The sequence below is a fragment of the Micromonospora globosa genome (assembly GCF_000717585.1).
Lineage (GTDB): Bacteria > Actinomycetota > Actinomycetes > Mycobacteriales > Micromonosporaceae > Micromonospora > Micromonospora aurantiaca.
In genome coordinates this window covers 173,015-216,065 of the sequence record NZ_JNZR01000006.1, presented here as the reverse complement: position 1 = coordinate 216,065, position 43,051 = coordinate 173,015, and the positions used below count along the sequence as shown (strand labels likewise).

Here is a 43,051-nt window from a genome sequence, read left to right as displayed (position 1 = left end):
CGCCCGCCCCGTCCCCGCCCGTTCGCCGGGGTGGGGGGCGGGGTGCGGCACCAGGTCGGGGGAGTGGGGGTGTCCGGGGTGCGTGGATGCAGCCACTTCCCCGTGCGGGCTTCGGCCCCGCCTCGGGGAGACACGGACTCCTTGATCACGCCGGGCGGGGGTCAGCGGGAGGCGAGGGCCAGGTCGGGGTCCACGGGCGGGGCGTCGACCGGGGTGCGGCGGTGGCGCAGCTCGATCGGGAGCACCGCCAGCGCCACCAGCGCGCCGATCGCACCCGTGACCACGAAGCCCCACGCGGGCGCGGAGGCGTCGATCACCGCGCCGGCCAGCGGCGCGCCGAGCGCGATGCCGACCGTCACGGCGGAGCCGTGCAGGCCCATGGCCAGCCCTCGGACGGAGGGTGGGGCTAGCCGGCTGACCGCGTCGGAGGTGGACGCGATGGTGGGGGCGCAGAGCGCACCGGCCGGGATCAGCGCCAGGCAGAGCAGCCACCAGTGCGACCCGCCCAGCCCGACCGGGATGGTGGTGAGGCTCAGCGCGGCCATCAGCGCCAGCGGGGAGAAGGAGCGGCGTACCGCGCCGTAGGCGAAGCCACCTGCCAGCGAGGCGACCGCCCAGGCGGCCAGCACGGCGCCGGTCCAGCCGACCTCGCCACCGGACCGGAGCACGGCTACCACCGCGACGTCGGTGCCGCCGAGCACCAGCGTGGCGGCGAGGCTGACCGCCAGGACGGCGAGCAGGCGCGGGGTGAGCCACTCGCGGCGGTGCACCGGGCGCGGGGGCCCGGCCGGCTCGTCGGCGGCCCGGATCGGCGGGTCGAGCAGCCAGAAGCAGATGCCGGAGGCGACGATCCCGGCGCCGACCGCCCAGAGCGTCAGGCGCGGCGTGACGGCGGTGGCCAGTGCCACGGCGAGGGCCGGGCCGACCATGAACGACAACTCCACGGCCATCGAGTCCAGCGCGTACGCGGGGCGGCGCTTCTCCACCGGCACCAGCGCGGCGATCGACTGGCGGACCATCGAGAAGATCGGCAGTGCGAGCAGCCCGGCGAAGAACGCGGCCGGTAGGAGCACCGGGTACGGCAGCGTGGGCGCGGCGGACCAGAACAGCGCCTCGGCGACGGTGGTGAGCACCAGCACCGGGCGGAGCCCTCGGCGGTCGATGAGCCGCCCGAGCAGCGGGGAGCCGAGCGCCGCGCCGACCGTCGACGCGGCGCCGACCAGGCCGGCGGCGCCGTAGCCGCGGCCCAGGTCGAGCACCACGTAGAAGGTGAGCGTCACCCCGGTGGCGGTCAGCGGCACACGGGCCAGCACCGACACCAGCAGCAACGATCGGAGACCGGGTAGGGCGAGCGCCTCCCGGTAAGGCTTCAGGTTCACGACGGTCCGTACCTCCGGCGCCATCCTGGGGCCGGGGTACGACACCCGCAAGCGATTACCCGGTCAAGCGGCAGTGATCACAGGCTCGCCCACCATTGTCACCCCGGCGCCGTCGAGCGCCCGCAGCGCCACGTCGAGCGTGTCCGGCGCGACAGCGGCGGTCAGGTCCAGCAGCACAGTGGTCCGGAAGCCCTCCCGGGCGGCGTCCAGGGCGGTCGCGCGCACGCAGTGGTCGGTGGCGATGCCGACCACGTCGACCCGGTCCACGCCGTGGCGGCGCAGCCAGTCGGCCAGGCACTCGCCGTCGGGGCCGTGCCCCTCGAAACCGGAGTACGCGGCCGCGTGCTCGCCCTTGTGGAAGATCACCTCCACCCGGTCGGTCACCAGCTCGGGGTGGAACTCGGAACCGGAGGTGCCGACCACGCAGTGCCGGGGCCAGGAGTCGACGTAGTCCGGCGGGTCGCCGAAGTGCGCGCCCGGGTCGACGTGGTAGTCCTTGGTCGCGACCACGTGGTCCCACCGGTCCGGCTCGGCGGCCAGCAGCCGGGAGATGCCGGCGGCCACGCCGGCTCCGCCACCGACCGCGAGGGAGCCGCCCTCGCAGAAGTCGTTCTGCACGTCCACGATGATCAGGGCGTTCGCCATCTGACGGGTTCCTCCTCAGCTCGCGGGTACGACGGTCACCGGTACGGCGGGATCCCCGGCGGAGAGCTTGAGCCCCTCCCACGGGATCGAGATCAGGCACTGGCGCAGGTGGTCCCGGGACTCCTCCAGCGTGGGCAGGGTCTCCGGTTCGCCCGACACCACGTACGAGTGCTGGAGCAGCCGGTCGTTGGGCTGCCGGTCCGGTACGCCCTGCGGCACGATGACCTCCTCGGTGGCGGTGCCGGTCGGCTTGTGCCGGCGGACCGCGACCTTCCGGCCGCCGATGGTGGCCTTGTGCTCGGAGCGTTTGACCACCGGCCGCCCCTCCACCTCGACCAGCTTGTAGACCAGGCCGGCGGTGGGCGCACCGGAGCCGGTCACCACTGCGGTGCCGGCGCCGTACATGTCCACCGGTTCGGCGGCGAGCGCGGCGATGGCGTACTCGTCGAGGTCGCCGGAGACGATGATCTTCGTCTCGGTGGCACCGAGCGAGTCGAGCAGCTCGCGGGACTGCTGGGCGATCACCGCGAGGTCGCCGGAGTCGATCCGGACCGCGCGCAGCTCGGGCCCGGCCACCGCGATCGCGTTGCGGATGCCCTGGGCGATGTCGTACGTGTCGACGAGCAGCGTGGTGTCCTTGCCCAGCGTGGCGACCTGGGAGGCGAACGCGGCCCGCTCGTCGTCGTGCAGCAGCGTGAAGGCGTGCGCGGCGGTGCCCGCGGTGGGGATGCCGTAGCGCTGCCCGGCGGCCAGGTTGGAGGTGAACCGGAACCCGGCCAGGTACGCGGCCCGCGCCGCCGCGACGGCGGCCTCCTCGTGCGCCCGCCGGGAGCCCATCTCGATCAGCGCCCGGCCCCGGGCCGCGGTGACCATCCGGGCCGCGGCGGCGGCGATGGCGCAGTCGTGGTTGAGCACTGACAGCACCAGCGTCTCCAGCACCACGCACTCGGCGAACGTCCCGGACACGGTGAGGATCGGAGAGCCGGGGAAGAACAGCTCGCCCTCGGCGTAGCCGTCGATGTCGCCGGTGAACCGGTAGTCGGCCAGCCACTGCGCGGCCCGGTCGTCCACCACTCCGGTACGGCGCAGGAAGTCGATCTCCGCCGGGTCGAACCGGAAGTCGCGGATCATCTCGATCAGCCGGCCGGTCCCGGCGACCACGCCGTACCGGCGCCCGGCCGGCAGCCGCCGGCTGAACACCTCGAAGACGCAGCGTCGGTCGGCCGTGCCGTCACGCAGGGCCGCGCTGACCATGGTCAGCTCGTAGTGGTCGGTCAGCAGCGCGGGGCGAAGGGTACTCACCGCCCCAGCCTAGAGTTCAGCCCGGGTCCGCGCCGTCGTGCCCCGGCATCGACCGTAGTGCGGCCCGCAACTCGCCGCGCCCGGCGACGCCGAGCTTGCTGTAGACGCGCTGGAGGTGGTTCTCCACGGTGCGGGTGGACAGGAACAGCCGCTCGGCGATGGCGCGGCTGGTCACGCCGTCGGCCGCGAGGCGGGCGATCTCCCATTCCCGCTCGCTGAGCGTCGGGCGCAGCAGCCGCAGCGCCGGGGTGGAGATCTCGTCGCAGCGGCGCAGCAGGTCGGCGAGGCGTTCCCGGATCGGCCCGGTGGCGCCGGCCCGGACGTGTCGCGTCCGGTGCAGGGCCAGGGCGGTCGCCTCGGCCGCGTACACGATCAGCTCCCGGTCGGCGAAGCCGTCGGCGACGGCCAGCAGCGCGTCCGGTGAGCCGTCGACGGCGGCCCGGCCGAACCGGGCGACCAGCGGCGGCAGCACGCCGTCGACCTGCTCGGAGAGTTCGGCCAGGCGTTGCGCCACGGTGCGCCGGCCACCGTCGGTGCAGGTCGGGCCGACCGGCGCGGCGGCCTGGTCCAGCCGGACCAGGTCGAGCAGGACGAGCAGCTCGTGCCCGGCCAGGCCGTCCTCGCGCAGCCGGTCGGCGAGCGCACACAGGTGCTTGGTGGCCGCCGGCAGGTCACCGGTGGCGGCCTGGACCGCGCCCCGGGCCTGCTCCAGCCACGGGTAGAGCACGGCCATGCCGGGCGCGTGCGTCCGGTCCGCCTCGGCCATCGCGTCGGCCGCGTGCGTCACGTCCCCGCGCAGCGCGGCGGCCTGGGCGCGCTCGGCGTGCGCGAGGCCCGCGTACACCCGGCTGGTGGCGAGCACCGCGCACGCCTCCAGGCTGGTCCGCAGCGCCTCGTCGCCGCGCCCGCGCAGCCGCGCCGCGTACGCCTGGAGGATGGCCAGGTAGCCGGTGCCGAGCCGGAAGTCGCCGGCTCCGGCCAGGTCGGCGAACTCGTCGGCGACGATCGCGTCGATGCCGGGCAGGTCGCCGGAGAGCGTCAGCCGGGTGCCCCGGGCCAGTTCCATGGCGAGCTGGAGGTAGGGCATGTCGCCCCGCCAGCACGCCGGCTCGGCCTGCACGCGGGCGATCGCTGTGGCGCTGAGCTGGTATTGCCCCTGCGCCGCCTGGAGGTGGGCGAGCGTGCAGCGGGCCAGCTCCCGGGCGGCCATCGGGGCGGCGGGCCGGTCCAGCACCTCCTGGGCCAGCCGTACCGCGACGTCGACGTCGAGCCGGTGCAGCCGCATGGTGGCCTCGAACGCGCGTACGCGGGCCCGGTCGGCGGGGTCGCTCAGCTCCTCGCCGCGCGCGGCGATCTCCTCCACGGTGGACTCACGGTTGAGCCCCCAGTAGCTGACCATGCCCCGGACGGTCAGCCACCGGCTGCGCCGCCGGTCGTCGTGGATCTCACCGGCGACCTGGTCGAGCACGCCGATCGCCTCGTCCGGCCGGTCGCCGAACATGAGGATGGTGGCGAGCAGCTCCGCCGCGTCAGTGCCGCCGCCGGCTTCCAGCGCGGCCCGGGCCAGCCGGGTGGCCAGCGGCACGTCGTACCGGCCGAACGCCTGCACCGCCGCTTCGAGCAGCAGTGCCACGTCCTGCGCCGTACCCGAGTCGAGTCGCCACACCGCAACGCGCAGCAGGTCCTCCCGGCGGCGCTTGCCGACCTGTTCCAGCAGTCCGGCGAGGGTGGCCTGGAGCCGGCGGGTGCGGCTGACCGGGCAGTGCCGGCGCATCACCTCGCCGTAGAGCGGGTGCGCCAGGCGGACGTTGAGCCGCCGGTCGTCGTGGACCAGCGCGATGAGCCCGCGTTCCTCGGCCGTCTCCACGTCCGCCGGGTCGGCCGCGCGTTCCAGCAGTTGCAGGCCCAGCGGCTCGCCGAAGGCGACCAGTTCGACGACCGCCCGGACGCCGGGGGTGAGCTGGCCGATCCGGGTGTCGATCAGTTCGGTGAGGCTGGGTGCCAGCTCCAGCCGCCCGGTCCAGGTCCAGATGCCGTACCTGCGGTTCAGCTCGTCGTCGGCGGCCAGCACCAGCTCCCGCAGCAGCAGCGGGTTGCCGGCGGAGAGCTGGAACAGCCGGTCGGAGGAGCCGGCGTCGACCGGGCCGCCCAGGATGGCGGCGAGCAGCCCGGTGGTCTCGCTGCGGCACAGCGGGCGCAGTTCGACCAGGTCGGCCAGGTCGTCGGTCCAGAGTGCGCGGATCGGCAGCGGGACCTGCTCGCCGTTGCGCAGCGTCCCGATGACGTACGCGTTCTCCGAGCGGGCGACCAGGTGCACGAGCGCCGCCGAGGGCGGGTCGAGCAGATGCGCGTCGTCGATGGCGAGCACGATGGGCCGCCCGGCGGCCTGTTCCTGGAGCACGTCCACGGCCCAGCGCAGGATCCCGGCGGGGGACAGGCCCTGCGGCTGTGAGGCGGGCAGCACCTGGACCAGCCCGCCGAACGGCAACGCGGCTGTGGTGGCGCTGGCCGCGATGGACCAGATCGCGTACCGCTCGGGGGAGAGCGCGGCCACCCCCTCGCGCAGCAGCCGGCTCTTGCCGACCCCGGCGTCGCCGCTGAAGAGCAACCCGCGCCCCTCCGGGCCACCGACCGCCGACAACAGACGGTTGAGTTCATCAGTACGGCCGACGAACTCCCACCTACTCATCGATGCAGCATATCGACCGTGTTCCGTCCGCGTACGCACCGTCACGCAGTGAAGTTGAGTAATCTGTTCATTACCCGTGAGTACCGGATGTGTTGGTTGTCGGATGGCCGACACCCGTACTCTTCCGGCAGTCCCTGCAACCAGGGAGAATCCGCGACCGGTACCCCGGTCGCCCGACCGGGAGGCCCGCCTGATGACGCCAGGTCCGCTCCCTTCGGTCGACGTGCCCGACCCACGCCGGCAGGCCGAGCCCCCCGGATGTGCCCCGCTGCCGACCCGGCTCGGGGTGACCGCGCCCGGCCCGGACGAGCCGATGGCGGTGGTCGTCGCCGGTCCGGCCGGCGCGAACCGGCGCGAGCTGATCGCCGGCCTGCTCGGGGTCGAGGCCGCGACGCTCGCCGTACCGCCGGGAAGCAACCTGCTGGTCCAGCACGCCGCCACCGCCACCCGCGCCGCGTACGTCCCGGGCTACCGCCAGCCGCACGCCTACGGCGCCGACCCGCTCGCCGCCGGCCCGGCACTGGCCCGGCCGCCGCGCCGGGTCGAACTGAGCCTGCCCGATCCGCTGCTGCGGCACTTCGCGGTGGTCGACACGCCTGATACCGGCACGCTCGGCGTCGCAGGCGGCCGGGTGCTGCGCGACGCCGTCGGCCGGGCCGGCGCGCTGCTCTTCGTGATCTCCGCTGACCAGGCGTTCAGCGCGGCCGAGCTGCACCTGCTCGCCGAGGTGGCGCGTACCCCGGTCGAGGTGTTCTTCGCCGTCACGCCCGGCGTGACCGGCCCGGCGACGCCGGGCGACGGCGCACAGGCCCAGGACCGGGCGGCACCCGGCCGGACCGGGCCCACCCGGCGGCTCGACCCGGTGTCGGTCTCGATCGAGGCGCACCGCGCGGCGCTGCTGGCCGCGGTGCCGGCGCTCACCCCGGCCCGGTGGTTCCCGGCCCGCCGCGCCGAGCTGCCGCAGCTGCGCCGGGCGCTGGTCGGCTGGGCGGCCGACGAGGTGCTGCGTCGCGGCAGCGCCCGCCCGCCGGTGCCGGCCGGCGCGCACGGCCGGGTGCCGGTGCTCGCCGGTGTCGAGCCGGGTGAGCTGGCCGACCGGATCGACCGCCAGGCCCGCGCCTGCGCCCGCCGGATCCGCCAGCACCTCGCCCTGGAACTGGCCAACATCCACCTGCGGGTGGTGCAGGAGATCGTCTTCGGGGTCGGCTGCGCCGGCCTGCCGCAGATGCTCGACCGGGAGCTGGAGGCGCTGTCGCTGCTCGCCACCGCCCAGTGCGACGAGGCCGTGCGCGGCCTGGTCGACGAGGCCGCCGCCCGGGTGTTCGGCGCGCCGCTGGCCGAGGGCGTACGCCGGCGGATCACCCACGCGGTGCGCTGGGGCCTGGCCGACCACCCGGACGGCCCCGAGCTGGACCGGGTGCTCCTGGTGACCAGCACGGCCGGGGTCGCCGGGCTGACCGGTGCGGGCGCCTTGGACGCGCTGGCCGGGCTGCCCGGCGCGCAGCGTGACGAGGTGCTCCCGCCAGTCGGTGTCGCCCTCAACGGCGGCTGCTGGCAGCACTGGCGGGCGCCCGGCAACAACGACCCGAACGCCGCCCGTTCCTGGGCCCAGCGCGCGCTGCGCGAGGTCGAACTCGAACTGTCCCGCGAGGTGTCCCGCCGCTTCGAGGTGATCCGTCTCTCGCTGGGCGCGGTGCTCGCCGATGCGGTCGACCACGGCATCCTGCTTGCCTGACCACGCCGCCGGCACACGGCGACCCGGGCTCGCGTACGCGGCCCGGGCGGGTGACGACGACCCGCGCGCCGTTCCGGTTCATCGGTTCCCCGGATCCGGTGGCACGATGGGGGGCATGGCGGCTCCACAGGTTGCGCCGGTCGAGACGCCGGACACCGAAGAGGTGCCGGTCTCCGACCGGCCATGGGTGACCATCGTCTGGGACGATCCGGTCAACCTGATGACGTATGTGACCTGGGTGTTCCAGAAGCTCTTCGGGTACAGCCGGGAGAAGGCGGAGCGGCTCATGCTGGACGTGCACCACAAGGGCAAGGCCGTGGTCTCCAGCGGCGCGCGGGAGCGGATGGAGCACGACGCGGCGCAACTGCACGCGTACGGGCTCTGGGCGACGGTGGACCGGTCATGAGCATGTTCCGCCGCCGGGGCGACCACTACGTGGCCACGTTCGCGGTCGACGAGGTCCGGGTGCTGCGCAAGGTCGCCAACGAGGTGGTCGGCCTGCTGACCGACGGCTTCGACCACGGTGACCCGGTGGTCGGGCGGCTCTTCCCCGACGTCTACCCGGACGACGACGCCGGCACCGCCGAGTTCCGCCGCTACACCGAGGGCGACCTGAAGACCGGCAAGATCGACCAGGCGGGCGCCGTCCTCGCCGCGCTGCCCGACGGTGACGCCGGTGGCGAGGTACGGCTGGACGCGGAGGCGGCCGAGGCGTGGCTGCGGGCGCTGAACGACGCCCGGCTGGCGATGGGCGTACGCCTGGAGATCAAGGACGGCACCGACCTGGGCGAGGAACTCGACGACGCGGTGGCCGCGGACCCGGGTTCGTCCCGGGTGTTCCAACTGTCGGTCTACGCCTATCTCGGATATCTCCAGGAGTCCCTGCTCAACGCGCTGATCGACTGAGTGGTGACGGTCGCCACCTCGCCGCCCGGGCCGGCCAGGCGCTAGGCTTGGCGGCGTGCTGAGCATCGACCGGTCGATCATCGACGCGATCGTCGCCCACGCGCGTCGGGACCACCCGGACGAGGCGTGCGGCGTGGTCGCCGGTCCCGTCGGCAGCGACACCCCGGCCCGGCACATCCCGATGGACAACGCCGCCCGCTCCATGACGTTCTACGAGTTCGACTCGATGGAGCAGTTGCGGGTGTGGCGCGAGATGGACGACCGCGACGAGGAACCGGTCGTCATCTACCACTCGCACACCGCGACGGAGGCCTACCCGTCGCGTACGGACGTCTCCTTCGCCGGCGAGCCGGGCGCGCACTACCTGCTCGTCTCGACCCGCGAGCCCGACACCGAGGAGATCCGCTCCTTCCGGATCGTCGACGGCGTGGTCACCGAGGAACCGGTGGAGATCGTGGATGCCGCCGTGGACCCGAACGCCGTCCAGTCCTACATGTTCGGGCAGAGCCCGGCGACGGTCGACTACGAGTGTTCCGACCGCTGACCTTCAGCGCCGGCACCTTCCTTTTCCCGTCACCTGGCACGATCCCGAACGAGGAGCACGAGACACCATGGCCATCGAGGTTCGCATCCCCACCATCCTGCGCAGCTACACCGGCGGCGCGAAGGTCGTCGAGGGCAGCGGCGACACGCTCGCCGACCTGATCGCCGACCTGGACTCCCGGCACGGCGGCCTGAAGGCCCGCCTGGTCACCGAGGCGGGCGTGCTGCACCGGTTCGTCAACGTCTACGTCAACGACGAGGACGTCCGCTTCCTCGGCGCGCTCGACGCCAAGCTCAACGACGGCGACAGCGTGACCATCCTGCCGGCCGTCGCCGGCGGCGCGTTCGGCTTCGCGGCCGCCGCGGCGATCGCCTCGCACGCGGTCTCCACGCGCGCCGCCCGCTGAGGGGTCCGCGATGGCGCGGTACGACAGCCTGCTCGACGCCTGCGGCGGCACCCCGCTGGTCGGGTTGCCCCGGCTCTCGCCGACGGTCCCGGCCGGGGCGCCGCCGGTGCGGCTCTGGGCCAAGCTGGAGGACCGGAACCCGACCGGCAGCATCAAGGACCGCGCGGCCCTGTTCATGGTGCGCGCGGCCGAGGAGTCCGGCCGGCTGCGTCCGGGTGACACGATCCTGGAGCCGACGAGCGGCAACACCGGCATCTCGCTGGCCATGGTGGCGAAGCTGCGCGGCTACCGGCTGGTCTGCGTGATGCCGGAGAACGTCTCCACCGAGCGGGTGCAACTGCTCCGCATGTACGGCGCGGAGATCATCTTCTCGCCGGCCGCCGGCGGCTCGAACCAGGCGGTCGCGACCGCGAAGCAGATCTCCGCCGAGCACCCGGACTGGGTGATGCTCTACCAGTACGGCAACGAGGCGAACGCCCGGGCGCACTACGAGACGACGGGGCCGGAGCTGCTCCAGGATCTGCCGGGCATCACCCACTTCGTGGCCGGGCTGGGCACCACGGGAACGCTCATGGGCACCGGGCGCTACCTGCGGGAGAAGGTCGAGGGCATCCAGATCGTGGCGGCCGAGCCGCGCTACGGCGAGCTGGTCTACGGTCTGCGCAACATCGACGAGGGCTACGTGCCCGAGCTGTACGACGCCGGGGTGCTGTCCCGCCGCTTCTCCGTGGGCACCCGGGACGCGGTGCTGCGTACCCGGCAGCTCGTCGAGGTGGAGGGCATCTTCGCCGGGTTCTCCACCGGGGCCATCCTGCACGCCGCGCTCGCGGTGGCGCACGAGGCGGTCCGCGACGGCCGCCGCGCGGACGTGGCGTTCGTGGTCTGCGACGGCGGCTGGAAATACCTGTCGACCGGCGCGTACGGCGGCACCCTCGCCGACGCGGAGGAGGCCCTGGAGGGTCAGCTCTGGGCCTGACGGACCGATGGCCGGTCCGGTCGGTGGCGTGCCCGCCGGCCGGACCGCCGGTCTCGTCCGGAGCGGACGTGTATGGGTGTCACGTTGATGACAACTTCCGGCAGATGATTCTTGGTCGACCGGGGCGACGCGTAGGCTGCGCAGCGTGGCGAGCGCGTCGGTAGAGATCATCGGCGGAGCCGCCGCCGGCGCATCGACTACTCATGGTGAGATCGAGGCCACCGGATGAGACTGACCGTCCTCGGCTGCGCAGGCAGCTTCCCGGGGCCCGAATCGCCCTGTTCGGCCTATCTCATGGAAGCCGAGGGCTTCCGGCTTCTGATCGACTTCGGCGTGGGATCGCTCTCCACGCTCCAGCGCTACGTCGGGCTGCACGCCCCGGACGCCATCCTCCTCACCCACCTGCACTGCGACCACATGTTCGACGCCGTGTCCTACGTGGTGGTACGCCGGTACGCTCCGGACGGCCCGTACCCGCCCCTGCCGATGTACGCCCCCTCCGGCGCGCCCGACCGGCTGGCCACCGCGTACGGGCAGGAGGAGGGCTCGGTGGAGGACGTCTACCAGTTCTACGGCCTCCAGCCGGGCACGTTTCCGATCGGCCCGTTCACCGTCACGGTCGACCGGATGAACCACCCGGTGGAGACGTACGGGGTGCGGCTGGAGCACGGCGGCCGGGTGTTCTGCTACTCCGCCGACACGGCGCCCTGCGAGGCGCTGCTGCGCCTGGCCCAGGACGCCGACGTGTTCCTCTGCGAGGCGAGCTACATGGACGGCGTGGAGAACCCGCCGGATCTGCACCTGACCGGCAGGGAAGCCGGCGAGGCGGCCACCAAGGCGGGGGTGGGACGGCTCCTGCTCACCCATCTCGTACCCGCCTGGGGCAGCGAGTCGCAGACGGTGGAGGCGGCGGCCGGGGCGTACGCCGGGCCGCTGGACGTGGTCCGGCCCGGCGCCTGCTACGAGGTCTGAGCCCGGCGGCGGCCCTGTCGTGTCGGCGGGCACCCGCGGGCGGTGCGATCACCGCACCGCATAGGGTGCAGGCATGGCGCGACCTGACGGGCGGCAACCCGACCAACTCCGACCGGTGACCCTGACCCGGGGCTGGAGCACCCACCCGGAGGGCTCGGTGCTCGTCGAGTTCGGCGCCACCCGGGTCCTCTGCACGGCGAGCGTCACCGAAGGCGTGCCCCGCTGGCGCAAGGGCTCCGGGCTGGGCTGGGTGACCGCCGAGTACGCGATGCTGCCCCGTGCCACGAACACCCGCTCGGACCGGGAGAGCGTCCGCGGCAAGGTCGGCGGCCGGACCCACGAGATCTCCCGGCTGATCGGCCGCAGCCTGCGCGCCTGCGTCGATCTCAAGGCGCTCGGCGAGAACTCGATCGTGCTGGACTGCGACGTGCTCCAGGCCGACGGCGGCACCCGTACCGCCGCGATCACCGGTGCCTACGTCGCGCTGCACGACGCGGTGACCTGGCTGGCCGAGCGCAAGGCGCTGGCCGGCAAGGTGGAGAAGGTGATGCACCGCTCGGTGGCCGCGGTGAGCGTCGGCGTGATCGGCGGCGAGCCGATGCTCGACCTCTGCTACGCCGAGGACGTCACCGCCGAGGTCGACATGAACGTGGTCTGCACCGGCACCGGCGACTTCGTCGAGGTGCAGGGCACCGGTGAGGCGGGCGTCTTCGCCCGCGACCAGCTCGACGCGCTGCTCGACCTGGGCGTGGCGGGCTGCCTGGAACTGGCCGACGCGCAGCGGAAGGCGCTCTCGTCATGAACAAGGTCCTGCTCGCCACCCGGAACCGGAAGAAGCTGGTCGAACTCCAGCGGATCCTGGACGGCGCGCTCGGCGCGCACCGGATCGCCCTGCTCGGCCTCGACGACGTCGAGGAGTACCCGGAGCTGCCCGAGACCGGCCTCACGTTCGGCGAGAACGCGCTGATCAAGGCGCGGGAGGGCTGCCGGCGTACCGGCCTGCCGACCATCGCCGACGACTCCGGGCTGGCGGTGGACGCCCTCAACGGCATGCCGGGTGTGTTCAGCGCCCGCTGGTCCGGGGGGCACGGCGACGACCGGGCCAACCTCCAGCTCGTGCTGGACCAGGTCGCCGACGTGCCGGACGAGCACCGGGGCGCCGCGTTCGTCTGCACCGTCGCGCTGGTGCTGCCCGGCGGCAAGGAGCACCTGGTCGACGGCCGCCAGTCCGGCCGTCTGCTGCGCGCGCCGCGCGGCGACGGCGGCTTCGGCTACGACCCGATCTTCCTGGGCGACGGGCAGGAGCGCACCAACGCGGAGCTGACGCCCGAGGAGAAGGACGCGGTCAGCCACCGCGGCAAGGCGCTGCGGGAACTGGCCAAGCTGGTCGCGAAGGTGCTCCCACCCGCCGCCTGACCCGCCCCCACCGGGCACCCGGCCCAGCGCCGACCGGGCACCCGAAGAACGCCGGACCGGCCCGCTCAGGCGAGCGGGCCGATCTCCCGTTCGATCGCCGCGCGCAGCTCCGGGCCGCGTACCACCTCGCGCGCGGCCTCCATCAGCGGCGCGAGGAACACGTCCGGTCCCGGCTCGCCGATGGTGCGGCCGAGCGTGTCGAGCGCCGCCCGTCCGGCCGGTGACGGCGTCAGCGGCGCGCGGAGCTGGAGTCCGCGTACGGCCGCCAGCAGCTCCACCGCGAGCAGGCTGGTCAGGTTGTCCAGCACGGTGCGCAGCTTCTTGGTGGCCGCCCAGCCCATCGAGACGTGGTCCTCCTGCATGCCACTGGTGGGCAGCGAGTCGACCGAGGCGGGCGCGGCCAGCCGGCGGTTCTCCGCCACGATCCCGGCGGCGGTGTACTGGGCGATCATCAGGCCCGAGTTCACCCCGGCGTCCGGCGACAGGAACGCGGGCAGTTCCCGGGAACGGGTGACGTCCAGCAGCCGGTCCACCCGGCGCTCGGCGATGGCGCCCACCTCGGCGGCGGCGATGGCGAGGTAGTCGGCGGCGAAGCCGAGCGGCGCGCCGTGGAAGTTCCCGGTCGACTCGACCCGCCCGTCCGGCAGCACCACCGGGTTGTCCACCACCGACAGCAGCTCCCGGCCGGCCACCACCTCGACGAAGTCGAGCGTGTCCCGGGCCGCGCCGGCGACCTGCGGGGCGCAGCGCATCGAGTACGCGTCCTGCACCGCGTGCGCCAGGTCGTCGCGGTGCGAGTCCATCACCGCCGAGCCCTGCAACAGCCGGTGGATGTTCGCCGCCGACGCGGCCTGACCGGGATGCGGGCGGATCGCGTGCAGCTCGGGCAGGAACGGCCGCTCCGAGCCGAGCATCGCCTCGATGGCCAGCGCCGCCGTCACGTCCGCCATGGCGAACAGGTACCGGGCGTCGGACACGGCGAGCAGCAGCATGCCGAGCATGCCGTCGGTGCCGTTGATCAGCGCCAGCCCTTCCTTGGCGGCGAGTGACACCGGCTTCAGCCCGACCCGGCGCAGCGCGTCGGCGGCCGGGAGGCGGTCACCGGCCGGGCCGAGCACCCAGCCCTCGCCGAGCAGCACCAGCGCGCAGTGCGCCAGCGGCGCCAGGTCGCCGGACGCGCCGAGCGAGCCGTGCTCGGGCACCCACGGGGTGACCTCGTGGTTGAGCAGGTCCACGAGCGCCTCGGCGACCAGCGGACGGACCCCGGAGCGGCCGAGCGCCAGCGAGCGGACCCGCAGCAGCATCATGGCGCGTACCACCTCGCGCGGCATCGGCGCGCCCACCCCGGCGGCGTGCGAGCGGATCAGCGCGTGCTGAAGCTCGGCCCGGCGCTCCGGGGCGACGAACGTGTTGGCGAGGGCACCGAAGCCGGTGGAGACGCCGTACACCGGGCGACCGGCCGCCTCGATGCGGTCCACGATGGACCGGGAGGTCGCCATCGCCTCGGTGGCGGCCGGGTCGAGCACGACCTTGGCGGTGCCGCGGGCCACCGCGAGCACGTCGGCGGCTGTGACGCCGGTGGACAGGATGGTCACTGTGGTCATCGCGGTACTCCGTTGTGCAGGACCTGGCGGATCAGTGGCACGCCCGGCCGGTAGGCCAGGTGCAGGTGGGACGGGGCGTCGAGGACGATCAGGTCGGCCCGCGCCCCGGGGGTCAGCCGCCCCACGTCGGTGCGGCGCAGCGCCGCCGCCCCGCCGGCGGTCGCGGCCCACACCGCCTCCGCCGGGGTCATCCGCATCTCGCGTACGGCGAGCGCGAGGCAGAACGGCATCGACGACGTGTACGACGAGCCGGGGTTGCAGTCGGTGGCGAGCGCGACTGTGACGCCCGCGTCGAGCAGCCGCCGGGCGTCCGGGTACGGCGACCGGGTGGAGAACTCGGCGCCGGGCAGCAGTGTGGCGACAGTCTCCGAGCCGGCCAGCGCGTCGATGTCGGCGTCGGTCAGGTGGGTGCAGTGGTCGACGCTGGCCGCGCCCATCTCCACGCCGAGCCGGACGCCCGGCCCGGGACCGAGCTGGTTGGCGTGCAGCCGTACGCCCAGACCGGCGGCCCGCCCGCAGGCGAGGATCGCGCGGGCGTGGTCGGCGTCGAACGCGCCCCGCTCGCAGAACACGTCGATCCAGCGGGCGTACGGCGCGGCGGCGGCGAGCATCGGCCCGCACACCAGGCCCACGTAGTCGTCCGGGCGGTCGGCGTACTCGGCCGGGACCACGTGCGCGCCGAGGAACGTGGTGTCGCCTGTGAACTCGGCGGCGATCCGCAGTGAGCGGGCCTCGTCGGCGACGTTCAGGCCGTACCCGCTCTTGATCTCGACGGTGGTGGTGCCCTGCCGCAGCATCTCCGCGTGCAGCCTGCCCACTGTGGCGCGCAGGTCGTCGTCGGAGGCCGCGCGGGTGGCGCCGACTGTGGTCCTGATGCCGCCGCCGGTGTAGGGCTCGCCTGCCATCCGGGCGGCGAACTCGGCGGCCCGGTCCCCGGCGAAGACCAGGTGGGCGTGGCTGTCCACGAAGCCGGGCAGCACCGCCGCGCCACCGGCGTCGATCCGCCGGTCGGCGGCCGGCGCGTGCCGGGCCGGACCGGTCCAGGCCACCTCGCCGTCGGAGATGAGCAGCGCGGCGTCGCGGCGGATGCCGAGCGGGTCGCCGTCGCGGCCGTCGTTGGTGACCAGCTCGCCGATGTGGTCGACGAGCAGGCTGCCGCGCGTCACGAGTCCTCCTTCGCGGTCACCGCCGCGATCGCGTCCCGCAGCTCGGTGGGTACGTCGACGGTCAGGTGCCGGCCGCCGTCCACCACGGGCCGGCCGTCCACCACGACGCTCGTCACGTCCGCGGCGGTGGCGGCGAAGAACGCGCCGACCGGCGGCACCCCGGCGGTGCGGGCGCTGTCGAGCCGTACCGTGACCAGGTCGGCCCGCTGCCCGACGGCGAGCCGGCCGGCGTCGCCCCAGCCCAGCGCGGCGTGCCCGCCGACGGTGGCGGCGGTGAGCAGCTCGGCCGGCGTGAAGTGCCCCCGCCTGCGGGTACGCAGTCGCTCGTCCATCTCCAGCGCGCGGGCCTCCTCGAACAGGTCCACCACGGCGTGACTGTCGCTGCCCAGACTCAGCGGGCTGCCCGCGTCGGCCATCCGGCGTACCGGGCCGACCCCGTCGGCCAGGTCGCGTTCGGTGGTGGGGCAGACGCAGACCCGGGTACGGCTGTCGCCGAGCAGCGCCACGTCGGCGGCGGTCGGGTGGGTGGCGTGCACGGCTGTGGTGTGCGGGCCGAGCACGCCGTGGTCGGCCAGCAGCCGCGTCGGGGTGCACCCGTGCACTGCCCGGCAGGCGTCGTTCTCGGCCGGCTGCTCGGACAGGTGCACATGCAGCGGCAGTCCGTTGCGGTCGGCCCAGCCGGCCACCGTGGCGAGCTGCCCGGCCGGGACCGCGCGCACCGAGTGGATGGCCGCGCCGAGCCGGACGTGCTCGTCGGACGGGCGGAACGCGTCCACCCGCTCCGCCCAGCGCAGCGCGTCGCCGTCGCCGAACCGGCGCTGCGGCCCGGCCAGCGGCGCACCGTCCACGCCCCCGGCCAGGTACGCGGTGTCCAGCAGCGTGAGCCGGATCCCGGCGTGCGCGGCGGCCTCCACGAGCGCGGCGGACATGGCGTTCGGGTCCTCGTACGGGGTGCCGCCGGGACCGTGGTGCAGGTAGTGGAACTCGCCCACGCAGGTGATCCCGGCCAGCGCCATCTCCGCGTACACGGCGCGGGCCAGCGCCAGGTAGGAATCGGGGTCGAGCCGGATCGCGACGGCGTACATCAGGCTGCGCCAGGACCAGAAGTCGCCGCGCCCGTCGTGGGTGCGCCCGCGCAGCGCCCGGTGGAACGCGTGCGAGTGGGCGTTCGCCAGGCCGGGCACCGTCAGGCCGGGCAGCCGGACCGCGTCGCCGAGCACCTCGACCCCGGCGGTCGGCGGACCGTCCACGGCCAGCGGGGTGACCGCGGTGAGCCGCCCGTCGGTCGCCTCGATCAGCACGTCCCGGGTGGGCTCGGCGCGATCGGGCAGCCAGGCGTACTCGGCCAGCCAGCGGGTCAGCGGCATGCCAGCTCCTCCAGCACCCGGGCCAGGGCGGCCACCCCGGCGGCGCAGTCGGCGTCGGTGGCCGCCTCGGCGGGGGAGTGCGACACCCCGGTCGGGTTGCGCACGAACAGCATCGCGGTGGGCAGGTGCGCCGCCAGCACGCCCGCGTCGTGCCCGGCGCCGGTGGGCAGCACCGGCGCGCCGAGCAGCGCGGCCAGCCGGTCGGCCAGCCCGCGGTCGAACGCGACGAGCGGGGTCGCCGACTCCTGCGTGCAGGTCAGCGCGGTGCCGTCGCGGCCGGCCCGGTCGGCGGCCTTGGTGCGTACCGCCTCGACCAGACCGTACAGCGTCTCCGCCTCGGCCGCCCGCGCGTCCAGCCAGCCGGTGACCCGGGACGGGATCGCGTTCGTGGCGTTCGGCTCGACCGACACCCGGCCCACCGTGGCGTGCGCGTCGCGCAGCCGGGCCTCCTTGTTCGCCGCCAGCACTGTGAACGCGTAGGTGAGCATCGGGTCGCGGCGGTCGGCCATCCGTGTCGTACCCGCGTGGTTGCCCTCGCCGGTGAAGTCGAACCGCCACCGGCCGTGCGGCCAGATCGCGGAGGCCACCGCGACCGGCGCGTCCTGGTCGACCAGCGCGCGGCCCTGCTCGACGTGCAGCTCCACGAAGGCCGCGAAGCGGCCGAGCAGCGCCGGGTCGGCGCCCGCCGGCCGCTCGCCGAGCGCCTCGGCGAAGGTCGTCCCGGCCTGGTCGCGCAGCCCGGCCGCGCGGTCGACGTCGATCTCGCCGGTGAGCAGCCGAGACCCCAGGCAGGGTACGCCGAACCGCGCGCCCTCCTCCTCCACGAACGCGGCCACCACCACCGGCCGGTCCGGGGTGACGCCCGCGGCCCGCAGCTCGTCCACGGCGAGGAACGCGCTGACGATGCCGAGCGGACCGTCGTACGCGCCGCCGTGCGGCACCGAGTCGAAGTGGCTGCCGGTGAGCACGGCGCCGCCGGTCTCGGGGTCGCCCCACCAGGCGAACAGGTTGCCGTTGCCGTCCTGTTGAACCGGCATCCCGCGGGCGTCGGCCTGGTTGTGGAACCACTCCCGCAGCCGCAGTTCCGGTTCGGTCAGTGCGTAGCGCAGGTAGCCGCTGCTGCCCTCGTCGCGCCCGATCGGCGCGATCTCGTCCCACAGCTTCCGGAACCCGTTAGGAAGGGACCCTTCCTCTACCGAATGCGTTAACAAGGGGCCCTTCCTTACGCTTCGGTCATCGGGACGCGGACGCCGGTGCGCCCGGCGACCTCGCGGGCGTCGTCGTAGCCGGCGTCGACGTGCCGGATCACGCCCATCGCCGGGTCGTTGGTGAGCACCCGCTCGATCTTCTGCCCGGCCAGGGCGCTGCCGTCGGCCACGCAGACCTGCCCGGCGTGGATGGACCGGCCGATACCGACGCCGCCGCCGTGGTGGATGGACACCCAGGACGCGCCGCTCGCGGTGTTGACGAGCGCGTTCAGCAGCGGCCAGTCGGCGATCGCGTCGGAGCCGTCGGCCATCGCCTCGGTCTCCCGGTAGGGGCTGGCCACGCTGCCGCAGTCGAGGTGGTCCCGGCCGATCACCACCGGCGCGCTCAGCTCGCCGGAGGCCACCATCTCGTTGAACCGCACCCCGGCGCGGTCACGTTCGCCGTAGCCGAGCCAGCAGATCCGCGCCGGCAGGCCCTGGAACGCGACCCGCTCGCCGGCCATCCGGATCCACCGGGCGAGGGACTCGTTCTCCGGGAACAGGTCGAGGATGGCCCGGTCGGTGGCGGCGATGTCCTTCGGGTCGCCGGAGAGCGCGGCCCAGCGGAACGGGCCCTTGCCCTCGCAGAACAGCGGCCGGATGTACGCGGGCACGAACCCGGGGAAGTCGAACGCCCGCTCGTATCCGCCGAGCTCGGCCTCGCCCCGGATCGAGTTGCCGTAGTCGAAGACCTCGGCGCCCGCGTCGAGGAAGCCGACCATCGCCTCCACGTGCTTCGCCATCGACGCCCGCGCCCGGTCGGTGAACTCGGCCGGCTCGGCCGCCGCGTAGTCCCGCGCGTCGCCGAGGTCCACGCCCTCCGGCACGTAGGACAGCGGGTCGTGCGCGCTGGTCTGGTCGGTCACGATGTCGATGGCGACGCCTCGGCGCAGCAGCTCGGGGAAGACGGTGGCGGCGTTGCCGACCACACCGACGCTCAGGGCCCGCCGGTCCCGCTTCGCGGCGAGCGCCCGCTCGACCGCGTCGTCAAGCGAGTCGGCGATCTCGTCGAGGTAGCGGTCGTGCGCCCGCCGCTCCAGCCGGGACCGGTCCACGTCCACGATCAGGCAGGCGCCGCCGTTCATGGTGACCGCGAGCGGCTGCGCGCCGCCCATGCCGCCGCACCCGGCGGTGAGCGTCAGCGTGCCGGCGAGCGTGCCGCCGAAGCGCTTCTCGGCCACCGCGGCGAACGTCTCGTACGTGCCCTGGAGGATGCCCTGGGTGCCGATGTAGATCCAGGACCCGGCCGTCATCTGCCCGTACATGGTCAGGCCCAGCGACTCCAGGCGGCGGAACTCCGGCCAGGTTGCCCAGTCGCCGACCAGGTTGGAATTGGCCAGCAGCACGCGCGGCGCCCACTCGTGGGTGCGCATCACCCCGACCGGGCGGCCCGACTGCACGAGCATCGTCTCGTCGTCGCGCAGCTCGGTCAGCGTCCGCACCAGCGCGTGGTACGACGGCCAGTCCCGGGCCGCCTTGCCGGTGCCCCCGTAGACCACCAGGTCCTCGGGGCGCTCGGCCACCTCCGGGTCGAGATTGTTCATCAGCATCCGCAGGGCGGCCTCCTGCGGCCACCCCTTCGCGGTGCGTGCGGTGCCGCGGGCGGCGCGGACGGGCTGGTGCATCTCGTACTCCTCTCAGCCGAGGAACAACTGGCGGCGGGCGGCGGACGACTCGAACGCCTCGAGCCGGTTCTGGGTCTCGGCCGGTGCGGCGTCGCAGATCGCCTGGAGCACCACCATGGCCAGCGTCATCGGGGCGGTGTGCAGATCGAAGACCAGGTCGGCGCCGACGGCGGCGGGCAGCACCACCTCGGCGTGCTCGGTGGCCGGGCTCACCGGCGAGTCGGTGATCGCCACGACCGTCAGCCCGGCGTCCCGGGCCTCGCGCAGCGCGTCCAGGGTCTCGCGGGGGTAGCGGGGCAGCACGAACGCCAGCATCGCCGTCGCGCCGGTCGCGACCGCCTGGTCCAGGCGGTCGACCAGCATGCTGCCGCCGTCGTCGAGCACCCGCACGTCCGGGTGCACCTTGGCGGCGAAGTACGCGAAGTACGCGGCGAGCGGCGCGGCGGCGCGCAGCCCGAGCACCGGCAGCGGACGGCTGGCCGCGAGCAGCTTCCCCACCTCGGCGACCCGGCCGGCGTCGGCGAGCTGTGCGGCGAGCCGGTTGAGATTGTCCCGCTCGGCGTGCACCGCCCGTTGCAGGGCGTTGCCGGCGGCCGGTCCGGCCGACCCGGTGACAGTGAGTTCCCGCAGGCGGCGGCGCAGCGCGGGGTAGCCGTCGTGCCCGAGCGCCATGGCGAACCGGGTCACCGACGGCTGGCTGACGCCTGCCAGCTCGGCCACCTCGGCGGCGGACAGGTACGCCGCCGCGCCCGCGTGCCGCACCAGGCAGTGGGCGATGCGGCGCTGGGTCGGTGTGAGCCGTACGCCGTGGAACAGGTCGAGCAGGCGGTCAGGGGAGGCCGCACCGCTTTCATTCACGAGCTGACTCTATGCATGAAAACTTTCAGAGCGCAAGAGTGGCCCGACCGCAGGGAGATCCGACGGGCGTGCTCTCTGTACTATCCGCACGGCGGGTGAGCAGAGGAGTGGGGCATGCAGCCGGAAGGTCCGTACAGGTTCACCGAGGTGCTGGGCGAGTGCCAGGTCGGCAGGGCCTGGGCCGCACTCGACGGGCAGGACCGCGCGCTGACCGTGGCGGTCCTGGACGGCGCCGCAGCCGGTGACCAGCGCTGGCGCGAGGCGTTCACCAACGCGGCGAACGTGCTGGCCCAGACGCCCGGCGGCCACCGGTACGTCAACTCCGACTTCGCCGCCGGCCAGCCCTGGGTGGCGTACCCGTCCGAAGAGGACGGCGCTGCCGAGCGGCTGTTCCGCAGCCTGGGCATGGACTACCAGCGCACCGCCACCGCCGAGATCCTCCCGCCGCCCCCGCCGGTGTCCGCGCCGCCGCAGCAGGTCTCGTCCCCGCCGCAGTTGCCATGGAGCCCGCAGCCGTGGGCGATGACGCCGCAGCAGCCGGTCTCCGGCGCGCCCGTCTCGTCCGGCGCGCCGGTGTCGCCCGGCATGCCGGTGTCGCCGGGCATGCCGGTGCCGGCGATCCCGGCCCAGGCCACCGCCCCGGATCCGCTCGTGCCGACCGGCGGTCCCCGGATCGCACCGGTCGCCCGCCCGCCCAAGAGCCGTACCGGCCTGTGGATCGGGGGTCTGGTCATGGCGGCGGTGCTCGCCGGCGGCGCCGGTCTGCTGGCCGGACGATCGCTCGCCGACGGTGGCGAACCGTCCACTCCGGCGGCCAGCGCCTCCCCGGCGCTCTACGAGGCCACCCAGCAGTCGCTGAACAAGGCGAAGTTCGACGCCACGCTCATGCCGATCGCCGAGCCGTGGCTCGACGGGGTGGGCGGTTGCGCGATCAACACCGAGAAGAGCGGCCCCGGGCTCGCCGCCGGCGAGAAGCAGCACGTCTTCTGCCGCTACCTGGGCGTGTCGGTGCACTTCGCCGAGTACGAGTCGGCCGAGAAGAAGGAGGCGGCGCGCGCCTTCCGCCAGCAGATGGGCATCATCGGCCGAGCGCTCGCGCCGGGCATGCGGGAGGCCGGACCGGCCACCGGCGGCGTCAGCGGGGCGCAGGGCAGCTACGTCGAGTACGCCGGCAACGGCCAGGACGGCCGCCCGGTCTGCGGCATCTGGTGGGGCCGCGACGACAACACGAGCGCGATCTACATGGAGACGCCGTGCGGCGCCGGGCTCGGCGGCAACTGGGACGCCCTGCGCGACCTCTGGCAGCGGCACAGCTAGGACGCCGCGCCGCTAGCGGACGCGGGCGCCGTTCGGCGGCGGCACCAGGCAGACGTCGCTGCCCTTGGTGACGCCCGCGGCCAGGTCGAAGCGGACCACGCGCGCCCCGCTGAACTGCCGCTCGGTGACCGCCACGCCGCTGCCGCCGAGCCGGACGATGACGTCCCGGTTCGCCCCGTCGGCCCAGTCGGTGGCCTGGAACAGCCAGACCCGGGATCGTCCGGGCAGCAACGCCGACACGGTCCGCCCCGGGCACCCGCCGGGGCCGGCCGCGACCACATAGGCGTCCGCCGCCGGGCCGTACCACGCCTGGGCGTTCCACGAGACCGTGGTGGCCAGCACCAGGTCACCCGGGCGGCGTTTGTCGTCCAGGTAGCCCAGCGCGCCCCGGTAGTCGACCGCGTTCGCGCCGCCGCCCTGGGCGAAGGCCCGCGCCGGATGCACAGTCGCCACCACTGCGGTGGCCAGCTGCGGAACGGCGAGCGCGAGCAGGAGCACCACCCCGACCACCCACCTGATCCGGGCGGGCAGGCCGGCCCGCATCGGTGGCGGTGCGACGGCGAGCGCGGCGAGCAGCAGGCAGGCCGGCACCGCGTAGAGCGCCAGCCGGCCGTTGAACGGGTAGACCGACACGGCCGCGCCGGCCAGCCCGGCCGTCAGCGGCGTGAGCAGGACCAGCACCGCCACAGTGGAGATCCGGCGCAGCCCGGCGGCCGTGCCCAGCACCAGCAGCGGTACGACGACCCACGCCGACCAGGCTACGAACGGCACTGTGGCGAGACTCCGGTACGTCGCCGCGAGCCATTCCACTGTGGCGGCCAGATCGGTGAGCGAGTGCGCCGGATAGATCGACTTCGCCCGCCAGTACGCGGCGAGCTGCGGATCGGCGAGTCCCGGCGCCAGGAACAGCACGTACACCACGAGCGCCACCACGGCCCAGGCCGGCGCCGGGGCGAGGAACCGGCCCAGTTCACGCCACCTGCTCGCCCACTGCCGATCCGGGCGGGACAGCGCGTACCCGCCCAGCAGCACACCGAGCGCGCCGGTGACCGGAATGGACAACGTGCTGACGAACGCCATGACCGCCGCGGTCGACCAGAACACCGCCGACCCGGCCCAGGTGACGCCGTCCCGGACGAGCAGCAACGCCAGCCCGACCACGAGCGTGACGCCGAACGCCTCGGCGCTGTACTGCTTCAGCTCGTTGGAGTAACCGATGAGGAACGGCGCGACGGCGACCAGCAGCAGCGCCGCCAGCGCGGCGAGCGGCGGCAGGAGTGCCCGGCCGAGCCACGCCACGAGCGGCAGCAGCGCCAGCCCGAACAGCAGCGGCACCAGCCGTAGCGCCCGCTCACCGTCGCCGAACTGCTCGAACGCGAACCGTTCCAGCCACAGCCAGCCGGGCGGCGCCGACTGGCTGAACGCCAGCGGCTGCAACAGGTCCAGGTAGCCGCGCTCCCGGATGTTGTGCGCCACGTACAGCTCGTCGCTCCAGAAGCTGCGCGCGTACGCCCACTGCCGGATCCGCAGCACGGCGCCCAGCGCGACGAGCAGGCCCGCGACGGACCAGTACGGGGACCGGCTCAGCCGGTCCCACGCGAGCGCGACGAGCGCCACCGGCGTGCCCGGCCGCGACGGCACCGGCGTCGCCGACGCGGGCGCCATCGAGGGGGAGAAGGCCGGGCGTGTCACGGACACGGCGAGACGGTATCAAAGCGTCATTCACGTCAGCGGCCCCGCGACCGGCTTCGATCACTGGCCGGCGCGGTCCGGCGTGGACGGAGTGGCGGAGACCGCCGTGCCGACCAGCCCGGCGGCCCGGCGGTGCCGGCGTGCCGGTCGCGGCAGGCCGACCAGGAACTCCGGGAACATGCCGAAGAACGTCCGGGCGCTGCGCAGCTCCAGCGTGTGCGCCCGGGACCAGCGCACCGAGTTGGTCGCGCGCGCCCAGTGGTGGGTCCACCGCACGTCACCGAGCACCGCCACCGGCATCCCGTTCCGCCAGGCGCGCAGCCCCAGCTCGTGATCCTCGTAGTAGAGGAAGAACCGCTCGTTCCATCCGCCCAGCTCGGTGACGTCGGCGGTCCGGCCGGCCACCGCCGCGCCCATCACCCAGGCCACGTGGCGCGTCTCGCCGGGCGCGGCCACCAGCCGGTACGCGGCGTGCAGCCGGGACAGCGGCCACACCTTCCGGTTGCCGAGTTTCGCCGTCGCGTACGGGAAGCCGCGCCCGTTGGCCTGCGGTGTGCCGTCGGTGCCGAGCAGTTGCGGCGCGACCAGTCCGCCGTGCGTGTCCAGGTGCCGGGCCAGCACGTCCAGGTCGTCCGGGCGCACCTCCAGGTCCGGGTTGGCGAACAGCACGTACCGGCCGGTCGCCTCGCGCAACGCGACGTTGTTGGCGCGGGAGAAACCGACGTTCTCCGGCAGCCGGATCACCCGCGCGCCCAGCTCCTCGGCGACCGCCGCCGAGTCGTCGGCCGAGGCGTTGTCGACCACCAGCCACTCGTACGGCTTCGGACCGCGCCAGCAGCGGCGCAGCGTGTCCGCCGAGTGGTAGCTGACAGTCACCACTGTCCACGGCTGTGCCGTCATCACGCCCTCCGAGCGGTCAGGTAGCCGAGCAGGGACGCGAACCCGAACCGCGGCCCGGTCCAGCGGCGGCGGGCCGCCGGCCCCTCCACGAGCCCGCGTCCGATGCCGCGCAGGAACGGGCGCAGCAGGCCCTGCCGGATCCGCCGGGCGGCGAGCGCGAGGTGTGCGAGCGCCAGCACCGGCACCGCCACGAGCAGCAGCGGCCAGGTGAACGTGCGGGACGCGACCAGCAGCCGGTTGCGGGCCAGCAGGAACGCCCGGAACCCCTGCAACCGGTCGTCGCCGTCCACGCTGTGGCCGCCCGCGTGCGGCAGCACCACGTCCAGCCCGCGCGTGCGCAGCCCGGAGGCGTAGAGCCGGAACGCCAGGTCGGCGTCCTCGCCCCAGGCGAACAGGTGCTCGTCGAAGCCGCCGAAGCGTCGGTACAGCGCGGCCGGGAAGACCGCCGCGCCGCCGGACGGGCCGAGCGGGGCACGACTCGCCGTGGACCGCCTGTCGATGAACAGCGACACCGGGTTCAGGTCGATGCCCGCGTACTCGCCGCCGTGCATGGCCAGGCCGACAGCGAGCGGGGCGTCCGGGTCGGCGGCGACGGCGGCGCAGATCCGGGCCAGCGCGTCGTCCGGCAGCCACACGTCCGGGTTCAGCAGCAGCAGGTGACTCGTGGTGACCGTCGCCGCACCCCGGTTGCAGCCGGCCGCGAAACCCGGGTTCGTGGAGTCGGGCAGGTACGCGTACCGGTCGGCCGGCAGGTTCCCCGCGATCACCTCGGCGCACCCGTCGGAGGGCCAGTTGTCCGCGAAGACGAACCGGACCGGCAGGTCACCGGCGCTGCGGACCCAGGTCGGCAACGTCTCGGCGAGCATGCCGGCGGACCGGTAGAGGACGGTGACCACTGTGAGCCCGTCGAACGTCATGCCGTGCTCCTGCCCAGCCGGTGCAGCACCCAGAGGCCGGGCACCAGGCTCAGCCAGGTCGGATAGATCAGCGGATACAGCTCGTAGACGCCGAACAGCGCGAAGTAGACGACGAACGCCCGCGCCAGTTGCCCGGCCGGCGCGCGGGAGAACTCGAACCACCGTTCGGTCGCGCCCACCGCCAGCCCCAGCGCGGCCAGGAAGAACACCGCCCCCAGTGGGCCGTAGTCGAGCAGCGGGATGGCCACGAACGTCGCGGTGTTCATCAGGTACGGCTGGCTGAGCTGGGACGTCAGGCCGTACAGGTCCGCCTTGCCGACGATCGGCTCGACCCGGGAGCCGAGGAACGTCAGCGAGTACGTGCCGTACCGGGGCTCCAGGTGCTCCCGCTGCGACCACACCCGCCCGAACGTCTCGGTGGACGAACTCAGCGACAGGTCAAGCGATCCGGCGCTGCTGGTCAGCGCGTTACTGCCGTAGCGGGCCCGGAACTCGGTCTCGAACGCGCCGGTGCCGGCCATGGTGCGCTGCCCGCCGAGGAACACCGCCGCGCCGAGCGCCACCGCGCCGATCAGCAGCACCACAGGCGTCCGCGCGGCCAGGAACGACGCGGCCCGTCCCCGGGTACGCCGGACCGACAGCGCCGCGATCAGCGCGGGTGCGATGCCCACCAGCACCGAGTTCTTGCTCGCGCCGAGCGCGGCGCCGACGGTGAAGACAGCGGTGAGCGCGTAGTAGACAGGCAGCGCCCGGCCGCGCGCGGACAACGCGCGCAGCAGCGAGACGGCCATGCCGAGCGTCCACGCCTCGGACAGCAGTCCGATGATCAGGTTCGACTGCTCGCGCAGCACCTGCCGGGCGGCGTCCGGGTTGTCGGCGAGCAGCGGCGGCACAGTGCCCCGGAACCGGATCGCCGCGGTCACCACCGCGACGCCGAGCAGCACGAGCAGGTACGTCAGCAGGCGCCGCTCGGACGGCCAGGACAGCGCCGGGCGGGACCGGTCGCCGTCCTCGTCCCGCCTGTCGATCAGCCGCCGGCCCACCGCCCAGGCCAGCAGGAAGACCGTGACGTAACCGGCGAGCACCGGCAGCACCCCACGACCGGCCCAGGAGTCGTACGGGCCGGGCAGCACCCGTACGGCCAGCAGTGCGGCGGTCCAGACGGCGGCGCAGGCGGCGAGCGCCCACATCCGCAGGCGCGCGGCGATCAGCGTGCCGACCGTCAGCGCGAGCGCGACGGCGAACCCGGCGTCGAGCGTGGCCAGCAGCAGGGCCGCGCCGAGCGCGAACGGGATCCCGACCGACCAGAGGCGTCGCTCAGCGGGTGCCACGGGCGACCGTCCGGTACAGGTCGTGCCAGTTGTCCACGCATCCGTCGAACGAGTGCCGGTCGGCGTACTGCCGGGCCAGCTCGCGCCGCCGCTCGTCCCACGCGGCCGGGTCGGTGGCCGTCCGCACGGCGGCGGCCAGTGCCTGCGGCGTCAGGTCCGCCCGGTACGCGAGCACGCCGTCACCGGCGGCTGTCACCTCGGTCAGGCCGCCCGCGCCCGAGTGCACCACCGGCACACCCAGCGACATCGCCTCCAGCGCGCTGCGCCCGAACGCCTCCACCCGGGACGGCACCAGCAGGCAGTGCAGCCGTTGCAGGAACGGCGCGGCGTCGACCCGGCCGACCAGGTGCAGGTTCGGTCGCTCCTCGACGTCGACGGTGCCCGCGCCGGCGACCAGGAACTCCACGTCCGGCAGCGCGGCGGCGACGTCCGCGAGCAGGTCGGCGCCCTTCTCCCGTTCCAGCCGGCCGAGGAAGCCGACCCGCACCGGGCCGTCCGGTGCGAGACCACCGGTGTCGGTCACCTGCGGCCAGATGGCCGGCAGCGGGTTCGGGATCACCCGCACGTCGCGGATCCGCCCGCGTACCCGAAGCTCGTGGGCCTCGAAGCCGGAGACCGCGACCGTCGCGTGCGGCCGCAGCCGCCGGAACATCAGGTCGGTGCTGATGTTTGCCTGCACCGCGGCCTTCGCGCGCAGCGTCTCCGCCGTGTCGCGGTACTGCCAGAGGCTGTTGTGCAGCGTCACCACCAGAGGCGTGCGGCGGCCCCGCACGCCCAGCCCGGCGCGGGCGTGCATCGCGGCGGAGAGCAGGTGCGCGCTCACCACGTCCGGCCGCAGCTCCTCGACGAGGGCGCGGATGCCGCGCGCGTACCCCAGGTCCACCCGCTTGGCCGCGCCCAGCGGACGCCACGGCACGCCCGCGTCCCGCAACGCCGCCGCCACCTCGTCCTCAGGGGTGGCGGCGACCACGTCGACGCCGCGGGCCGCGAGCGCGGGCAGCATCTCGATCAGGAAGCGCTCGGCGCCGCCGAGCTGCCGCCGCCCCGACCCGCCGGTGGTGCAGACGAACAGCACCCTCATCGGACGCCCATGCCTTCCAGGGCGCCGCGGGCGATCGCCCGCCGCGCCGCCCCGCCACCCACCGCCGCCCGGGCGAGCACCCCCAGCGTGTACGCGGAGCACGCCACAGTGCCCCGCCATCCGGCCAGTTCACGGCTGGCCCGGATGAACTCGCGGGTCTGCCGGCGGGAGATCTCCTCGGCCGCCCACCGGCGCTTCGCGCTCGCGTCGTCCTCGTGCGTGACCACGGCATCCGGCAGGTACGCCAGGCGCAGCCCGAGCCGGCGCACCGCCCAGCACAGCCGCAGGTCCTCGGAGTAGAAGAACGACGACTCGTCCACGCCGCCGATCCGGTCCAGCGTCTCCCGCCGGATCGCCACGAACGGCCCGGAGAGCCAGTCACCACGCTCCGGCGGGGCCACGATCCGCAGCCTCGGGAACACCAGGCTGAGCCCGGTGGCGTGCGCGACGCCGGTGCCCACTGTGAGGAAGCGGCCGGCGGCGGTCTGGTCCCGGCCGGTCGCGTCCAGCACCTTCGGGAACGCCGCGCCCACGGCCGGGTCGTCCAGCTCGGCCACCAGCCGCTCGATCGCGCCGGGCCGCACCAGGATGTCGTTGTTGGACAGCACCACCCGGGACCGGGTGCTGTGCCGGACACCGAGGTTCATGCCCTTGGCGTAGCCGAGGTTCGTCTCCGAGCGCACGTACCGGGCACCGGTCTCGGCGCACATGGCCCGCAGCTTGTCGCTGATCTCGGCGGCGCTGCCGTTGTCCACCACGACGGCTTCCACACCCTCTGGGAGCGAGCGGACGCAGCCGTCGGTGCGCTCGAAGTCTTCCCAGGTCAACACGACGATTGAGACGTCCACCGCTAGGCCATCCGATTGACGAGGAGGTGCGTGGACCGCTGGAGTCGCTGCCGGGTGCGCAACGCGTAGACGCCGTAGGCGACAGACGACGCGACCGCGGCGCCGAGCGCGCCGGCCCACGGGATGAGCAGAACGTACAGCACCACCGACACCGACATGGTGACGAGGGCCACGGCGGTGGTGGCCTGCTCGCCCGCGCGCTTGAGCAGCGCCGCGCTCCACGTCTTGCCGGCCGACAGCGCCAGCGTCCCCGGTAGCAGGAGAAGCCCGAAGATCCAGGCGTCCCGGTAGTCGGGCGCCAGCACGCCGAGTACCGCCAGGCCGATCACGGCGAGCGCGGCGATCGGCAGCGCCGAGCGCACGACCTCGCGGCCGTGGTCGCCGATCGCGTCCGGGTCACGCTCGGCCAGGATCCGCTGCGCCCGTACCACCGCGCCGGACTGGGCGAACTCCAGCGCCGCCACCGCCAGCGCGAACACGCCGAGCGCGCCCGCGCCGGCGAACCGGGCCACCAGAACCTGACTCAGCCGGTACGTCAGCATCTGCGCGCACACCCCGACGTGCAGCCGGCCCACCGCGAGCAGGTCGGCGCGGTACTCCGTGCGCCCCGCCGTCGCCGCCGGCACCGGCCCGAACCGCCGCGCCCAGCCCAGCACCGCCACCCCGAGCACCGTCGCGGTGGCGACCTGCACACCAAGCCAGAGCACGCTCCACAGGCCACCGTCGAGCCGGTGGCCCAGCCAGAGCAGCCCGTACCCGGCCACCAGCACCGCGCCGCCGAGTGCCCGCATGGTGTAGACGAACCAGAACCGCTTGAGGCGCAGGCCGAGCGACGCAGCCGCGTTGAACACGGTGAGCGCGCAGCCCGCACCGATGCCCACCGGGTGGCTGCCCAGCCCGGCCAGCGTGGTCAGCAGCGCCGCGGCCAGCGCGGTCAGGCCGAGCGAGACGGTGAGGATGCCGGCGATCCACAGACGACCGCGCGACATGATCCAGCCGGCCGGACGGGACAGCAGGAACGTGTCCACTGACAGGCCGCCGAGTGCCGCGCCCACAGTGGCGCTCACCATGTTCGCCGCGAGCTCACCGCGTTCCGCAGCCGGCAACGTGACCGACACCAGCGCGGCGAGCCCGGTCAGGCCCAGGGCGGCCAGATAGAGACGCTCGGGGGAGACGATCCGCCGGACCCGGCCTAACACCCGGCGCCCAGGCGCCGGCGCCGGCCGCGAGCCCGCCACGCGGAATCCACTCGTCTTCCCCCAAGATGCGCGGATGTGTGCGGGCCTGTTCTACCCGACATGAGCGCCGTTGCGCAATGGACCCGGCGGGCGGGTACGCCCGCAACGGCCCGCCGCCGGTAGGGTGACGCGTCGTGGACCTCGCCCACTCCCTCCGCGACACGATCGGCAGGCGGTGGCCGATCGTGCTGGCGCTGACACTGCTGTGCGGCGCGTTCACCGGGGTCCTCGCCGAACGGCGACCGCCGCTCTACCGGGCCGAGACCCAGATGGTCGTCACGTTCGCCGCCGAGAAGTCGGCCGCGCCCCAGCCCCGCCCGCCGGCCGACGAGGCGGGCCGGTTGATGCAGCGGCGGGTCAAGACGTACGCCACCATGATGAACACGCCCCGGCTGACCCGCCCGGTGATCGACTCGCTCGGACTGCCGTACACCACCGACGACCTGGCCGGGCGCGTCGTCGCCTCGTCCACAGTGAACTCGCTGGCGATCGACGTGACGGTCACCGACCGGTCCGCCGGCACCGCCGCCGCGATCGCCGCCGCGCTCGCCGCCGAACTGCAACGGATCGCCGAACGCGACCTGCCGCCCGCCGGGCTCGGGCTCAAGGCCCACGTCGCAGTGGTCCGGGCCGCCGCGCCGCCGCCGCGTTCCGAGCCGGTGCGGTGGCAGTGGTACGCCCTCGGCGGTGCGCTCGGCGGCCTGGCGCTCGGGGTCGGCATCGCGTTGGTGCTCGGCTACCGCCGGGCCGGCACTCCGGTGAGCGCGGACGTGCGGGCGCTCTGGGCGACGACGGTGCGCCGTGCGGCCGGGGTGCCGGGTCAGACCGACGGCCGGGTCGCCGACGCTTCGGTGAAGGAGCGGCAGGCGTCGTAGCCGGGCAGCAGACCCGCGGCGCGCGCCTCGGCCAGGCGTGGCGCTGCCGCATCCCGCTCGGACAGCAGCGGCATCGCCGCCGGCCAGTCGATCCCGAGGTCCGGATCCAGCGGGTGTACCGTGTGCTCGGCCGCCGGGTTGTACGTGGCGGAGCAGAGGTAGCTGAGCGTCGCGTCGTCGGTGAGCGCGCAGAACCCGTGCCCCAGCCCTTCGGCCAGGTAGACGGCCCGCCGGTCGGTGTCGTCGAGGCGTACCGCCTCCCACCGGCCGTACGTCGGCGAGCCGGCCCGCACGTCCACCACCACGTCCAGCACCGCCCCGCGTACGCAGGTGACGTACTTGGCCTGGCCGGGCGGTACGTCGGCGAAGTGGATGCCGCGCACCACGCCCCGCGCCGAGACGGACAGGTTGGCCTGCGCCAGCCGCAGCGGACGGCCGACCGCCTCGGCGAGCCGGTCGAAGCGGTACCACTCCAGGAACAGGCCCCGCGCGTCGCCGTGCCGGCGCGGGGTCACCTCCCAGGCGCCCTCGATGCTCAGCGGACGGATCTTCACGACGCGCTCCCCGAACCGGACCGCTCGGCCAGCAGGCCCAGCAGGTATTCACCGTAACCGCTGCGCGTCAGCGGATGGGCCAGCATCCGCAGCCGCTCGTCGTCGATCAGCCCGGACCGCCAGGCGACCTCCTCGACACAGCCGATCTTCATGCCCTGGCGCTCCTCGATCACCCGGACGAACTCGGCGGCCTGCATCATCGACGTGAACGTGCCGGTGTCCAGCCAGGCGGTGCCCCGGTCGAGGACCGTCACCGTCAGTTCGCCCCACGCCCGGTACGTCTCGTTGATCGCGGTGATCTCCAGCTCGCCCCGGGCGCTCGGCGTCAGCTTGCGGGCGATGTCGACCACCCGGTTGTCGTAGAAGTAGAGGCCCGGCACCGCGTACCGGGACCGGGGACGGGCCGGCTTCTCCTCGATCGACAGCACCCGGCCGGCGTCGTCGAACTCGACCACGCCGTAGTCCTGCGGGTTCGCGACCGGGTACGCGAAGACCCGCCCACCGGCCGGTTCGCCGTGCTGCGCGAGCTGCCGTCCGAGCCCGACACCGTGGAAGATGTTGTCGCCGAGGATCAGCGCCACCGCCTCGTCGCCGACGAAGTCGGCGCCGAGCAGGAACGCCTGCGCGATGCCCTCCGGGCGGGGCTGCTCGGCGTACGTCAGGCGCAGGCCCCACTGGCTGCCGTCGCCGAGCAGCCGCTCGAACTGGGTGCGGTCCTCCGGTGTGGTCACCACCAGGATTTCCCGCACCCCGGCCATCACCAGAGTGGAGAGCGGGTAGTAGACCATCGGCTTGTCGAACACCGGCATCAGTTGCTTCGAGACGGCCCGGGTCATCGGCCAGAGCCGGGATCCGGTGCCACCGGCGAGAAGGATTCCGCGCACCCGCGGAGACTACCCGCGGCGCCGCCGCCCCCGTGGCCCGTCGACGTCCCGCCCGGGCTGCCGGTACGGCGTAGACTCCACCATCCGTGAGGATCCTCGTCACCGGCGGCGCCGGCTTCATCGGGTCGGAGTACGTGCGGATGCTGCTGGGCGTGCCCGGCGGCGACGCGTCCGGGGTGCCGGTCGAGGACCCGGCCGCGCTGACCGTGCTGGACAAGCTCACCTACTCCGGCAACCTGGCGAACCTGGCACCGGTACGCGACGACCCCCGGCTGCGCTTCGTCCGCGGCGACATCTGCGATCCGGCGCTGGTCGACGAGGTGGTGCCGGGCCACGACGTGGTCGTCCACTTCGCCGCCGAGTCGCACGTGGACCGTTCGATCACCGGTGCTGCACCGTTCGTCACCACGAACGTGCTCGGCACCCAGACGCTGCTGGACGCCGCGCTGCGGCACGGCATCAGCCGGTTCGTGCACGTCTCGACCGACGAGGTGTACGGCTCGATCGACTCCGGCTCGTGGACGGAGGACTGGCCGCTGGCGCCGAACTCGCCGTACTCCGCGTCGAAGGCCGGGTCTGACCTGCTGGCGCTGTCCTACCACCGCACCCACGGCCTGGACGTCGTGGTGACCCGCTGCTCCAACAACTACGGGCCGTACCAGTTCCCGGAGAAGGTCGTCCCGCTGTTCGTGACCAACCTGCTCGACGGCGGCACAGTGCCGCTCTACGGCGACGGCGGCAACGTCCGGGACTGGCTGCACGTGCACGACCACTGCCGGGGCGTGGCGATGGTGCAGGAGAAGGGTCGGGCCGGCGAGGTCTACCACATCGGCGGCGGCACCGAGCTGACCAACCGGCAGCTCACCGAGCGGCTCCTGGCGGCGTGCGGCGCGGGCTGGGACCGGGTCGTGCCGGTCACCGACCGCAAGGGCCACGACCGCCGCTACTCGCTGGACATCGGCAAGATCAGTGGCGAGCTGGGGTACGCCCCGAGCATCGACCTCGACCGGGGCCTGGCCGAGACGGTCCGCTGGTACCGGGACAACCGGGCCTGGTGGGAGCCGTTGAAGACGGCCGGCCCCGAATGACCCGGATCCTGGTCACCGGCGCGGGCGGGATGCTCGGGCGGGACCTGCTCGCCGTGCTGCGGACCCGGCCGGACCTGTCCGTCACCGCCGCCGGCCGCGCCGACCTCGACGTCACCGACACGCACGCGGTCCGGGACGCGGTGGGCGGCCAAGACGTGGTGCTCAACGCCGCCGCGTGGACCGACGTGGACGGAGCCGAGACCCGCGAGCGGGACGCCACAGCCGTGAACGGCGACGCGGTCGCCGCGCTGGCCCACGCCTGTGCCGGGCCCGGCGCGCGCCTCGTGCACGTCTCCACCGACTACGTGTTCGCAGGCGACGCCACCGAGCCGTACCCGGAGGACGCCCCGACCGGCCCGGTGAACGCGTACGGGCGCAGCAAGCTCGCCGGGGAGCGGGCGGTGGCCCGGCTGCTGCCGGAGACCGGGTACGTGGTGCGTACCGCCTGGCTCTACGCCACCCACGGGCACAACTTCGTCACCACGATGCTGCGGCTGGCAGCCGAACGCGACCGGCTCGACGTGGTGGACGACCAGCGCGGCCAGCCCACCTGGTCGTACCGGTTCGCGGAGCGTCTCGTGGCGCTCGCCGACGCGGCGCTCGCCGGCGACGCGGCACCAGGGACGTACCACGGCACCGCCGCCGGCGAGACCACCTGGTACGGCCTGGCCCGCGCCGTCTTCGCCCTGCGCGGTCTCGACCCGGACCGGGTCCGGCCGACCACGAGCGACCGCTTCCCGCGCCCGGCGCCGCGCCCCCGGTACGGCGTGCTGGCGCACGGCCGCTGGGCGGCGGCGAAGCTGCCGCCGCCGGGCCACTGGCGGGCGGACCTGGCGCAGGCGCTGACCGGCGACCGCGGCTAGCGGCCGCCGCCCCGGAAGACCTCGGTGACGGTACGCAGCACGATCTTGATGTCGAGCCAGAGCGACCAGTTCTCGACGTAGTAGTTGTCGAACCGCGCCCGGTCCGAGATCGGCGTGTCCCCGCGCAGCCCACTGACCTGAGCGAGCCCGGTGAGCCCGACCGGTACGCGGTGCCGCATCGCGTACCTCGGGTATTCCATGGAGAACTTCTCCACGAAGTACGGCCGCTCCGGCCGGGGCCCCACCACGCTCATCTCGCCGCGCAGGATGTTCCACAGCTGCGGCAGCTCGTCCAGCGAGGTCCGCCGCATGAACCGCCCGATCGGGCCGACCCGCTCGTCGTGCGCGATCGACCAGGTGGTCTGCGACTCGAGCTCGTCGGCCGGGCGCATCGACCGGAACTTGATCACGTGGAACGGCTTGCCGTACCGGCCGATGCGCTCCTGACGGAAGAACACGCCCCGGCCGCCGTCGAGGAACGTGGCGACGACGCAGAGCAGCAGCAGCGGGCTCAGCACCAGCAGGGCGGTCACCGCGAACACCACGTCGGAGGCGCGCTTGAGCCGCCACCGGGGACCGGTGAGCGTGGTGTCGCCGATCTTGACGATCGGGATGGCGCCGATGTGGTCCGGGTAGCCGCCCTGCGACCGCGACCCCCACAGGCGCGGCACCGCCCACAGGTCACAGCGCGAACTGGCCGGACGCAGCAGCGACTCCATCAGGTCGGCCTCGGAGCAGTCCGGGTCCGCGATGACCAGGACCTCGCACTCCAGCATCTCGGCGAGCTTCTCCAGGTCGTCGATCGTGCCGATGAGCGGCAACGCGCCGATCCGCGGCCGCGACGGGGCGTCGACAGCGCCGACGAACCGCAGCCCGTACTGCGGGTAGCGCCGCAGCAGCCGGGCCAGCTCGCCGCCGATCGGCCCGCCGCCGATGACTATGGCGTTGTGCTCCACCCACCGGCGCTTGCGGGCCAGCAGGATGAGCCGGCTGTTCAGCGCCCGCCCGACGATCACCAGGCCGGCGGAGAGCGCGACGCCGCGCATGAACCCGCTGACGTACGGCACCGAGTCGTGCCGCAGCGCCGCGATGATCGCCCCCACCGCGCCGGAGGCCAGCAAACGGCCGCCGAGGCTCGGCAGTTCGTCCAGGATGCTGATGTGCCGGCGCGGCCGGTAGAGCCCGCCCGCGGCGAACAGGCCCACGGTGAGCGCGGCGTTGAACAACGTGCCACGCCAGTAGTTCTGGGTCAGCAGCAGCGGCGTGAGCAGCGCCGCGACGTCGATGGGCGCGGTCACCATCCAGGCCCGCAACCATCGGGTACGCGTCGACGCCCGCGACCCCGCGTACGGCAGCACCGTGGTCGTGTCCATGCCGCTGTCCATCGGCCTGTTCATGGCCACACCGGACGGCGGCGCAGACGGATGCTCGAACGCCGGCAGGCGTGGCATGGTCGATCCTCCCCCGTGACGCCGCCGGCCCGGATACAGAGACCGACGGCGATCGCAGGATACGAGCGACCCCGCCCCGCCGCCAGCACCGGCATGGCAGACCGACGTCCTACTTTCCGCTGATGGCGAGGATCTCGGGGACCGAGTCGCGGCGCACCGCGTCGAACAGCGTCTTCGAGCGCGCCGGATCGGGGAACACGACGCTCTCGCTGCCGACCCGGCCGGTGCCCTTGACCGGGCAGGTGAAGAACGTCAGGTTGCCGCCGCGCAGGCCCCGCATCTCCATCGCCAGATCCACCAGCGACAGTGACTTGTCGACAGCAACCGAGTCGGACGTGGCACGGACGAACGAGTTGAGCTTGGCCGGGTTGGTCATCACACCGCCCGAGGCGGCCTTGTCCAGAATCGCCTTGATCACCTGCTGCTGGTGCCGGATACGCGCGAAGTCGCCGTCGGGGAAGGCGTGCCGCTCCCGCGCGTAGTCCAGCGCGGCGGCCCCGTCCATCGTCTGCCGGCCCTTCTCGAAGGTCCGCGTGCCGATCAGCGAGTACTTCGTGGTGAAGCCCTTCTCCACGTCGATCTCGACACCGCCGAGCGCGTCGATGATCTCCTTGAAGCCGGCGAAGTCGACCATCGCCACGTTGTCCACCCGTACGCCGCTGAACTTCTCCACCGTCTGCACCATCAGCGGCACACCGCCCCAGGCGTACGCGGCATTGATCTTCGCGTCGCGACCGCCGCGGCCCTCCTTCGACTTCGGGACGGCCGTCCAGGTGTCGCGGGGGATCGAGATGAGCTGGGCGCTCGACCGGTCCTTCGGCAGGTGGGCCAGGATGATCGTGTCGCTGCGCGAGCCGCCGGTGCTCTCCGGGTCGCGGGAGTCACTGCCCAGGATCATGATGTTCATGGCGCCCTTGGCCTCGACCTGCGGGCGCGACTCCTCCGGCACGCCCTCGAAGGCGTCGACCCGCTCGATCGACTTGTCGACCGAGCGGTAGTAGAGGCCGCCGGCCAGCGCGCCGCCGCCGCTCAGCAGCACCACCACCAGCAGCACGATCAGGGCGATCCGCCGGCCCCGGCGGCGCCGGGGCCGCTCCTCCTCCGCGGGCCCGCCCGGCTCCACATCGGAGCCCTGCGCGCGCGGGTCGGAGTCGGTGAGCTGGTGGCGATCTGACATGCCGCGATGCTACTGAGTCACGTCGTACCGTGTGGACCCGCGCCCGGACGGTGACGCCCCGGCGGCGCGGGACCGCCGCGGCGAGGTGGCCGGTTCCGGGCCTTGCCGCCGGGTGGCCGCCGGATCGATGATGGTGAGGAATGCCACATCGACCGAGGAGTCGAGATGCAGGTTATCCACCAACCGCGGGTGGCGTGGGACGCCGCCCGGGTCATCGGCGGGGCGATCCACGACGAGCACCTGTTCGGCTGGCTGCGCGGCGAACTCGGCGCCCTGATGGGCCCCGCGGCGGCGGTGGCCCTGGACGAGACCCGTGACCGGGTCCGCTGGGCCGGCGACGCCCGGCTGCCGGTCGAGACCGGCGTCTGGCGGGTCCGTCTGGAGGACTCGCTGCGGCAGGACCCCGACCTCGCCGGCGGGCTGGCCGGTGTCGTCTCCACCGCCCGTACGCTGCGCCCGGTTTAGCTTTCGCTTAGCTCGCTTGTCCGGTGGCACGCCGGTCCGGCAGCATCGACCGGCGTGACCGACGGCACCGCACCCCACCCGCCGACAGCCGGCGACCCGCCCGGACCCGCCGCCCCGGACGGTCGTCGCCGCGCCGCCACGCGCCGTCGCCGCCTGGCCGCCGCCGGTCTTGTCACAGTCGCCGCCGCGGTCGCGGTGACCCTCGCGGTACGCGGAGGCGCCGCCCCCGCCTGCGCCGCCCCGCCCGTCGGCGGCGCGACGCACAGCGGCAAGGCCACCTTCTACGACTCCGAGGGCGCCGGCGGCAACTGCTCCCGGCCCGCTGCGCCCGCCGACCGGATGTACGTCGCGCTCGGCCCGAGCGAGTACGCCTCCGGCGCCTCCTGCGGCGGCTTCCTCGACGTCACCGGCCCACGCGGCACCGTCCGGGTGCTGGTGATGGACCAGTGCCCGGAGTGCGCGCCCGGTCACCTCGACCTCTCCGCCGAGGCGTTCGCCCGGATCGCCGACCCGGTGCAGGGGGTGGTGAAGGTCAGCTACCGCGGGGTGGTGAACCCGAGGCTGTCCGGCCCGCTCACCTTCCGCATGAAGGAGGGCTCGTCGCAGTGGTGGTTCGCCGTCCTGGTCGGTGACCACGGCAACCCGTTGCGCTCGGTCGAGGTGCGGCAGAACGGCTCGTGGCGGGCGGCGCAGCGGCAGGACTACAACTACTGGCTGATCGCGTCCGGGGCCGGTCCCGGCCCGTACGAGATCCGGGTCACCGACGTGTACGGCCACCGCGCGACAGCAACTGGTATCCGGATGCTCCCCGGCCAGGTGCAGCGCAGCAAGACGCGCATGTACGGCGCCGATCCCGCCACCCCCAGACCCACCCCGAAGAAGCCGACCCCCACACCCAGGACCCCCACCCCCAGCCCTCCGACCTCCCTCACGCCGTCGCCCACCCCCGACGCCCCCACCTCAGCCGCAACGGAACCCCTGGTGCAGGCAGCCGCCGCCCCTCCCACCCCGGCTCCTTGCTCCTGACCCGCCCAGGGCTCCTGCCGAGCCCTCAACTCGCCGATCTTGCACTCGCGGCCCCTCGGTTGCCGCATACGCACCTTTCGCCCGGGCCGCAACCGCAAGATCGCCGGGAGCGGGCGAGGGAGTGAGCGCCTCGCGACCAGCCCACACAGCGCTGATCTTGCACTTGTGGCCCTCGACCTGACCTGGATGCGGCTTTTGCGGGGGCGGAAAGTGCAAGATCGACGGGGCAGGGCAGGGCAGGGCAGGGCAGGGCAGGCCAGGGCGGGGAAGGGTCAGGGGGCGGTGGGGAGGTCGAGCCACATGAGGATCTCGTCTCGGGCGTCGGTGGGGGACAGGCGCAGCGCGGCGGGGAGGCGGCCGATCTCGCGGTAGCCGAGGCGCTTGTAGAAGCCGTCCAGGCCCAGGCCGTCGCGGACCGTCACGTGCAGCGCCGCCAGGCCGAGCCCTCGGGCGATCCGTTCGGCCTCGCGCATCAGCGCCGCGCCGTGGCCGCGTCCCTGCGTGTCCGGGTGCACCATGACGCGCTTGAGCACCCGCCAGTGCGTCTTGAGGTGGAACCGGTTGTCGGCGATGACCAGCACCGCGACCAGCTTCTCGCCCTCGTAGCCGGCGAGCAGCCGGTCCGGCCCGTCCGCCACCTCGTCGAGCGTCGAGGTGGCGAGCGGGCGTACCTCGTCCGCGGTCACCGGGGCGACGAAGCCGACGGCGCCGCCGGCGTTCGTCACGTCCACCCAGAGCGCGATGATCTGTTCGCGCAGCTCGGGGGTGAGGTCGGGGTCGAGTACGAAACGCAGGTCCACGACGCCATCCTGCGCGTGGCGACGCGGCCCGGACCCGCGTTCGTGATGCGGGTGACACCGCTGATGGTGCGGGAGGGGGGTTTCGAACCCCCACGTCCTCTCGGACACAGGCTCCTAAGGCCTGCGCGTCTGCCGTTCCGCCACTCCCGCCGACCCGCTGAGTTTAGAGTGTCGCGCCGGAGCCGTGTGTACTCCGGGCCGCGACCGGGGCGTGCCGCGCGACGACCTCAGTCGAGGCCGAGGTCCCGGCGCAGCTTGGCGACGTGGCCGGTGGCCCGCACGTTGTAGAACGCCTGCTCGATCTTGCCGTCCTCGTCCACCACGAACGTCGAGCGGATCACGCCGGTGACGGTACGGCCGTACATCTGCTTCTCGCCGAACGCGCCGTACGCGGTCAGCACCGCCTTGTCCTCGTCGGAGACCAGCGGGAACGTGATGGCGTCCCGGTCGCGGAACTTGGCGAGTTTCGCGGGCTTGTCCGGCGAGATGCCCACCACCTCGTAGCCGGCGGCCTGGAGGGAGGCGAGCGAGTCCCGGAAGTCACACGCCTGCTTCGTGCAGCCGGGCGTCATGGCGGCCGGGTACGCGTACAGGATGACCTTGCGGCCGCGCAGGCCGGACAGGGACAGCGTGCCGCCGTCGTCGGTGGGGAGGGTGAAGTCGGGGGCGGGGTCGCCGGGCTTGAGGCGGTCGGTCATGGCGGTGACGATACCGCCGGGCCGGTACGGTCGGCGGACGGCGACGCGCGGGCGTGGTGACGGCCATCATGAGGTTGTTGCCAGATATTGGCAACAGTGCCTTCCTGGAAATACGCTGAGCGCGTGGACACCCTGGCGATGCACATCTCCAACGGGATCATCAACGGTCCGGTCGCCGCGATCTTCGCGGCTCTCGCCCTCGCCGCGCTCGCGTTCTGCGTGCTGCGGGGCCGCGCCGACCTCGACGACCGGCTGGCCCCGATGGCCGGGCTGGTGGCGGCGTTCATCTTCGCCGTGCAGATGCTCAACTTCCCGATCTTCACCGCCGGGGTCAGCGGTCACCTGCTCGGCGGCGCGCTGGCCGCGCTGCTCGTCGGCCCGTGGGTCGGCGCGCTCTGCGTCGCAGTGGTGCTGATCGTGCAGGCGCTGGTCTTCGGTGACGGCGGGGTGGCGATGCTCGGCCTCAACATCACCAACATGGCGCTGCTCGGCACCGCCGCCGCGTACCTGCTGATCGCGCTCCTGCTGCGCGTACTGCCGCGTACCCCGGCTGGCCTGGCGGTCACCGCGTTCGTGTCCGCGCTGGTCAGCGTGGTGGTCGCGTCCCAGGGCTTCGTCCTGCAGTACTGGCTGGGCGGCACCACCGACCTCGGCGGCAACCTCACCGGCCTGGCCGGCACCATGGCCTTCGCCCACCTGCTGATCGGCATCGGCGAGGGCCTGATCACCGCGACCACGGTGGTCACCGTCGCGAAGGTCCGGCCCGACCTGGTGTACGCGCTGCGCGCCCTCAAGCCGGCCACGCCGGCTCCCGCCGTCCCGGTCGCCGGAGGTGCCCGATGAGCAAGCGTCACTGGCCGTTCGTGCTCGGCGGCCTGCTGGTGGCTCTGCTGCTGGCGGGCGTGGTCAGCAACTACGCCTCCTCGCACCCGGACGGCCTCGACTCGTCGCTGCTCAAGGGCTGCACCGTCAACGCCGACGACGAGATCACCGGCGGCAGCTGCCCGGCCCAGCAGGCCAAGGACCACGAGCTGGCGGACAGCCCGCTCGCCGACTACGGCGTACGCGGGATCGGCAACGACTTCCTGTCCACCGGCCTGTCCGGCGTCCTCGGTGTGCTGCTCACCTTCGCGCTCGGCGGCGGCCTGTTCTGGCTGGCCCGCCGCCGCGGCCCCGCCACGCCCGCCGCGCCCGCCGGCCCCGCCGCGCCTGACACGACCACCGCGAGCGCCGACCCGGCGGACGACGCCGCGACCCCGTCCACCGGCACCCGCTGACCATGGGCGCCGGGCACGCGCACGTCCTCTACCGCGAGTCCGGCTCGCCGGTGCACCGCCTCCCGCCGGAGGTGAAGATCGCCGCGATGGTGCTGTTCACAGTCGCGGTGGTGGCGACGCCCCGGGAGGCGTACTGGGCCTTCGGCGGCTACGCGCTCCTGGTCGCCGTGGTGGCCGCGCTGGCCCGGGTCGGCCCGCGCTGGCTGCTCAGCCGGGCGCTGATCGAGCTGCCGTTCGTGCTGTTCGCGTTCGCCCTGCCGTTCCTCGGGGCGGGGGAACGGGTCGAGGTGGCGGGGCTCGCCCTGTCCGTGGACGGGCTGCACGGCGCGTTCAACATCCTGGCGAAGGGCACGCTCGGCGTACTCGCGTCGCTCCTGCTGGCGGCGACCACGACGACGCGTGACCTGCTGCTCGGCCTGGACCGGCTGCGGTGCCCGCAGATCCTCACCCAGATCGCCACGTTCATGCTGCGCTACCTGGAGGTGCTCGTCGGCGAGGCCCGCCGGATGCGGGTGGCGCGGGTGTCGCGCGGCGACGACCCGCGGTTCCTGTGGCAGTTGCGCGGCTTCGCGGCCGGCGTCGGCGCGCTGTTCCTGCGCGCCTTCGAGCGCGGCGAGCGGGTCTACCTGGCGATGCTCTCCCGTGGCTACACCGGCCGGATGCCGGCGGTGTGGCAGGGGGCCGGCGCGGCCACCGCCGGCCAGTGGGTGGCCGCCGCGACGGTGCCGGCGGTCGCGGCCACCATCGCCGCCGTCGCGCTCGTCCTGCAATGATCGGGTACGTGCAGCAGCCGCCCTCCCTCGACGTCAACGGCGTCCGGTACGCGTACCCGGACGGTCACGTCGCCCTGCACGGCGTGGACCTGACCGTGCCGCGCGGCGAGCGGGTGGCGCTGCTCGGGCCCAACGGCGCCGGCAAGACCACGCTCGTGCTGCACCTCAACGGCATCCTCACCCCGACCGAGGGCACGGTGAGCGTCGGCGGCCTCACCGTCACCCGTGACCGGGACACGCTGGCCGAGGTACGCCGCCGCGTCGGCATCGTCTTCCAGGACCCGGACGACCAGCTGTTCCTGCCCACAGTCGCCGAGGACGTGGCGTTCGGCCCGGCCAACCTGGGCCTGCGCGGCGCGGAGCTGGCCGCCCGGGTCGACGAGGCGCTCGCCGCGGTCGGCATGAGCGAGCACCGGGACCGCGCGCCGCACCACCTGTCGTTCGGGCAGCGGCGCCGGGTGGCGGTGGCGACGGTGCTGGCCATGCGCCCGGAGATCCTGGTGCTGGACGAGCCGTCGTCGAACCTCGACCCGGCCGCCCGGCGGGAACTGGCGGAGATCCTGCGCGCCCTGCCGGTGACGTTACTCATGGTCACTCACGACCTGCCGTACGCGGCCGAGCTGTGCCCCCGCTCGGTGATCCTGGACGGCGGCCGCATCGTCGCCGACGCTCCCACCGCGGACCTCCTGTCCGACGAGGCACTGCTGACCGCCCACCGCTTGGAACTCCCCTACGGCTTCGCCCCCCGCCCGACCTGACCCGGCCCTCGTCCCTCCCGCCCTTCCCGCCCTCCTCCGCCGCGATCTTGCACTTTCCGTCCGCGCATTCCGGGGCAAAAGCCGCACGCGCGGGGCGGCAACTGCAAGATCACGCCGCCCAGGGGTGAGTGCGGCGGGAGTGGAACGTGATGGGTGTGTCGGGGGCGTTTTGACACCCGTGGTGTTCCACTCGGGCGTGCC

General features: G+C 73.8%; 42 protein-coding genes and 1 tRNA gene. 19 read left to right on the top strand and 24 right to left on the bottom strand.

The genetic code is table 11. The features are described 5' to 3' along the window. Positions 1-161 precede the first annotated feature (161 nt). The 4 genes from IF06_RS0109365 to IF06_RS0109350 are packed head-to-tail and all read right to left on the bottom strand — an operon-like array spanning position 162 to position 6,015. Positions 162-1,403 carry an MFS transporter gene (locus IF06_RS0109365; RefSeq protein WP_030270287.1) on the bottom strand — a complete coding sequence of 414 codons (1,242 nt, stop codon included), beginning with the start codon at positions 1,401-1,403 and terminating at the stop codon, positions 162-164. 39 nt (positions 1,404-1,442) lie between these two features. Then, a complete protein-coding gene (locus tag IF06_RS0109360; RefSeq protein WP_013474230.1) occupies positions 1,443-2,024 on the bottom strand; it encodes an isochorismatase family protein in 582 nt (193 codons plus the stop codon). Between the two features lie 15 nt (positions 2,025-2,039). Next, complete coding sequence (locus IF06_RS0109355; RefSeq protein ID WP_013284352.1) at positions 2,040-3,326, bottom strand: nicotinate phosphoribosyltransferase; 1,287 nt, start codon at positions 3,324-3,326, stop codon at positions 2,040-2,042. Positions 3,327-3,342: 16 nt separating this feature from the next. Then, a complete protein-coding gene (locus IF06_RS0109350) occupies positions 3,343-6,015 on the bottom strand; it encodes a LuxR C-terminal-related transcriptional regulator (RefSeq protein ID WP_030270285.1) in 2,673 nt (890 codons plus the stop codon). A 193-nt stretch (positions 6,016-6,208) separates the two neighbouring features. Here IF06_RS0109350 and IF06_RS0109345 point away from each other — a divergent pair, with 193 nt between their 5' ends. The 9 genes from IF06_RS0109345 (at position 6,209) to rdgB (ending at position 12,970) form a co-directional block, all read left to right on the top strand. Beyond that, positions 6,209-7,750, top strand: coding sequence for a hypothetical protein (locus IF06_RS0109345; RefSeq protein WP_030270283.1), 1,542 nt, complete (start codon positions 6,209-6,211; stop codon positions 7,748-7,750). A gap of 115 nt (positions 7,751-7,865) precedes the next feature. Then, positions 7,866-8,156, top strand: coding sequence for an ATP-dependent Clp protease adapter ClpS (gene clpS / locus IF06_RS0109340; protein WP_018786685.1), 291 nt, complete (start codon positions 7,866-7,868; stop codon positions 8,154-8,156). Then, on the top strand, positions 8,153-8,656 hold the full coding sequence (locus tag IF06_RS0109335; RefSeq protein WP_013284356.1) for a DUF2017 domain-containing protein: 504 nt from the start codon (positions 8,153-8,155) through the stop codon (positions 8,654-8,656). Before clpS ends, IF06_RS0109335 begins: the two co-directional genes overlap by 4 nt. A 55-nt stretch (positions 8,657-8,711) precedes the next feature. Beyond that, on the top strand, positions 8,712-9,200 hold the full coding sequence (locus tag IF06_RS0109330) for a Mov34/MPN/PAD-1 family protein (RefSeq protein ID WP_030270277.1): 489 nt from the start codon (positions 8,712-8,714) through the stop codon (positions 9,198-9,200). A gap of 67 nt (positions 9,201-9,267) precedes the next feature. Further along, positions 9,268-9,606, top strand: coding sequence for a MoaD family protein (locus tag IF06_RS0109325; protein WP_013284358.1), 339 nt, complete (start codon positions 9,268-9,270; stop codon positions 9,604-9,606). Positions 9,607-9,616: 10 nt separating this feature from the next. Next, positions 9,617-10,582 (top strand): PLP-dependent cysteine synthase family protein, encoded by a 966-nt coding sequence (locus tag IF06_RS0109320; protein ID WP_013284359.1) that lies wholly within the window; start codon positions 9,617-9,619, stop codon positions 10,580-10,582. Between the two features lie 225 nt (positions 10,583-10,807). Further along, positions 10,808-11,554 carry an MBL fold metallo-hydrolase gene (locus IF06_RS0109315; protein WP_013284360.1) on the top strand — a complete coding sequence of 249 codons (747 nt, stop codon included), beginning with the start codon at positions 10,808-10,810 and terminating at the stop codon, positions 11,552-11,554. Positions 11,555-11,627: 73 nt separating this feature from the next. Further along, positions 11,628-12,356 (top strand): ribonuclease PH, encoded by a 729-nt coding sequence (gene rph, locus IF06_RS0109310; protein WP_013284361.1) that lies wholly within the window; start codon positions 11,628-11,630, stop codon positions 12,354-12,356. Next, positions 12,353-12,970, top strand: a complete 618-nt coding sequence (gene rdgB, locus IF06_RS0109305; protein ID WP_013284362.1) for an RdgB/HAM1 family non-canonical purine NTP pyrophosphatase — start codon at positions 12,353-12,355, stop codon at positions 12,968-12,970. Before rph ends, rdgB begins: the two co-directional genes overlap by 4 nt. Positions 12,971-13,035: 65 nt before the next feature. Here rdgB and hutH read toward each other — a convergent pair whose 3' ends face one another. Genes hutH through IF06_RS0109275 form a run of 6 tightly spaced genes read right to left on the bottom strand, consistent with a single transcriptional unit; the run spans position 13,036 to position 20,837 of the window. Then, complete coding sequence (gene hutH, locus IF06_RS0109300) at positions 13,036-14,574, bottom strand: histidine ammonia-lyase (RefSeq protein ID WP_030270275.1); 1,539 nt, start codon at positions 14,572-14,574, stop codon at positions 13,036-13,038. Then, positions 14,571-15,740 (bottom strand): imidazolonepropionase, encoded by a 1,170-nt coding sequence (gene hutI, locus IF06_RS0109295; protein ID WP_030270273.1) that lies wholly within the window; start codon positions 15,738-15,740, stop codon positions 14,571-14,573. Before hutI ends, hutH begins: the two co-directional genes overlap by 4 nt. Further along, positions 15,737-17,101, bottom strand: a complete 1,365-nt coding sequence (locus IF06_RS0109290; RefSeq protein WP_030270271.1) for a formimidoylglutamate deiminase — start codon at positions 17,099-17,101, stop codon at positions 15,737-15,739. The genes hutI and IF06_RS0109290 overlap by 4 nt, the downstream gene beginning before the upstream one ends. Further along, the gene (locus IF06_RS0109285) at positions 17,098-18,318 is read right to left on the bottom strand and encodes an allantoate amidohydrolase (RefSeq protein WP_030270269.1); all 1,221 of its coding nucleotides are present in this window, start codon (positions 18,316-18,318) and stop codon (positions 17,098-17,100) included. Before IF06_RS0109285 ends, IF06_RS0109290 begins: the two co-directional genes overlap by 4 nt. Positions 18,319-18,329: 11 nt before the next feature. Continuing rightward, complete coding sequence (gene hutU / locus IF06_RS0109280; RefSeq protein ID WP_030270267.1) at positions 18,330-19,979, bottom strand: urocanate hydratase; 1,650 nt, start codon at positions 19,977-19,979, stop codon at positions 18,330-18,332. 12 nt (positions 19,980-19,991) lie between these two features. Then, entirely contained in the window at positions 19,992-20,837 is an 846-nt protein-coding gene (locus tag IF06_RS0109275; protein ID WP_030270265.1) for a MurR/RpiR family transcriptional regulator, read from the bottom strand. Positions 20,838-20,951: 114 nt separating this feature from the next. Here IF06_RS0109275 and IF06_RS0109270 point away from each other — a divergent pair, with 114 nt between their 5' ends. Continuing rightward, positions 20,952-22,154: a hypothetical protein gene (locus IF06_RS0109270; protein ID WP_013284369.1), complete on the top strand. Its 1,203-nt coding sequence runs from the start codon at positions 20,952-20,954 to the stop codon at positions 22,152-22,154. Between the two features lie 12 nt (positions 22,155-22,166). On the opposite strand, the gene IF06_RS0109265 is transcribed toward IF06_RS0109270, so the two are convergent. Genes IF06_RS0109265 through IF06_RS0109235 form a run of 7 tightly spaced genes read right to left on the bottom strand, consistent with a single transcriptional unit; the run spans position 22,167 to position 30,122 of the window. Then, a complete protein-coding gene (locus IF06_RS0109265; protein WP_232236643.1) occupies positions 22,167-23,852 on the bottom strand; it encodes a glycosyltransferase family 39 protein in 1,686 nt (561 codons plus the stop codon). Between the two features lie 54 nt (positions 23,853-23,906). Beyond that, entirely contained in the window at positions 23,907-24,746 is an 840-nt protein-coding gene (locus IF06_RS0109260; protein WP_013284371.1) for a glycosyltransferase, read from the bottom strand. Continuing rightward, positions 24,746-25,663 carry a glycosyltransferase family 2 protein gene (locus tag IF06_RS0109255; protein WP_030270261.1) on the bottom strand — a complete coding sequence of 306 codons (918 nt, stop codon included), beginning with the start codon at positions 25,661-25,663 and terminating at the stop codon, positions 24,746-24,748. Before IF06_RS0109255 ends, IF06_RS0109260 begins: the two co-directional genes overlap by 1 nt. After that, the gene (locus IF06_RS0109250; RefSeq protein WP_030270259.1) at positions 25,660-26,994 is read right to left on the bottom strand and encodes a hypothetical protein; all 1,335 of its coding nucleotides are present in this window, start codon (positions 26,992-26,994) and stop codon (positions 25,660-25,662) included. Before IF06_RS0109250 ends, IF06_RS0109255 begins: the two co-directional genes overlap by 4 nt. Continuing rightward, positions 26,981-28,075 carry a glycosyltransferase family 4 protein gene (locus IF06_RS0109245; protein WP_030270257.1) on the bottom strand — a complete coding sequence of 365 codons (1,095 nt, stop codon included), beginning with the start codon at positions 28,073-28,075 and terminating at the stop codon, positions 26,981-26,983. Before IF06_RS0109245 ends, IF06_RS0109250 begins: the two co-directional genes overlap by 14 nt. After that, on the bottom strand, positions 28,072-28,923 hold the full coding sequence (locus IF06_RS0109240; protein ID WP_030270255.1) for a glycosyltransferase: 852 nt from the start codon (positions 28,921-28,923) through the stop codon (positions 28,072-28,074). Before IF06_RS0109240 ends, IF06_RS0109245 begins: the two co-directional genes overlap by 4 nt. Positions 28,924-28,925: 2 nt before the next feature. Further along, positions 28,926-30,122, bottom strand: a complete 1,197-nt coding sequence (locus IF06_RS0109235; protein WP_232236642.1) for a hypothetical protein — start codon at positions 30,120-30,122, stop codon at positions 28,926-28,928. A 173-nt stretch (positions 30,123-30,295) separates the two neighbouring features. Here IF06_RS0109235 and IF06_RS0109230 point away from each other — a divergent pair, with 173 nt between their 5' ends. Next, positions 30,296-31,036 carry a YveK family protein gene (locus IF06_RS0109230; protein WP_030270252.1) on the top strand — a complete coding sequence of 247 codons (741 nt, stop codon included), beginning with the start codon at positions 30,296-30,298 and terminating at the stop codon, positions 31,034-31,036. On the opposite strand, the gene rfbC is transcribed toward IF06_RS0109230, so the two are convergent. Beyond that, the gene (gene rfbC / locus IF06_RS0109225) at positions 30,982-31,590 is read right to left on the bottom strand and encodes a dTDP-4-dehydrorhamnose 3,5-epimerase (protein ID WP_030270250.1); all 609 of its coding nucleotides are present in this window, start codon (positions 31,588-31,590) and stop codon (positions 30,982-30,984) included. The genes IF06_RS0109230 and rfbC overlap by 55 nt on opposite strands. Further along, complete coding sequence (gene rfbA, locus IF06_RS0109220) at positions 31,587-32,474, bottom strand: glucose-1-phosphate thymidylyltransferase RfbA (protein ID WP_030270248.1); 888 nt, start codon at positions 32,472-32,474, stop codon at positions 31,587-31,589. Before rfbA ends, rfbC begins: the two co-directional genes overlap by 4 nt. Before the next feature lie 86 nt (positions 32,475-32,560). Here rfbA and rfbB point away from each other — a divergent pair, with 86 nt between their 5' ends. Continuing rightward, positions 32,561-33,562 (top strand): dTDP-glucose 4,6-dehydratase, encoded by a 1,002-nt coding sequence (gene rfbB / locus IF06_RS0109215; RefSeq protein ID WP_030270247.1) that lies wholly within the window; start codon positions 32,561-32,563, stop codon positions 33,560-33,562. Next, positions 33,559-34,425, top strand: coding sequence for a dTDP-4-dehydrorhamnose reductase (gene rfbD / locus IF06_RS0109210; RefSeq protein WP_030270245.1), 867 nt, complete (start codon positions 33,559-33,561; stop codon positions 34,423-34,425). Before rfbB ends, rfbD begins: the two co-directional genes overlap by 4 nt. Here the strand turns inward: rfbD and IF06_RS0109205 are convergent. Together IF06_RS0109205 and IF06_RS0109195 are read right to left on the bottom strand one after the other, a co-directional pair. Beyond that, positions 34,422-35,876 carry a sugar transferase gene (locus tag IF06_RS0109205; protein WP_036310515.1) on the bottom strand — a complete coding sequence of 485 codons (1,455 nt, stop codon included), beginning with the start codon at positions 35,874-35,876 and terminating at the stop codon, positions 34,422-34,424. The genes rfbD and IF06_RS0109205 overlap by 4 nt on opposite strands. 109 nt (positions 35,877-35,985) lie before the next feature. Beyond that, on the bottom strand, positions 35,986-37,053 hold the full coding sequence (locus IF06_RS0109195; protein ID WP_036310512.1) for an LCP family protein: 1,068 nt from the start codon (positions 37,051-37,053) through the stop codon (positions 35,986-35,988). A gap of 165 nt (positions 37,054-37,218) precedes the next feature. On the opposite strand from IF06_RS0109195, the gene IF06_RS0109190 reads away from it, so the two are divergent. Further along, positions 37,219-37,518: a hypothetical protein gene (locus IF06_RS0109190; RefSeq protein ID WP_013474253.1), complete on the top strand. Its 300-nt coding sequence runs from the start codon at positions 37,219-37,221 to the stop codon at positions 37,516-37,518. A 54-nt stretch (positions 37,519-37,572) separates the two neighbouring features. After that, positions 37,573-38,544, top strand: a complete 972-nt coding sequence (locus IF06_RS34715; RefSeq protein WP_030270237.1) for an expansin EXLX1 family cellulose-binding protein — start codon at positions 37,573-37,575, stop codon at positions 38,542-38,544. 272 nt (positions 38,545-38,816) lie between these two features. Here the strand turns inward: IF06_RS34715 and IF06_RS0109180 are convergent, their stop codons facing one another. From IF06_RS0109180 to bcp, 3 genes are all read right to left on the bottom strand, one after another. Next, positions 38,817-39,344, bottom strand: a complete 528-nt coding sequence (locus tag IF06_RS0109180; protein ID WP_013284386.1) for a GNAT family N-acetyltransferase — start codon at positions 39,342-39,344, stop codon at positions 38,817-38,819. A gap of 64 nt (positions 39,345-39,408) precedes the next feature. Continuing rightward, a tRNA-Leu gene (locus IF06_RS0109175) sits at positions 39,409-39,494 on the bottom strand. 77 nt (positions 39,495-39,571) lie between these two features. Beyond that, positions 39,572-40,042, bottom strand: a complete 471-nt coding sequence (gene bcp, locus IF06_RS0109170) for a thioredoxin-dependent thiol peroxidase (RefSeq protein ID WP_030270235.1) — start codon at positions 40,040-40,042, stop codon at positions 39,572-39,574. Positions 40,043-40,165: 123 nt separating this feature from the next. On the opposite strand from bcp, the gene IF06_RS0109165 reads away from it, so the two are divergent. From IF06_RS0109165 to IF06_RS0109150, 4 genes are read left to right on the top strand one after another with little or no spacing between them, the layout of a single operon-like run. Next, entirely contained in the window at positions 40,166-40,885 is a 720-nt protein-coding gene (locus IF06_RS0109165) for an energy-coupling factor ABC transporter permease (protein ID WP_030270233.1), read from the top strand. Then, positions 40,882-41,319 carry a PDGLE domain-containing protein gene (locus tag IF06_RS0109160; protein WP_030270227.1) on the top strand — a complete coding sequence of 146 codons (438 nt, stop codon included), beginning with the start codon at positions 40,882-40,884 and terminating at the stop codon, positions 41,317-41,319. Before IF06_RS0109165 ends, IF06_RS0109160 begins: the two co-directional genes overlap by 4 nt. Before the next feature lie 2 nt (positions 41,320-41,321). After that, on the top strand, positions 41,322-42,092 hold the full coding sequence (gene cbiQ, locus IF06_RS0109155; RefSeq protein ID WP_030270225.1) for a cobalt ECF transporter T component CbiQ: 771 nt from the start codon (positions 41,322-41,324) through the stop codon (positions 42,090-42,092). Further along, complete coding sequence (locus tag IF06_RS0109150; RefSeq protein WP_030270223.1) at positions 42,089-42,850, top strand: energy-coupling factor ABC transporter ATP-binding protein; 762 nt, start codon at positions 42,089-42,091, stop codon at positions 42,848-42,850. The genes cbiQ and IF06_RS0109150 overlap by 4 nt, the downstream gene beginning before the upstream one ends. Positions 42,851-43,051 lie beyond the last annotated feature (201 nt).

Excerpts from the sequence above, each read along its gene's own strand:
- IF06_RS0109365 (WP_030270287.1), bottom strand. The coding sequence starts at position 1,403 with ATGGCGCCGGAGGTACGGACCGTCGTGAACCTGAAGCCTTACCGGGAG.
- IF06_RS0109360 (WP_013474230.1), bottom strand. The coding sequence starts at position 2,024 with ATGGCGAACGCCCTGATCATCGTGGACGTGCAGAACGACTTCTGCGAG.
- IF06_RS0109350 (WP_030270285.1), bottom strand. The coding sequence starts at position 6,015 with ATGAGTAGGTGGGAGTTCGTCGGCCGTACTGATGAACTCAACCGTCTG.
- IF06_RS0109345 (WP_030270283.1), top strand. The coding sequence starts at position 6,209 with ATGACGCCAGGTCCGCTCCCTTCGGTCGACGTGCCCGACCCACGCCGG.
- clpS (WP_018786685.1), top strand. The coding sequence starts at position 7,866 with ATGGCGGCTCCACAGGTTGCGCCGGTCGAGACGCCGGACACCGAAGAG.
- IF06_RS0109335 (WP_013284356.1), top strand. The coding sequence starts at position 8,153 with ATGAGCATGTTCCGCCGCCGGGGCGACCACTACGTGGCCACGTTCGCG.
- IF06_RS0109325 (WP_013284358.1), top strand. The coding sequence starts at position 9,268 with ATGGCCATCGAGGTTCGCATCCCCACCATCCTGCGCAGCTACACCGGC.
- IF06_RS0109320 (WP_013284359.1), top strand. The coding sequence starts at position 9,617 with ATGGCGCGGTACGACAGCCTGCTCGACGCCTGCGGCGGCACCCCGCTG.
- IF06_RS0109315 (WP_013284360.1), top strand. The coding sequence starts at position 10,808 with ATGAGACTGACCGTCCTCGGCTGCGCAGGCAGCTTCCCGGGGCCCGAA.
- rph (WP_013284361.1), top strand. The coding sequence starts at position 11,628 with ATGGCGCGACCTGACGGGCGGCAACCCGACCAACTCCGACCGGTGACC.
- rdgB (WP_013284362.1), top strand. The coding sequence starts at position 12,353 with ATGAACAAGGTCCTGCTCGCCACCCGGAACCGGAAGAAGCTGGTCGAA.
- hutH (WP_030270275.1), bottom strand. The coding sequence starts at position 14,574 with ATGACCACAGTGACCATCCTGTCCACCGGCGTCACAGCCGCCGACGTG.
- hutU (WP_030270267.1), bottom strand. The coding sequence starts at position 19,979 with ATGCACCAGCCCGTCCGCGCCGCCCGCGGCACCGCACGCACCGCGAAG.
- IF06_RS0109270 (WP_013284369.1), top strand. The coding sequence starts at position 20,952 with ATGCAGCCGGAAGGTCCGTACAGGTTCACCGAGGTGCTGGGCGAGTGC.
- IF06_RS0109260 (WP_013284371.1), bottom strand. The coding sequence starts at position 24,746 with ATGACGGCACAGCCGTGGACAGTGGTGACTGTCAGCTACCACTCGGCG.
- IF06_RS0109255 (WP_030270261.1), bottom strand. The coding sequence starts at position 25,663 with ATGACGTTCGACGGGCTCACAGTGGTCACCGTCCTCTACCGGTCCGCC.
- IF06_RS0109245 (WP_030270257.1), bottom strand. The coding sequence starts at position 28,075 with ATGAGGGTGCTGTTCGTCTGCACCACCGGCGGGTCGGGGCGGCGGCAG.
- rfbD (WP_030270245.1), top strand. The coding sequence starts at position 33,559 with ATGACCCGGATCCTGGTCACCGGCGCGGGCGGGATGCTCGGGCGGGAC.
- IF06_RS0109205 (WP_036310515.1), bottom strand. The coding sequence starts at position 35,876 with ATGCCACGCCTGCCGGCGTTCGAGCATCCGTCTGCGCCGCCGTCCGGT.
- IF06_RS0109195 (WP_036310512.1), bottom strand. The coding sequence starts at position 37,053 with ATGTCAGATCGCCACCAGCTCACCGACTCCGACCCGCGCGCGCAGGGC.
- IF06_RS0109190 (WP_013474253.1), top strand. The coding sequence starts at position 37,219 with ATGCAGGTTATCCACCAACCGCGGGTGGCGTGGGACGCCGCCCGGGTC.
- bcp (WP_030270235.1), bottom strand. The coding sequence starts at position 40,042 with ATGACCGACCGCCTCAAGCCCGGCGACCCCGCCCCCGACTTCACCCTC.
- IF06_RS0109160 (WP_030270227.1), top strand. The coding sequence starts at position 40,882 with ATGAGCAAGCGTCACTGGCCGTTCGTGCTCGGCGGCCTGCTGGTGGCT.
- cbiQ (WP_030270225.1), top strand. The coding sequence starts at position 41,322 with ATGGGCGCCGGGCACGCGCACGTCCTCTACCGCGAGTCCGGCTCGCCG.
- IF06_RS0109150 (WP_030270223.1), top strand. The coding sequence starts at position 42,089 with ATGATCGGGTACGTGCAGCAGCCGCCCTCCCTCGACGTCAACGGCGTC.